The 57,390-nt window shown below is 58.1% G+C and carries 53 protein-coding genes (1 of these 53 only partly in view); 32 read left to right on the top strand and 21 right to left on the bottom strand.

The features are described 5' to 3' along the window. The 4 genes from trbH to HGP12_RS26565 form a co-directional block, all read left to right on the top strand. Positions 1 to 184, top strand: the end of a protein-coding gene (trbH, locus tag HGP12_RS26580; protein ID WP_168879760.1) for a conjugal transfer protein TrbH. The gene continues 278 nt to the left of window position 1, outside the view; 184 of the gene's 462 nt are visible here — the last part of the coding sequence; its start codon lies beyond the left edge, outside the window; its stop codon occupies positions 182 to 184. 11 nt (positions 185 to 195) lie between these two features. Beyond that, positions 196 to 1,515 (top strand): IncP-type conjugal transfer protein TrbI, encoded by a 1,320-nt coding sequence (trbI, locus tag HGP12_RS26575; RefSeq protein ID WP_168879695.1) that lies wholly within the window; start codon positions 196 to 198, stop codon positions 1,513 to 1,515. Positions 1,516 to 1,752: 237 nt separating this feature from the next. Continuing rightward, the gene (locus HGP12_RS26570; protein WP_168879694.1) at positions 1,753 to 2,019 is read left to right on the top strand and encodes a helix-turn-helix domain-containing protein; all 267 of its coding nucleotides are present in this window, start codon (positions 1,753 to 1,755) and stop codon (positions 2,017 to 2,019) included. A 12-nt stretch (positions 2,020 to 2,031) separates the two neighbouring features. Continuing rightward, positions 2,032 to 3,276: a type II toxin-antitoxin system HipA family toxin gene (locus HGP12_RS26565; RefSeq protein WP_168879693.1), complete on the top strand. Its 1,245-nt coding sequence runs from the start codon at positions 2,032 to 2,034 to the stop codon at positions 3,274 to 3,276. Between the two features lie 488 nt (positions 3,277 to 3,764). On the opposite strand, the gene HGP12_RS26560 is transcribed toward HGP12_RS26565, so the two are convergent. After that, complete coding sequence (locus HGP12_RS26560; protein WP_168879692.1) at positions 3,765 to 5,084, bottom strand: ATP-binding protein; 1,320 nt, start codon at positions 5,082 to 5,084, stop codon at positions 3,765 to 3,767. Further along, positions 5,077 to 5,823 carry a response regulator transcription factor gene (locus HGP12_RS26555; RefSeq protein WP_168879691.1) on the bottom strand — a complete coding sequence of 249 codons (747 nt, stop codon included), beginning with the start codon at positions 5,821 to 5,823 and terminating at the stop codon, positions 5,077 to 5,079. Before HGP12_RS26555 ends, HGP12_RS26560 begins: the two co-directional genes overlap by 8 nt. A gap of 382 nt (positions 5,824 to 6,205) precedes the next feature. On the opposite strand from HGP12_RS26555, the gene HGP12_RS26550 reads away from it, so the two are divergent. The 3 genes from HGP12_RS26550 (at position 6,206) to HGP12_RS26540 (ending at position 11,307) form a co-directional block, all read left to right on the top strand. Further along, positions 6,206 to 7,267, top strand: a complete 1,062-nt coding sequence (locus tag HGP12_RS26550; RefSeq protein WP_246703539.1) for an efflux RND transporter periplasmic adaptor subunit — start codon at positions 6,206 to 6,208, stop codon at positions 7,265 to 7,267. Beyond that, positions 7,264 to 10,365: an efflux RND transporter permease subunit gene (locus tag HGP12_RS26545; protein ID WP_312862943.1), complete on the top strand. Its 3,102-nt coding sequence runs from the start codon at positions 7,264 to 7,266 to the stop codon at positions 10,363 to 10,365. Before HGP12_RS26550 ends, HGP12_RS26545 begins: the two co-directional genes overlap by 4 nt. 165 nt (positions 10,366 to 10,530) lie before the next feature. Next, a complete protein-coding gene (locus HGP12_RS26540) occupies positions 10,531 to 11,307 on the top strand; it encodes a DUF3313 domain-containing protein (RefSeq protein WP_246703548.1) in 777 nt (258 codons plus the stop codon). Between the two features lie 280 nt (positions 11,308 to 11,587). On the opposite strand, the gene HGP12_RS26535 is transcribed toward HGP12_RS26540, so the two are convergent. The 8 genes from HGP12_RS26535 to HGP12_RS26500 all read right to left on the bottom strand — a co-directional run bounded on the left by HGP12_RS26535 (position 11,588) and on the right by HGP12_RS26500 (position 19,820). Further along, entirely contained in the window at positions 11,588 to 13,012 is a 1,425-nt protein-coding gene (locus HGP12_RS26535; RefSeq protein WP_168879688.1) for an aldehyde dehydrogenase family protein, read from the bottom strand. A gap of 25 nt (positions 13,013 to 13,037) precedes the next feature. Continuing rightward, a complete protein-coding gene (locus HGP12_RS26530) occupies positions 13,038 to 14,123 on the bottom strand; it encodes an ABC transporter ATP-binding protein (protein WP_205926656.1) in 1,086 nt (361 codons plus the stop codon). Further along, complete coding sequence (locus HGP12_RS26525; RefSeq protein WP_168879686.1) at positions 14,113 to 14,721, bottom strand: helix-turn-helix domain-containing protein; 609 nt, start codon at positions 14,719 to 14,721, stop codon at positions 14,113 to 14,115. The genes HGP12_RS26530 and HGP12_RS26525 overlap by 11 nt, the downstream gene beginning before the upstream one ends. A gap of 66 nt (positions 14,722 to 14,787) precedes the next feature. Continuing rightward, positions 14,788 to 15,861 (bottom strand): ABC transporter substrate-binding protein, encoded by a 1,074-nt coding sequence (locus HGP12_RS26520; protein ID WP_168879685.1) that lies wholly within the window; start codon positions 15,859 to 15,861, stop codon positions 14,788 to 14,790. A gap of 28 nt (positions 15,862 to 15,889) precedes the next feature. Further along, a complete protein-coding gene (locus HGP12_RS26515) occupies positions 15,890 to 16,705 on the bottom strand; it encodes an ABC transporter permease (RefSeq protein WP_168879684.1) in 816 nt (271 codons plus the stop codon). Beyond that, a complete protein-coding gene (locus tag HGP12_RS26510; RefSeq protein ID WP_168879683.1) occupies positions 16,702 to 17,583 on the bottom strand; it encodes an ABC transporter permease in 882 nt (293 codons plus the stop codon). The genes HGP12_RS26515 and HGP12_RS26510 overlap by 4 nt, the downstream gene beginning before the upstream one ends. A 75-nt stretch (positions 17,584 to 17,658) precedes the next feature. Beyond that, the gene (locus HGP12_RS26505) at positions 17,659 to 18,936 is read right to left on the bottom strand and encodes an FAD-binding oxidoreductase (protein ID WP_205926655.1); all 1,278 of its coding nucleotides are present in this window, start codon (positions 18,934 to 18,936) and stop codon (positions 17,659 to 17,661) included. A 383-nt stretch (positions 18,937 to 19,319) separates the two neighbouring features. Continuing rightward, entirely contained in the window at positions 19,320 to 19,820 is a 501-nt protein-coding gene (locus tag HGP12_RS26500) for a substrate binding domain-containing protein (protein WP_168879682.1), read from the bottom strand. A 98-nt stretch (positions 19,821 to 19,918) separates the two neighbouring features. On the opposite strand from HGP12_RS26500, the gene HGP12_RS26495 reads away from it, so the two are divergent. The 5 genes from HGP12_RS26495 (at position 19,919) to HGP12_RS26475 (ending at position 25,218) form a co-directional block, all read left to right on the top strand. After that, positions 19,919 to 20,494: an isochorismatase family protein gene (locus HGP12_RS26495; RefSeq protein WP_168879681.1), complete on the top strand. Its 576-nt coding sequence runs from the start codon at positions 19,919 to 19,921 to the stop codon at positions 20,492 to 20,494. Between the two features lie 94 nt (positions 20,495 to 20,588). Further along, on the top strand, positions 20,589 to 21,644 hold the full coding sequence (locus HGP12_RS26490) for an alkene reductase (protein ID WP_168879680.1): 1,056 nt from the start codon (positions 20,589 to 20,591) through the stop codon (positions 21,642 to 21,644). A gap of 56 nt (positions 21,645 to 21,700) precedes the next feature. Next, entirely contained in the window at positions 21,701 to 22,459 is a 759-nt protein-coding gene (locus HGP12_RS26485) for a pirin family protein (protein ID WP_168879679.1), read from the top strand. A 126-nt stretch (positions 22,460 to 22,585) separates the two neighbouring features. Next, positions 22,586 to 24,181, top strand: coding sequence for an MFS transporter (locus HGP12_RS26480; RefSeq protein ID WP_168879678.1), 1,596 nt, complete (start codon positions 22,586 to 22,588; stop codon positions 24,179 to 24,181). Continuing rightward, a complete protein-coding gene (locus HGP12_RS26475) occupies positions 24,178 to 25,218 on the top strand; it encodes an HlyD family secretion protein (protein WP_168879677.1) in 1,041 nt (346 codons plus the stop codon). Before HGP12_RS26480 ends, HGP12_RS26475 begins: the two co-directional genes overlap by 4 nt. Positions 25,219 to 25,384: 166 nt before the next feature. On the opposite strand, the gene HGP12_RS26470 is transcribed toward HGP12_RS26475, so the two are convergent. From HGP12_RS26470 to HGP12_RS26460, 3 genes are all read right to left on the bottom strand, one after another. Next, a complete protein-coding gene (locus tag HGP12_RS26470; RefSeq protein ID WP_168879676.1) occupies positions 25,385 to 25,906 on the bottom strand; it encodes a hypothetical protein in 522 nt (173 codons plus the stop codon). Between the two features lie 303 nt (positions 25,907 to 26,209). Next, entirely contained in the window at positions 26,210 to 26,386 is a 177-nt protein-coding gene (locus HGP12_RS26465) for a hypothetical protein (RefSeq protein WP_168879675.1), read from the bottom strand. A gap of 58 nt (positions 26,387 to 26,444) precedes the next feature. Next, positions 26,445 to 27,275, bottom strand: coding sequence for a class II aldolase/adducin family protein (locus tag HGP12_RS26460; RefSeq protein WP_168879674.1), 831 nt, complete (start codon positions 27,273 to 27,275; stop codon positions 26,445 to 26,447). Positions 27,276 to 27,575: 300 nt separating this feature from the next. On the opposite strand from HGP12_RS26460, the gene HGP12_RS26455 reads away from it, so the two are divergent. The 3 genes from HGP12_RS26455 to HGP12_RS26445 are packed head-to-tail and all read left to right on the top strand — an operon-like array spanning position 27,576 to position 29,956. Continuing rightward, positions 27,576 to 28,433 (top strand): ABC transporter ATP-binding protein, encoded by an 858-nt coding sequence (locus HGP12_RS26455; RefSeq protein WP_168879673.1) that lies wholly within the window; start codon positions 27,576 to 27,578, stop codon positions 28,431 to 28,433. 9 nt (positions 28,434 to 28,442) lie between these two features. Further along, positions 28,443 to 29,198 (top strand): ABC transporter permease, encoded by a 756-nt coding sequence (locus HGP12_RS26450; protein WP_168879672.1) that lies wholly within the window; start codon positions 28,443 to 28,445, stop codon positions 29,196 to 29,198. Beyond that, a complete protein-coding gene (locus HGP12_RS26445) occupies positions 29,177 to 29,956 on the top strand; it encodes an ABC transporter permease (RefSeq protein ID WP_168879671.1) in 780 nt (259 codons plus the stop codon). Before HGP12_RS26450 ends, HGP12_RS26445 begins: the two co-directional genes overlap by 22 nt. Before the next feature lie 571 nt (positions 29,957 to 30,527). On the opposite strand, the gene HGP12_RS26440 is transcribed toward HGP12_RS26445, so the two are convergent. The 3 genes from HGP12_RS26440 to HGP12_RS26430 are packed head-to-tail and all read right to left on the bottom strand — an operon-like array spanning position 30,528 to position 34,794. Continuing rightward, positions 30,528 to 31,532 (bottom strand): ABC transporter substrate-binding protein, encoded by a 1,005-nt coding sequence (locus HGP12_RS26440; RefSeq protein WP_168879670.1) that lies wholly within the window; start codon positions 31,530 to 31,532, stop codon positions 30,528 to 30,530. Between the two features lie 54 nt (positions 31,533 to 31,586). Beyond that, entirely contained in the window at positions 31,587 to 33,332 is a 1,746-nt protein-coding gene (locus HGP12_RS26435; RefSeq protein WP_168879669.1) for a thiamine pyrophosphate-binding protein, read from the bottom strand. Between the two features lie 7 nt (positions 33,333 to 33,339). After that, positions 33,340 to 34,794: an aldehyde dehydrogenase family protein gene (locus tag HGP12_RS26430; RefSeq protein ID WP_168879668.1), complete on the bottom strand. Its 1,455-nt coding sequence runs from the start codon at positions 34,792 to 34,794 to the stop codon at positions 33,340 to 33,342. 444 nt (positions 34,795 to 35,238) lie between these two features. Between HGP12_RS26430 and HGP12_RS26425 the strand changes: the two genes are divergently transcribed. The 12 genes from HGP12_RS26425 to HGP12_RS26370 all read left to right on the top strand — a co-directional run bounded on the left by HGP12_RS26425 (position 35,239) and on the right by HGP12_RS26370 (position 46,869). Next, the gene (locus HGP12_RS26425) at positions 35,239 to 35,784 is read left to right on the top strand and encodes a MarR family winged helix-turn-helix transcriptional regulator (protein ID WP_246703538.1); all 546 of its coding nucleotides are present in this window, start codon (positions 35,239 to 35,241) and stop codon (positions 35,782 to 35,784) included. Positions 35,785 to 36,059: 275 nt separating this feature from the next. Beyond that, positions 36,060 to 36,965: a fumarylacetoacetate hydrolase family protein gene (locus HGP12_RS26420; RefSeq protein ID WP_246703537.1), complete on the top strand. Its 906-nt coding sequence runs from the start codon at positions 36,060 to 36,062 to the stop codon at positions 36,963 to 36,965. A gap of 119 nt (positions 36,966 to 37,084) precedes the next feature. Then, on the top strand, positions 37,085 to 38,257 hold the full coding sequence (locus HGP12_RS26415; protein ID WP_168879667.1) for an ABC transporter substrate-binding protein: 1,173 nt from the start codon (positions 37,085 to 37,087) through the stop codon (positions 38,255 to 38,257). Positions 38,258 to 38,302: 45 nt separating this feature from the next. After that, entirely contained in the window at positions 38,303 to 39,280 is a 978-nt protein-coding gene (locus tag HGP12_RS26410) for an ABC transporter substrate-binding protein (protein WP_168879666.1), read from the top strand. Positions 39,281 to 39,353: 73 nt separating this feature from the next. Then, the gene (locus HGP12_RS26405) at positions 39,354 to 40,226 is read left to right on the top strand and encodes a branched-chain amino acid ABC transporter permease (RefSeq protein ID WP_168879665.1); all 873 of its coding nucleotides are present in this window, start codon (positions 39,354 to 39,356) and stop codon (positions 40,224 to 40,226) included. Further along, positions 40,213 to 41,265, top strand: a complete 1,053-nt coding sequence (locus tag HGP12_RS26400) for a branched-chain amino acid ABC transporter permease (RefSeq protein WP_168879664.1) — start codon at positions 40,213 to 40,215, stop codon at positions 41,263 to 41,265. Before HGP12_RS26405 ends, HGP12_RS26400 begins: the two co-directional genes overlap by 14 nt. Before the next feature lie 6 nt (positions 41,266 to 41,271). After that, the gene (locus HGP12_RS26395) at positions 41,272 to 42,021 is read left to right on the top strand and encodes an ABC transporter ATP-binding protein (RefSeq protein WP_168879663.1); all 750 of its coding nucleotides are present in this window, start codon (positions 41,272 to 41,274) and stop codon (positions 42,019 to 42,021) included. 9 nt (positions 42,022 to 42,030) lie between these two features. After that, a complete protein-coding gene (locus HGP12_RS26390) occupies positions 42,031 to 42,741 on the top strand; it encodes an ABC transporter ATP-binding protein (RefSeq protein WP_168879662.1) in 711 nt (236 codons plus the stop codon). A gap of 170 nt (positions 42,742 to 42,911) precedes the next feature. After that, a complete protein-coding gene (locus HGP12_RS26385) occupies positions 42,912 to 44,006 on the top strand; it encodes a cupin domain-containing protein (protein ID WP_168879661.1) in 1,095 nt (364 codons plus the stop codon). 9 nt (positions 44,007 to 44,015) lie between these two features. Then, positions 44,016 to 44,654, top strand: coding sequence for a maleylpyruvate isomerase N-terminal domain-containing protein (locus HGP12_RS26380; protein WP_168879660.1), 639 nt, complete (start codon positions 44,016 to 44,018; stop codon positions 44,652 to 44,654). Positions 44,655 to 44,722: 68 nt separating this feature from the next. Beyond that, positions 44,723 to 45,946 (top strand): CaiB/BaiF CoA transferase family protein, encoded by a 1,224-nt coding sequence (locus HGP12_RS26375; protein WP_168879659.1) that lies wholly within the window; start codon positions 44,723 to 44,725, stop codon positions 45,944 to 45,946. Beyond that, positions 45,943 to 46,869: a hydroxymethylglutaryl-CoA lyase gene (locus HGP12_RS26370; protein WP_312862940.1), complete on the top strand. Its 927-nt coding sequence runs from the start codon at positions 45,943 to 45,945 to the stop codon at positions 46,867 to 46,869. Before HGP12_RS26375 ends, HGP12_RS26370 begins: the two co-directional genes overlap by 4 nt. 51 nt (positions 46,870 to 46,920) lie before the next feature. On the opposite strand, the gene HGP12_RS26365 is transcribed toward HGP12_RS26370, so the two are convergent. Both HGP12_RS26365 and HGP12_RS26360 read right to left on the bottom strand, forming a co-directional pair. Beyond that, positions 46,921 to 48,114 carry a 3-hydroxybenzoate 6-monooxygenase gene (locus HGP12_RS26365; protein WP_168879658.1) on the bottom strand — a complete coding sequence of 398 codons (1,194 nt, stop codon included), beginning with the start codon at positions 48,112 to 48,114 and terminating at the stop codon, positions 46,921 to 46,923. A gap of 198 nt (positions 48,115 to 48,312) precedes the next feature. Beyond that, positions 48,313 to 50,700, bottom strand: a complete 2,388-nt coding sequence (locus tag HGP12_RS26360; protein ID WP_168879657.1) for a transketolase-like TK C-terminal-containing protein — start codon at positions 50,698 to 50,700, stop codon at positions 48,313 to 48,315. 125 nt (positions 50,701 to 50,825) lie between these two features. Here HGP12_RS26360 and HGP12_RS26355 point away from each other — a divergent pair, with 125 nt between their 5' ends. The 3 genes from HGP12_RS26355 (at position 50,826) to HGP12_RS26345 (ending at position 53,034) form a co-directional block, all read left to right on the top strand. Further along, positions 50,826 to 51,311: an Lrp/AsnC family transcriptional regulator gene (locus HGP12_RS26355; protein ID WP_168879656.1), complete on the top strand. Its 486-nt coding sequence runs from the start codon at positions 50,826 to 50,828 to the stop codon at positions 51,309 to 51,311. A 356-nt stretch (positions 51,312 to 51,667) separates the two neighbouring features. Beyond that, positions 51,668 to 52,654, top strand: a complete 987-nt coding sequence (locus tag HGP12_RS26350; protein ID WP_168879655.1) for an NmrA/HSCARG family protein — start codon at positions 51,668 to 51,670, stop codon at positions 52,652 to 52,654. 230 nt (positions 52,655 to 52,884) lie between these two features. Beyond that, entirely contained in the window at positions 52,885 to 53,034 is a 150-nt protein-coding gene (locus HGP12_RS26345; protein WP_168879654.1) for a CHAD domain-containing protein, read from the top strand. 427 nt (positions 53,035 to 53,461) lie between these two features. Here HGP12_RS26345 and HGP12_RS26340 read toward each other — a convergent pair whose 3' ends face one another. From HGP12_RS26340 to HGP12_RS26330, 3 genes are all read right to left on the bottom strand, one after another. Then, positions 53,462 to 53,752, bottom strand: a complete 291-nt coding sequence (locus HGP12_RS26340; protein ID WP_168879653.1) for a hypothetical protein — start codon at positions 53,750 to 53,752, stop codon at positions 53,462 to 53,464. After that, entirely contained in the window at positions 53,752 to 54,204 is a 453-nt protein-coding gene (locus HGP12_RS26335) for a VOC family protein (RefSeq protein ID WP_205926654.1), read from the bottom strand. The genes HGP12_RS26340 and HGP12_RS26335 overlap by 1 nt, the downstream gene beginning before the upstream one ends. Before the next feature lie 752 nt (positions 54,205 to 54,956). Continuing rightward, complete coding sequence (locus HGP12_RS26330) at positions 54,957 to 55,385, bottom strand: MarR family winged helix-turn-helix transcriptional regulator (protein ID WP_168879651.1); 429 nt, start codon at positions 55,383 to 55,385, stop codon at positions 54,957 to 54,959. A 565-nt stretch (positions 55,386 to 55,950) separates the two neighbouring features. Here HGP12_RS26330 and HGP12_RS26325 point away from each other — a divergent pair. Both HGP12_RS26325 and maiA read left to right on the top strand, forming a co-directional pair. Continuing rightward, a complete protein-coding gene (locus HGP12_RS26325; protein ID WP_312862939.1) occupies positions 55,951 to 56,610 on the top strand; it encodes a fumarylacetoacetate hydrolase family protein in 660 nt (219 codons plus the stop codon). Then, on the top strand, positions 56,607 to 57,254 hold the full coding sequence (gene maiA / locus HGP12_RS26320; RefSeq protein WP_205926653.1) for a maleylacetoacetate isomerase: 648 nt from the start codon (positions 56,607 to 56,609) through the stop codon (positions 57,252 to 57,254). The genes HGP12_RS26325 and maiA overlap by 4 nt, the downstream gene beginning before the upstream one ends. The last annotated feature ends 136 nt before the right edge of the window (positions 57,255 to 57,390 follow it).

Genomic DNA, 57,390 nt, shown 5'->3' with positions numbered 1-57,390 from the left:
CCTCTCCAATCAGAAGACCGACGACGCCGGTGCGATCATCCCGCTCGCCTATGTCGTCGAGCCGTTCGAAGGGCAAGTTCTTGCACGGTTATCGACGAAAGATGTGGAGCTTAGCCGCGCCTACACGGTGAGCGGGGGAGGGGCGTCACCAACTAGCGCGCTTTCCGTGATGCGCCGCGGATAGGAGAGGAAACCATGGTGCAATCCATTAAACTTGGTGGGGTGTCGAACCAGAACCCGCAGAGCAGTATTCGGCGTGTCAATCGCCTCCCGATCGTCGTCGTGATTGTGCTCGTCGTCGCATTCCTTGGTGTCATCTTTTATGGCCTTGCCACACGTGGGCTGCTTCGCCGGGACAACGGTCCTGATGGGAGCTCCGGAAATCCGGCATCGACATTCGCCGACCAGCTCAAGCGCGGCGTCGGCGATGCGATCATTGGTGAAGCCCAACAAACCATGCCCCTCAAGCCAGCTCCTGTCGAAGCGAAGGATGAAAAAAAGGGTGACGTCAATCCGTTCGCACCACACCCTGAGCGTCGGCAGGAGACACAGCCATCCCAGGACCTCGAAACCGAAAACGCTTGGCGTGCCCGCCTGAAGCGCGAACAAGACGAGCAATATTTCCGCGAGCTGCAACGCCAACGGATGGCGAGACTTCAAGCCAATGACGCGGCCTATGATGCCCCCATCTCCATCGACCATGGGAAATTCGATGCCAAGGCAGGGACGATCTCAAATCCAAATGCCGCGACCGCTGCTGGAAGTTCGTCTGCGGCACCCGGCAGCGGGGCATCGGACCTCTATGCGGCGGCGCTGCGAGCAGGCATCGGCGGACAGAACCTCGATCCGAACGAGCAGAGGTCCAAAGAAGACTTCTTCAACGCCGATCTGAAGGAAGCCGGCTACCTACCCAACCGTGTCGTGCCGCAACAGTCTCTCTATGAGCTAAAACGAGGTTCGGTTATTCCCGCAACCCTGATTACCGGTATCAACTCCGACCTGCCAGGGCGGATCACAGCCCAGGTCAGCCAGAATGTCTTCGATTCTGCGACCGGACATCGCCTCCTGATCCCGCAGGGAACGAAGCTGTTCGGCCGATACGATAGCAAGGTGTCTTTCGGCCAGAACCGTGTACTCGTCGTTTGGACGGACATTATCTTTCCGAACGGCTCGACCCTTCAGATCGGCGGCATGGCGGGCACGGATGCTCAAGGCTATGGCGGCTTCAACGATAAGGTGAACAACCACTACCTGAAGACCTTCGGATCGGCGGTACTGATCGCGCTGATCGGAACAGGGATCGACGCTTCCGTGCCGCAGAGTTCGACACTCGCTACGCAGGATACGGCGTCCGATGCGGCGAGACGGAATTTCGCGGAAAGCTTTGGCCGTGTCGCCGAACAGACGATCAGTAAGAATCTAAATGTTCAGCCGACACTTGAGATCCGACCCGGATACAGGTTCAACGTTTTGGTTGATCAAGATATCATATTTCCAGGAGCCTATCGAATGTAGGCTACACCACTTTCAAGTCACACCCGCAAAACCACCATAAAACTCCAGGCGAGCGAGGTGTCTCGCCTCCATCCATCGTCAGCTTACCAAAATTTCCATGGTGATCAAGTTCGCGATGTTGGCCTTCCCGATCGGGATGATTTTCCGGATGGATGAGATTTCTTCCTCCTCGGTAAGTTTTTATGGATTCTTAAAAATTCTTCCTTTACGGTAAGCTCCATATAGGGAGATCGTATCATGATCCGTTCGGCCGCGGAATTCGGCGCACTTGTTCGAGAACACAGGAAAAAGCAGGGATGGACGCAGACCCAGCTTGCAGAACGTTGCGGCACCGGCGAACGGTTCATCGTTGACCTGGAGAACGGCAAGCCTAGCTGCCAACTCGAGAAATCCCTGATCGCGGCCCGAACGGTCGGCATCAATCTCGGCGACCTGAAAACCGCAGCACCGCCTGCTGCCCCGGAAGCCGATGACGATCTCGGCTACCTGCCCCGCTTCTCCTGATCAGGCGTCGCCGTGACCAGGATCTTCTACGAGACCTTGCCCGTTGCCAATCTCATCGACCGCGATGGGATTTCGCTCGCCTACGAGCCAAGTTGGGAGCAACGTGCTTCGGCCTTCCCGATCTCGCTGACCTTGCCGTTGCGGTCCGGTACCTATGGCGCTGAACGGGTCATGCCCTGGCTTGCCAATCTTCTGCCGGAAACGCACCTTTCCGAGATCGGCCAGCAGCTGAAGGTTTCGCCTCAGGACGTTGTCGGTCTTCTTATGCGCCTTGGCCGCGACACCGCGGGAGCCTTTTCGATTGGGGAACCGCGCCAAGACGGAAATAATTTCCGCGTCGTACCGGATGAGGCAGCGCTTGAGCGGATTTTGAACGAGCTGCCCGAGCGCCCCTTCCTGGTCGGAGAGCAGGGCGTGTCGATGTCTTTGGCGGGCGTGCAGGACAAGCTGCCTGTCTACATCGGTGAGGATGGCAACATCGCCATTCCCGTGGATGGCACCCCATCCACGCATATCCTGAAACCCGACATCAGACGTCTGACCTGCAGTGTTCAGAATGAAGCCTTCTGCATGACCCTCGCCAGGTTGTGCGAACTGGAGACCGCCGAGGTGACGACCGGTCGAGCGGGCAAGCGAGACTACCTGCTGGTCAAGCGCTACGACCGCATTGCAGACGCCGAAGGGACGATTCGCCGCGTCCATCAGGAGGATTTCTGCCAACTGCTCGGCCTGTTCCCGTCGGAAAAATATGAGCGCACCGGCCTTGCGCAGCGAGGCGGCGCGTCACTGGTTCGTATGTTTGACGCGCTGGCGCGCTACGTGTCGCCCGCCGAGAGACTGAAGCTGTTGGACGCCGTGATGTTCAACATTCTGATCTGCAACTCCGACTCCCACACCAAGAACTATTCCGTTCTCGTCGGTGCCGCCGGAACGGCCAAACTCGCGCCACTCTACGACCTGATGTGCGCGGCAGTCTATAAGCAGGTTGACCAGTCGCTCCCACAACAGATCGCGACAAAGAGCAATGCCAACGAACTTCACGGCAATGACTGGCGGCAATTCGCATCGGCCGTCGGCCTCAGCCCTGCTGTCGTGACAAAACGGATACGGGAACTCTCCGACAGGGTTGCCTCGAAGCTCGAAGAGGCCCTGGGGGAGACAGAGCGGTATCCCTCATTTCATCGAGATTTTGGGGCGGACATAGTGTTTCTCATTCGCAGGAGGTGCCAGCGGATCAGACGACAGGCTGTCGGGTAGCCCGTATTCGCCCCGCCCCGCGCTTTGACGTGGATTGAGGCAAGATAGAGGCTGCCTCTTTCCGTTCCGGCCCAAATGGCATCTCAAGCCTCTGACCAGATAGAGCCCGGAGGATCGCGTTTTAAGCTTGAGATTCCGTTTCTTCGCGGAAATGATTTCCGCGTCGGGCGCTACATCGGACTGTACATGGAGCGATACAATGCGCGATACCATTCATGGCTGAACTTCCCTTTTGAGGGCAATCGGTCAGGAATTTACGAGGAAACCCAAGGGCTTGCGGGTAGTTGGGGAAGAGTGACCCAACAAATGGCGGAGAGGGTGTGGATTTGAACCCACGATGCCCTTGCAGGCATGCCGCATTTCGAGTGCGGTTCAGGTGAAAAGCGAGCAAGTGCTCTTTCGATTCATGCGTCTCAACTATAGACACCACTGCCAAAAGAGGAGACGTATCAAACCGATGGCGACGCATTGACCACGCTTCGTCTTGCTCAGGTTTCCGCAATGCGCATCTCTGCGATAAGACCACGAGGCTGATGCGAACGTAGCCGTAAACTTCCATGATGCGAGTGGGCAATGTCTGCGACGATGGATAGACCAAGACCGAAGCCTGCCTTTCCATCTGTTCTCGCGGAATCGACTTTGAAAAATGGTTCCAGAACCTTTTCGTGAAGCGAAGCGGGTATACCCGGACCGTCGTCGATCACGGAAATCGAGAAGCCCCTGCCGTTGTCGGCCAGGTGGACATCGACATGCTCGGCGAACTTCACGGCATTCTCGCAGAGATTGGTAACTGCGCGCGTAATCGAAAGCGGCCGACAGTTGGCGACCAGCTTATTCGGCCCGCTATAGCTAACTTTGTGTCCAACATCGGAAAAGTCGCTACAAACAGTCTGAAGGATGCTTGCTACATCGACCCGTTCAACGTCCTCCGTTGCATAGTCGTCGCGAAGGTAATTTAGGCTTTCCGCGAGAAGGTTGTCGATATGGTCAATATCTGCCAGCAAAGTCTCCCGCAATGCCGTGTCCGCCATGCGCTCCGTTCTTAATCTGAGCCTTGTGAGTGGAGTGCGCACGTCGTGGCTGATGCCGCGTAACATGCGGGTCCGTCCTTCAACCATGAGGCGGATACGATTACGCATTGCGTTCAGCGCTCGTGCCAGCGAGACGATTTCGATCGATCCGCGCTCCTCGAATATCGGAGAGCTGTTGTTGATGTCCGCCTGCATCGCGGCATCGGAAATTCTCTTTATTGGTTCGGTGATCGCCCGTATGGCAAACGCGAAAAAGAAGGCGATCAACACAATGACGGCGATAAAATAATAGAAGCTTTGGCTGAGAGACGAGCTTGTCATGATGGCATCTGGAAAGCCGAAGAAAATGACCATGTTCTGATCATCTACCTTTTCGGCAATGATCCTGCGATCATCCATGAAGGCACGCCAACCGCCAAGCGGTGCTTCACCGTCCGGAGGAAACAGAAAGTCAATAATGGTCTCGGCTATTCCCTGCATTTCTGGAGAGGTGGTGAAGTTGTCTGCTACGGAGACGGGAGCTAGCGAGACGTCCAGCCCGGCGCGTCGAGCGTTCGCCAGTATCGAATTGCGCTCGGGGGGGGACGCTTTGCTTAACAGAAGTGCGATCGTCTTGACCTGCGCCGCGGCATTTTCCAGATTTGGAACGGCGTAGTCGTTCTTCGCCAAATTCTCCAGCGTTCTTCCGGTGACGATGACCGTTACCAGAGCCACAAGAATGATAACGGTAATCTGGCCGCGAAGCGTCTTTGGCATTGCCCCAATATTTCTAGCCATCGAGTTCTTCCACGTCAGCGGTAAAAATATATCCGCCTAGCCGGACCGTTTTGAGCAAAACGGGGTCTCGGGGATCGGCTTCGATCTTCTGTCTCAAGCGGCTGATATGAACATCAATGCTTCGTTCGACCGGGCCGGCCAGACCAGCATGCGTAACGGTCAGCAACTGCTCTCTCGTTAAGACGCGCCCCGGATTGCTGCAAAACGCCAGCAAGAGATCGAACTCGTGCGTGGTCATTGCGACGCGTGCTTTGCTTGGATCATGCACTTGGCGTCGGATTGGATCAACGCTCCAGCCGTCAAATCGGAAATGACGCTTTCGTGGGCTGTCGTTGCGAGCCGGCGCCAGTTTGGCCCGTCGCAACAAGCCCTTAATTCGCGCCGTCAATTCTCGCAGGACAAATGGTTTTGTCACGTAGTCGTCGGCACCGATCTCCAAACCGACAATTCGGTCGATATCGCCGCTCACGGAGGTCAGCATCAAAATCGCGATGTCGCTTGCAGCGCGAAGGCGACGGCAAATGCTGAAACCGTCTTCGCCCGGCAACATCACGTCCAGCAGCACGAGATCGAATTCCAACGCGCGCATCTTGGCATCCATGGCCGCGCCATCGCCTGCCACCTCCACCAGCATTCCCTGCTCGACCAGGCTATCGCGAACCATGCCGGCGATTTGTGCGTCATCTTCAACAATCAGAATTCTGGGCGCCTCAGAGGCCGTTCGTCCTGTGTGGTCCATGTGCCTTCCCCTCTGAACTCGCTCACCTCCTATCATATCGAGAGCGGTATTTCGGCGGCCAAATATTAAGTTTTGTTGCAGGACCGCATTATCGGGCGCTGTCCAGAAACAAAACTTAACATCATTCAACACATGCGAGGCACTCCGCGTGAGACAGATCGGCGGTGACGTCTGAAACCTCTCAAATCGACGCGCACCAGTAAAATTGGAGTGCTCATGCCATCATTCAATTTTTGGACAGCAGCGACCGCAGCGGGATGCCTTACGACCACCATCGATGCCGGTGGATCCGCCAATCTTTGCGCAAAAGCTGCAGACCTCGTTCACACCGCATTCAAAGGATTTTCGATCCTTGTGGGGGATCACAATGCTTAACTATACGTTGATCGGCGCGATCGCCGCACTTGCAGTTTTTCTGGCCGCTTGCTCAGACGAAACACCCTCCCCAAAGACGCCGCGTTCCATTCGCGCCATGACGGTTACGTCGGAATTATTAGGCGAAACCTTCAGCCAGACCGGCGAGATCCGCGCACGCTACGAAATACCGATGAGCTTCCGGCTCGACGGTCTTCTCGTCAAACGGATAGACGTTGGCTCCGCCATTAAGGCGGGCGATATCGTCGCCTCGGTTGACAAGACGCCCTCGCTCAACAACGTGGCAGCGGCCAAGGCGCAATTGGACGCGGCAGTTTCCGAAGTGTCGATCGCCGATCTCACGGCTGCACGCAATTGGGAACTGCTTTCAAAAAACGCCATATCGCAAGCTCAGGTCCAGCAGGGTGACGCCAATCTCAAGGCCGCCAGAGCGAGGCTGGAAGTGGCATCCGCATCGCTCGCAAATGCGGAACAGACGCTTTCCTATACGGATTTGAAGGCAAACCGCGACGGCATCATTTCCGCAGTGTCGGTCAATGAAGGACAGGTGGTGGGCACCGGGCAAACCGTGCTGACGCTCAGTTCGAATACCGAGCTCGACGCCGTCTTCGACGTTCCCGAGCAAATCTTGAGCGAGCAAATGCGCGACATTGAGGTCCAAGTCAGGTCGATCTCCAATCCAGCCGTCATCGGAAAGGGAAAAGTCCGGGAGATTACGCCATCCGCCGACACAGCCACACGGACCTATCGTGTGAAGGTTACGCTGGAAAGTTCGATCGACAGTTTCCCCTTGGGCGCAGCCGTGACAGGTACGGTCGTCCTCTCGCCCACGCGGGTGTTCAAAGTACCAGCATCGGCGTTAGCCAATGTTGGAGGGAACCAGGCAGTGTTCGTGTACGACACGGCCACGAAGTCTCTCACGGCCCGTGGCGTCAAGGTCGCGCGATATGACGACCATGACATGTTGATCTCCGAGGGTCTGGCCGACGGCGAGATCATCGCGACCGCCGGGGTCAGCAAATTGCGCGACGGCGAACTGGTGTCCCTTGAGAAGGATCTTCGCTCGTGATCGACCACCGCCCGAACATGCAATCGCGCTTCAATCTGTCGAGCTGGGCTATCAATCATCGGTCTCTCGTCGTCTTCCTCATGCTTGCGACCATGGTTGCCGGTGTCCTGAGCTATCAAAAGCTTTCCCGTAATGAAGATCCGCCATTTACCATTAAAACCATGGTTGTCGGCGCACGCTGGCCAGGTGCGAGCGTCACTGACACGGTAAACCTGTTAACGGACAAGCTTGAGAAAAAACTCTCGGAAACTCCCCATCTCGACTACACACAAAGCTATACGAGACCGGGGCAATCGGTCATCATGGTGAACCTGCGGGACGACACGCCACCGAGTGATGTTGACGGAATCTGGTACACCGTTCGCAAGAAAATGTCGGACATAGCAGGCACGCTTCCCGACGGCGTGCAGGGACCTTTCTTCGACGACGAGTTTGGCGATACGTTCGGCAGCATCTACGCGTTCCGTGCGGAGGGCTTTTCTCACCGCGAGCTGCGAGACCGCGTCGAGGCCATCCGTCAGGAAGTCCTTTCTCTGCCTGATATCGGCAAGGCAAACATCCTCGGCGCTCAAGAAGAACAGATCGTCATCGAGTTCTCACCGGGTAAGCTTGCCAGCCTGGGAATCGATCCTTCCGCGGCAATCGATGCCATCAGGGCACAAAACGCGGTCAACCCGGTGGGCACCGTCGAAACCACCGAAGAGAAGATTTCGGTTCGGGTCAGTGGGGCTTTCGCTTCTGAAGAGGGTCTGAAGGACGTCACGCTGAAACTGGGAAGTCGCTATTTCCGGCTTGATTCCATCGCCACGATTTCCCGCAGAACCATGGATCCTCCCGCCGCCTCGGTACGCGTCAATGGCAAGGAGGCGATTGCGCTCGCCGTCTCGATGGCGAAAGACGGCAACTTGCTTGCATTCGGTCAGACACTAAACGCACGCATGAAAGCCATCGCCGCCAAACTTCCTTACGGGATCGAAATGACCAAGGTCGCCGATCAATCGACCGTCGTCCAAGATGCTGTCGATGGCTTCATGAAGGTTCTCGTCGAAGCCGTCGTCATCGTCCTTGCGGTTTCGTTCGTATCATTGGGTTGGCGCGCCGGTCTGGTCATTACCGCCTCGATCCCCCTCGTTCTTGCCCTCACATTTGTCGGAATGGAGATTGCCGGCATAGGGTTTCAGCGAATCTCGCTGGGCGCACTGATCATCGCTCTGGGCCTGCTGGTCGATGACGCCATGATAACGGTCGAAAGCATGATCTCCTGCCTCGAACAGGGGAAGTCTCGCTCGACTGCAGCAACCCATGCCTATGAGACCACCGCATTTCCAATGCTGACGGGCACGTTGGTCATGATTGCGGGCTTCTTGCCCATTGGCTTTGCCGCTTCGGGTGCGGGCGAATATACGTTCTCCCTCTTCATGGTGGTTTTTATCGCGCTTGTATCCTCGTGGATCGTGGCCATTCTGTTTTCGCCGATCCTTGGCACCTGGATATTACCGCGGAGCTTGGGGCATGGTCATAAACGCACAGGATGGGTCGTCCGGACGTACCGCAAGGCGCTTGACTGGACGCTACAACACCGTTTTGTGACCATTCTCAGTGCGTTCCTGGCATTCGGCCTGTCGATCTTCGGCGCCGGACAGCTCGAAGAGCAATTCTTTCCCGCCTCTGATAGGCCGGAATTACTGGTAAGCCTGACGCTTCCCCAGAATGCGTCCCGGGCAGCGACAGACGCGCGCGCCCGCGAGTTCGAGGCCATACTCCGGACGGATCGCAATATCGATCACTTCATAACCTATATCGGCTCCGGCTCCATTCGCTTTTATCTGCCGATGGATCTGCAGCTCGACAACGACAACGTGACGGAGACTGTTGTCGTCGCCAAAAGCGTCGAAAAAAGAGAAGCGGTGCGGCGCAAAATTCAAAGGGTCCTTTCAGAGCGCTTTTCCGACCTCGTCACGCGCGTTTCGCCTCTCGAACTTGGACCGCCGATTGGATGGCCACTGAAGTTCAGGGTTTCGGGTCCTGACTACGAGCAGGTTCGCCTTTTGTCTGCCAAGGTCGCCGCGATCATGGCCAAGAATCCCCAGACCCGCGACATCAACCTTACCGCAGGCGAACCTCAGAAAAGCGTGACGATCGAGGTCAACCAGATTGAGGCGCGCGCGTTGGGTATGAGCTCGGAGTCCATCGCGAGCGAAATTGCCACCATCTTTTCCGGGTCTAAAGCGACGACGGTACGCGATAAGGACAAACTCATCGACGTGATGGTCGAGGGCACCGATGCGGACCGCAGATCGGTTGCAGCAATCAGTAATCTCCAATTGCGCACGGGCGATGGAAACTATGTCCCTCTCCGTCAGGTTGCGACAATCGTCGATGGCATCGAGGATCCGATCATCTGGAGACAACAGGGCAAACCGATGATCATCGTCCAATCGGATGTAGACAAGGGCGCACTCGCCGCAACGGTCGCAGGGCAGGTCAATCGGGAACTTGACGCTCTAAGATCGGATCTCCCCATGGGGTATTCCATCATTGCGGGTGGCATTACCGAAGAAGCTGAAAAGGGGAACTCTTCGATTTTTGCCGTCATTCCGATGATGCTCTTCGTGATCGCGGCCCTGCTTATGATCCAGCTGCAAAGATTTTCGAGGATGGCCCTTGCGCTTCTAATGGCCCCATTCGGTTTAATCGGAGTGGTGCTCGCAATGCTGCCTACCAGCACACCGATGGGCTTCGTCGCGCAACTTGGGGTCATCGCATTATCGGGAATGATCATCCGAAACGCGGTCCTTCTCATTCAGGAAATCGACCAAGACGTTGCGCAAGGTCAAAGTTCCACGCAGGCCATCATAGGCGCTACCCTCCACAGAGCGCGACCGATCGTCCTAACCGCGTGTGCCGCAATTCTCGGCATGATTCCAATCGCTTCAGAGATCTTCTGGGGACCGATGGCGTTTGCGATCATCGGCGGCCTAGCCGTGGCAACCGCTTTGACTTTGACGTTACTTCCCTGTGCCATGTCGCTGTTGCTTTCCATCGAAGGGTGCCAGCCCACCCGGGAAGAAACTCTTTGCTCCGCGGCTAAAGCCTGAGCCAACCGTTGGCGCATTCCAAACCAATCCGTTCACATATTTCTTCGAAAAAAGGATAGATGCTCAATGCGATATTTCGCTTCACGTTGCACGATCGAGGCTAAAAGCCGTCGGCTCACTTACAGGTCCTGGTCTAAGAGCTTCGCGCCTCTTTTTCTCGTCCTGATGTTGGGCAGTTGTAGTTCGGTACCGTTGACGCAATCGGGCGCGCTAGGTTCCTACGACAGACTGGGTCCCGTCGAAGGACGGGTCAGCAAGGCACGAACCTTTCTGGACGCTCAAGCATTGTCGGCCGCGACGACCGTCAGCATTTCTCCGACGCGGCTGTCACCTCAAGCATATTCGAAAATACATGACGAAAAAAATGGTAAGCTCGTCTCAAACGCGCTCGACCGTGCTTTGTGCATTGATCTGAGCGACAAGTTTAATATCGTTCGTTCGGGGGAAAAGGCCGATCTAACTATTCAAGCGGTTATCACAGACATCGTACCGACAGGCAAAATCGCTGCCGGCGTATCTAAGGTAGCCACCTTGGGAACGTCTGTCGTTCTGCCCGTAGGCGTTCCTCGCCTTCCCATTGGCCTGGGCGGACTTGCTGTGGAAGCGGAAGCTGTCGATGCAGGCAATACTCAAAGAGCCGCGATCGTCTGGTCGCGCGGAGCCAACTCGATTACGAATGGTCCTCGCGTATCTGAAGTTGGCGACGCATATAGTTTGGCGTCATCCTTTGCGGATCAGTTCTCGCGGATGCTGGTAAAGGCGCAAAAACCATCGGGGCTGAATTTTTCTCTTCCATCCGGCCAAAAACTCAAGTCCCAACTTGGCGGGGCGCCGAAGAATGCTGCCTGCGAAGCATTCGGACGTGGTTCCGGCATTGGTGGGATTCTAACCGATGCCATGGGTGCGCCGCCTTCGTGGTCCGATCATAAGCCGAACGAGTAAGCTGCGACGACGCGCCTTGCTTGGCATGTAAGGGCCACTACTTTCCGAGCCACTAACACTGAAGAATTCAACAGCCCGAAGCTAAAATGGATAGGTGCCGGCGGGAGTACCACTCCCGCCGGTTAACGTTTTGGGCGCATTTCCATTGTTCTGTTCGCCCGATAGCCGCGACATTGCCAATCACTAAGACTGGCCGCCGAATTTGTCTTGCTCGGCATGGGGTAACGATGCGAAGTTCGATTTGCGAAACCAGCGCATATCAGACTCTTCCTTTCGACTTCTACCCCCAGCCGACGATACCCTTGATTTCCAGGAAATCATGGATTGCCCAGTCGGCATATTCGCGGCCGTTGCCGGACTGCTTGTAGCCACCGAAAGGCGCGAACGTGTCCCAGCTCGGATAGTTGAGATAGACGGAACCGGCGCGCATGCGCTTTGCGACCGCGCGTGCGCGGTCGATATTTTCCGACTGGATATAGGCGGCGAGACCATAGACAGTGTCGTTGGCAATGCGAACTGCATCCTCTTCGTCTTCATAGGAAATAATCGACAGCACCGGTCCGAAGATTTCCTCGCGCGAAATCGTCATGCCGGGCGTGACGTTACCGAAGACCGTCGGGCGGATATAGTAGCCGCGGTTCAGCCCCTCGGGGCGTCCCGGGCCGCCGGTCACCAGCGTCGCGCCTTCGCTGATGCCGCTTTCGATCAGCCGCTGGATCTTGTCGTACTGGATCTGGCTGACGACCGGGCCGAGATCGACCCCGTCGGCGCGCGGATCGCCGGTCTTGAACGCTTCGGCGGCTTTCCTGGCGATCGAAAGCACCTCATCGTGGCGTGCGGCAGGAACCAGCATACGGGTCGGCGCATCACAGGACTGGCCGGAATTGCTGAAGCAGCCCTGAACGCCCTTGGTGACGGCGGTTTCGAAATCGGCGTCATCAAGGATGATATTGGCCGACTTGCCGCCAAGTTCCTGGGCCACGCGCTTGACGGTATCGGCAGCCGTCTTGGCAACGATGATACCGGCACGTGTCGAGCCGGTGAAGGAGACCATGTCGACGTCAGGGTGCCCTGCCATCACCTGGCCGACGTCGGGACCGGTGCCGTTCACCAGATTGAAGACACCCTTCGGCGTTCCGGCGGCGGCCATGACTTCGGCGAAGATGATGCCGCTGATCGGCGCGATTTCCGACGGCTTCAATACCACGGTGCAGCCTGCGGCGATCGCCGGAGCGACCTTGCAGACGATCTGGTTCAACGGCCAATTCCAGGGCGTGATCAGCGCGCAGACGCCAATCGGCTCCTTGACGACAGTAGTGGACCCGCGCTTTTCGCTGAACTTGTAATTCTCGAAGGCGGCGATGGTGGCTTCCATGTGACCGCGTCCCGCCCAGGCCTGGGAATCGCGCGCAAACGGCAATGGCGCACCCATTTCCTGGCTGACCGCCTGGGCGATATCTTCGAAGCGGTCGTTGTAGCATTCGAGGATCCGCGTCAGCAGAGCCAGACGCTCTTCCTGCGATGTCAGCGAGAAGGTCTCAAACGCCCGCTTCGCGGCGGCGACCGCCTTGTCGACATCGGCCATAGAGCCGGCGGAGATCGCCGTATAGACCTCTTCGGTCGACGGATCGATGACCTCGATCGCCTTCGGCGTGACCGGATCGACCCAGGCGCCATCGATGAAGAATTTCAGGTGATTGTTCATATGGTCTCCAATGTCGTTGTTTGGTTCAGGCCGGAAGCACCGGGCATGCGGCGCCGGGCCGGAGCGAGGCAAAGAAATGTTCCCCCACCGTCATGGCGGCAAGTTCCGATTGCCGCGGTATATCGGCCGTTAGGCTGTATTTGTCTTGGGTCCGCAGGTGGACGCGCAGGCTGCGGCCATGAAAGACGACGCTCTCCACGGTCACCGCCACCGAGCCTTCGATCCGGTTCGGAGAGACCTGAATATCTTCAGGCCGTATGCCAATCGTCGCGGCATCACCGGTCTTCAGTCCGACCGCCCCGCTTGCAGGCATGTTCAGGCTCAGAGCGCCTGCAGTGAAGCGCAATAGCGATGCTTCGCGTCCGGCAAGCCGCGCATCCAGCAGATTCATCGTACCGATGAAACCGGCAACAAACCTCGTTGCAGGCTGATCGTAGAGCACGGATGGCGAAGCGATCTGTTCGATCTCCGCCTTGTTCATGACGACGATGCGGTCGGAGATCGACAGCGCCTCGGTCTGGTCGTGCGTGACCATCACGAAGGTCGTGCCGAGTTCGCGCTGCAGCCGCTTCAGCTCAACCTGCATCTGTTCGCGCAAATGTGCGTCGAGGGCCGAGAGAGGTTCATCGAGAAGCAGGACCCGGGGTTCGCAGACGATTGCTCTGGCAAGCGCGACGCGCTGGCGCTGACCGCCGGAGAGCGCCTGGACGCGCTGATTGATCTTGTCGGCCAGACCCACCATGTCGAGCGCCGCGGCAACCCGTTTGCGGCGCTCTGCGCCAGCGATTTTCCTCAGCGACAGGCCGAAGCCGACATTCTCCGCCACCGACATGTGCGGGAAAAGCGCATAGTCCTGGAAGACTGTATTCACCGGCCGGTCGAAGGCGCGCAGCGGCGTGATGTCCTTTCCATCCAGCCGCACCACGCCTTCGGTGGGCGCCTCGAAACCGGCGATAACGCGCAGCGTCGTGGTCTTGCCGCAGCCCGACGGCCCGAGAAGGCTCAGGAATTCGCCTTCATCGATCGACAGGTTGATATCGTTGAGGCCGACGATGCCGCCGGCGAAATGCTTCGAGAGATTTTCCAGGCGAACAAGGACATCACTCGCCATCACGCGTCTCCGAAGGCTTGGTCGTGTTGACCCACAAGATGGTGCAGCGCTCGGCGCCCGGATTGCGGAACGAATGAAGCAGCGTGCTCTTAAAGGCGAAGCTGTCACCCGTCTTCAGAAGATAGCGCGTGGAATCGACAACCAGTTCGGCCTCGCCGGTCGTGACAATACCGAACTCGTGGCCGCTATGCGCATAGGCCTCGGTTCCGCCGCCGGGCTCGACGGTAACGACCATGCCGGTGAGCGACGCACCGGGGGGCGATAGCAGATCCTTGGTGATGCCTTCGGAACGGACCGGCAACGGGCGGCGGCTGTTTGCCCGCACGCAATAAAGATCGTTGACCGGTTCGTTGCCATCGGCAATCAGTGCCGAGGGCTCAACGTCGAGTGCTGCGGCCAGCGGCCAGATCACCCTGACCCGCAGCGATGACATGCCGCGCTCGATCTGGCTCAATGCTCCGATCGATATGCCGGCTCTCGACGCGAGATCAGCCAGCGACAGGCTTCTTTCGAGCCGCAGGGCCCGGACGCGCCTGCCGACGCGGACATCGGCCTCGTCCACCTCCCGCGCCTTGCCCGTCAAATCGTCCGCGTCCATCGCCCCTCCAAAGTCAAATATTGGGAAATGGCCCGGACAACCGCATCCGGGCCACGAATGGCAGCCTCAGCCGCCTGCCTTTACCTTTTCGAACATCTTGGCAAGATCGTCATTCTGCTTCATCGGGCCGGTAAACACGGTCGACTTTAGCATGGTCTCGGGATCCGCCGGCAGCTGCAGGTTCTCCAGTTGATCCTTCGGAACGGCAGCGAAAGCCGACGTGGTCGATGCACCATAGCCGTAGTTCTCGATCAGCGTCTTGCCCGAATCCGCCTCCAGACGGCTGTTGATGAAATCATAGGCGAGATCGGTATTCTTGGCATCCTTGAGCATGACGAAGCCGCAGGCCCAGGTCAGCATGCCTTCCTTCGGCTTCATGAATTCGACCGGTACGCCCTGTTTCTTCAAGGCGACGGCCGAAGCATTCCAGGTCATTGCCGCCACGAGCTGGCCGCTCGCAAGCGACTGCTCGACGGAGGTCATGTCGGTCGTGTAGGCGGAAACGAGCGGGCGCTGTTCGCGGAGCTTGTCGGCGACCTTGCCGATCTGCTCCTGCGTCATGTCGAAGGGGCTGACGCCGGCGAGCAGCGCGGCGACAACAGGCGTGTCGTGAACGGCGTCGATGGTCGCGATGCGGCCGGCATACTGCTTGTCCCACAACAGGTTCCAGCTCTGCTCGGGGTTCTTCACGAGGTCGGTGCGGTAAAGCACCGATGTATTGCCCCAATCCCAGGGAACCATCCAGACCTTGCCATCACCGGCCTGAAGATCCGGCAGGTTGCGGAAGACGGGGAATATCTTGTCCCAGTTCTTGATCTTGGCGGTCTCGATCGGCTGCAGCAGGCCCTCCTTGTTCCAGCGGGCCACCTTGTCGTAGCAGGGGTGGGCAATATCCGGATGGAAGCCTGCCTTCACCTTGGTAAAGGCATCGTCGTCGTCGCCGAAGACGGAGATGTCGACACTGTCGGGATGCGCCGCGGTGAACGCCTTGTGGAAATCGGGCAGCTCATAGCCCGACCACGTAAAATAGGTCAGCTTGTCGGCCGCCGCCGCCGGCAAGGTTAGCGATAGCGACAGGGCGATCGCCGTCAGGGCGCCGGATGCGCGTCTGGCGAAATGGCCTTTATGATCATGTTTCATGGCAGTTCTCCTCTTTGATTTTTTCATGTCAGGCGCTGGAAGATGATCGCGACAGACCGCGCTGACGCAGAAGCTCGGCACAGCCGGCGATAATGATCGATACGGCAAGGATCGCGGTCCCAAGCGCCATCACGGTCGGCAGCGACTTCGGAAAACGCAGCTGGCTCCAGATATAAAGCGGTAGAGTCGGTTGCGTGCCGGCCAGGAAGAAGGCGACGATGAATTCGTCGAACGAGGTGAGAAAGGCCAGCATGAAGGCCGATCCGACAGCTGGCAGTGCTAAGGGCAGCATGATGCGCCGGAAGGTGATCATTTCTCCCGCGCCGAGATCTTCGGCAGCCTCGGGAATGCTGCGCGGAATGGAGGCGAAGCGCCCACGCATGATGATGACGGTCGTCGGCAGGCAGACGAGAACATGGCCGAGCACGATCGCCAGCCGCGAGGGACCGAAGCCCAGGAGGTTCACGAGGATCAGCAGCGAAATGCCGACGACGACGCCCGGAATGAGGATCGGCAGGCGGGCGATGCCCGAAATCAGCCTGGCAAAGTGAGAGCGGACCTGGGTGTCCATATAGGCAATGGTGATGCCGCAGAGCGTCGCGATCGCAGCGGCGGCAAGCCCGATCGCCACGCTAGTCAACAGCGCGCCTGTCAGCGTCGCATTGCCAACAAGCGTTTCATACCACGCGAAGGTGAAGCCCTTCAGCGGGAAAGCCGCCTGAATGGAATCGTTGAAGGAGAATAGCGGGATCAGCGCGACCGGCAGATAAAGGAAGACGAGATAGAGCCCGACATACCAGCGCAGCCATCCACCGCCCGATGTTTTCGGCTGGGAGCGCTTCATGTGCGGCTCCCGAACAGACGATTGGCCTGGCGGACGATAAGGATCACGGCGAGAATGAGCAGCATGACCATGACCGCCAGCGCCGCGCCAAACGGCCAGTCATTGGCCTTGCCGAACTGCGCCTGCACTAGAGAACCGATCATCGTGCTCGCCGGTCCGCCGATCAGGGCCGGTGTGACGTAGTCGCCAACCGTCGGCACGAAGACAACGACCGCTGCCGACAAGACGCCCGGCATGGAATTCGGCAGGATGACCCGGCGAAACGTCGTGAAGGGCTTTGCGCCGAGATCGGCGGCAGCCTCCATCAGCGATTTCGGAATGGTCTCAAGCGCGACGAAGATCGGCAGGATCGCAAAAGGCGCGTAGGCATGGGCGAGCGTCAGCACCACGGCCGGGGGTGTATTGAGAAACAGCGTCGAGGGCTCGGAAGTAAGCCCCGAGAGCATCAGGGCCGAATTCAGCACGCCATTATAGGCGAGCACGATCTTCCAGGCGAAGACGCGAAGAAGATAGCTCGTCCAGAACGGCAGCGTCACGAGAAAGAGGATCAGGCCACGACGCTGACCGGCGTGAAAGGCCAGATAATAGGCGACGGGATAGGCCGTCACGACGGTGACCAGCGTGACCAGACCGGCAATCGTCAACGATCGGAGCGCGACGAGGCCATAGAGCGGATCGGTCAGCACCGTGGCGAAATTATCGAGGGACAGACCCGTGCCGAGCAGCGAGCCGTCATTGCTGCGTACCGATAGAAACAGCACGAGCGCCAGGGCGAAGAGGACGAGCACCAGGGTGACGAGCGCGCCGGGAGCGAGCATGACGCCACGGAAGAACCGTGTCCTGTCAAATGCCCTGGACGGAACCGCTGCATCAATCATGGCATCGCCTACATGGAAATGAAATTTCTTCTATAATTTTCATTTTTATGAAAGTGTCAAGAAGCGATTCATATCCTACTTTTCGACGGCATCCAGCAACCGGTACCACGCGATGGTCGCGGCAACCCCGATCTGCCAGAAGGCGTGAAACGGGATCGGCCGGATGGGGCTGACCGGAAACGGCAGCACGGCGGCGTCTCCGGTTTCGATGTAACGCGCGAACCGCTGACCGAGCGCCGTCATCATGCCAACGCCGCGTCCCTGGCACCCAACCACCGTCAGCAGGCCGGGCTCCGGCTGGTGAATATGCGGTAGGTGATCCGGTGTCACCGCGACACGTCCGAACCAGCGATGCTCGATCGGAATGCCCGCGAGCGCGGGATACAGCCGCCGCATGGCGCGCTCCAGATGCTTCCAATCTGCCTCGCTCTTCGGCTCCGCCATCCTTCCGCGGCCACCCAGAACAAGACGGCCATCAACGCTCTTGCGGTAATAGACAAGGATGCGGCGAGAGTCGGAGACGGCCTGCTTCCCGGGCAGGATTACCCTTTGAAGCGCATCCGGAAGCGGTGCCGTTGCGATCTGGAACGAGTGCAGCGGCACGATGGTGCGGGCGAGCCCCGGCAGCAATTCGTCGCTATAGGCATTGGTGGCAATCACGACAAACCGCGACCGGATCGATTGGCCGGCCGTGGTTTTTACCGTCCACGCACCATTTTCCCGGCTGATCGACACCGCTTTGGCACCCTCGGCGATGCGCACTCCTGCTTTCTCCGCCATCAAAGCCAGTTGCGTTACGAAGGCCAACGGATCGATGATGCCGGCACGGCTGTCGAGCCAGCCACCCAGATAGCCCCGCGCACCCGTCAGCCTTTCGATCTCGTCCGCATCGAGCATGCGGACATCGGCTCCCCGGGCCCGCCATTGCCGATCGCGACGCTGTGCCGTTGCGAGCGCCTTCTCCGTATGGGCCGCCTGGATCCAGCCATTGCGGGTCCGCGGAACGTCCAGCCCCTCGCGATCGATCAGATCGAAAACGGCATCCGCGGTGGACTGGGCAAAATCGATCAGCGCCTCGCCGCGGACCTGGCCAAAATGCTCAAGAAGCCATTCAGGGTCGTATTTCAGGCCGGGTATGACTTGTCCGCCGTTCTGGCCGGATGCGCCGGTGCCTATTTCGTTTTTGTCGATTACCCGTACCGATTTTCCTAGCCTGGCGAGTTCGAGCGCTGTGGAGAGCCCCAAGAAACCTGCACCGATGACCGTGATGTCAACGCCCTCTTCCTGCGCTAGCGGCGCTGGCGAAATTCTACCACCTGATGGGGCATTCCAAACAGAGCGGGAAAAAGGCATCGTCAGTCTCCAATTGATATACGTGAAAAACCATAACCGAGTTTCAAAAATGTGAAATAGATTTTTGCCCTTTGGTAGTCGGGTCAGGGGCTGAGCGATTTGCTCGATAAGCAGCTTGATCCTGGATAAGCTGATGTTTGGATCTGAGAGCACCCTCCCGACGAAGGTGGTACACTTGCATGGCTATGCAATTCCAAGCGAGCGTTGCGAAGTCGGGCTGACGTTTGGCTGTTGTAACACAGAGGACATCCGCCAAAGCGGAGTGACAAACAACGGGCCTCGTCACGGCATATGCCGAGCGTGCGGGAACATACGAATTACGATGGGCTGCCGAACCGGGAAGTTTCCGTTGAGTTTTTGGCATCAAGAATGGCTTTGAACTCTCAAAACGAGTCTGATCGCCATTTTTCTTTGAGGAAGTCCACGAAACGCTGGGTTTTGGCAGGGAGTAGCCTGGTCTCAGTGATTGCATTGATTGCTATCGGCGTTGCTTCCCAATCGGACATGATCCTTCGAATGTTCCCCCTGGCAACATCCACTTCGGCAACACGCTCCGCCAGCACAGCTATGCCCAACCCAAGACCACAAAGACGTTGAACCATTCCGACATTGTTCATCAGGAAGCGCCCCTGAACGGTCGCCTCAACTGTTTCCTCTTGTCTCTTAAGCGTCCAGCTATCGGCCTCCGTCGTGCGGAGCCGAAGGCACTGGTGCTTGATAAGTTCGTCCGGATGAGCAGGTTCACCAGCCCTCTCTAGATATTGAGGCGAGGCGTAGAGCATGCGGGGGAGACGAAAGAGGAGACGGGTGATGAGATTAGAATCAGGTGACTGTCGTCCAGAGATGTCAATGTATTGCTCCAATAGTGGCATATTGAGTTCCATTTCCTCCTGTTTATCTCAAAAAAGATTGGAGCTATCAAGTTCCTCAATTCAACGAGTGGCGTCGTTCCCTTGCCGCTCAACATCCACGGAGAAACATCATGAGCTTTACAAGATTGAAAGCCGAAGACGCAGCAGTTCTTCTGATCGACCACCAGGTTGGTACGATGGGTTGGGTTGGTTCGACGACCTTCGACGAAATGAAGAAGAATGCAATCATTCTCGCGAAGGCTGCAAAGATCCTCAACATGCCGGCAGTGTTGACCACGAGCATGGAAGATGCGCCTCAAGGCCCGCTTATCAGTGAACTGGAAGAAATCCTTCCAGCCGAATTCGCGGGTCGCGTCAAGCGCGCCGGCATCGTGAACGCGATGGACGACGAAGCGTTTGCCGCCGCCGTGAAAGCAACCGGTCGTAAAAAGCTGATTGTTGCCGGCGTTACCAATGATGTGTGCACAGTTTACCCGGCCCTGACACTGGTCAGCATGGGTTACGAAGTACAGGTTGTCGCTGACGCTGGCGGTTCGCCAACGAAGATCGCTGATGATATCGCCTTGCGCCGTATGGAAAAGGCGGGCGTCACATTGACTAGCACCAATCAGTTGATTGCTGAGCTCGCCGGGACCTGGAGCACGCCAGAAGGCGGCCAACTCGCCCAGGCTTTGATGTTGGGCTGACCTGCCTTGTCTCAGCCACGCCGTCAGGTGCGGCTGAGACAATCGGCCACCAGGGGCCTAACCGAGACCCTCCACAGACATGAAGGAATTGAACATGACTGACATTTGGCAACCTGTTGACCTGGGTTCTGTCCATCTGCCGAACCGTTTGGCCATGGCGCCAATGACCCGTAGTCGCGCAAAGCCAGACGGCACACCGGGCGAGCTTGCGTCAGAATATTACGCGCAGCGCGCTACGGCCGGGCTGCTGATCAGTGAAGGAACTCAGCCCTCCGATGATGGGCAGGGATACCTTGCGACGCCTGGAATTTATAACGATGCGCATGTCGCTGGATGGCGAGAAGTGACATCGGCGGTGAAGGCACAGGGCGGTCGGCTCTATATTCAGCTGATGCATGTCGGACGCGTATCGCATCCGGATAACACGCCTCACCACAGGCAGCCCGTTGCTCCATCTGCCATCGCACCTGGTGCCCAGATGTTCACAGCAACCGGCATGCTCGACATTCCCGAACCTCGCGCGCTCTCGGATAGCGAGATCCAGAAGACAATTCAGGATTTCCGCAACGCAGCGCGTTGCGCCATCGAGGCTGGTGCGGATGGTGTCGAAATCCACGGCGCCAACGGCTATCTGGTTCACCAGTTCATCGCTCCAAGCGCGAACGTCAGAACCGATGACTACGGCGGTTCGATCAAAAATCGCGCGCGTTTCGCGATTGAGGTCGCTAAAGCGATCTCAGAAGAAATCGGACCCGAGCGGACAGCCATCCGCCTGTCCCCAGGCGTACCCATGAATGGGATCGACGAAGGGCCGGAGGGTCCTGATCTCTACCGCTACCTCGTGGAAGAGCTCGACAAGCTCAATCTGTCCTATCTTCATCTTTTGCATATCGGAAATGAGCAATTGCTTGCCGACATCCGCAAACGGTGGCGGACCGTGCTGATCGTCAATCGACCCGGCCGAGCGCGCGATCTTATCGGTTCTGACGTCACGGCCGGGAACGCCGATATCGAGGCCTATGGCCAATTCGTATTGGCCAACCCTGACTTTGTCTCCCGTCTCAAAGCTGGCGCGCCTTTCAATGAGGCCGACCGCAATACGTTTTATGCCGGCGGTGCAGAAGGCTACGTCGACTATCCAACACTGTAATGATTTCGGCGCCGGCGGTGCAAAACCCCGCCGGCGCGATCTCGAAGGAAACAATTATGCGCCTCCCTTTGAAACTCGACCGCTCGATGAAACGCAGACACGGATCTGGCGGATTTGGCATCGAAATCCTTTGGCCGGGCCTTATCGACCGGGAAAGTGGTGACAGCGGCATCGGCGCAATCGGCCGGATCGACCATGCGCGCGTCTTGCCCGGTACGGTCGTATCCATGCATCCTCATAAGGACGACGAGATCCTCACTTACCTTCGCAGCGGCACCGTCCTCCATCTCGATACGGTCGGCCAGTCTGAACGGCTTTCCAACACTCGGCTGATGTTGATGAACGCCGGCCATACGTTTCAGCATGAGGAGCAGGTTCAGGTCGATGGCGGCCCTCTGCAAGGGCTGCAGATCTTCGTGCGGCCGAACGCGCCCGATCTGGAGCCAATGGTTCAGTTCCATGATTTCCCTACCGTCCACAGCGAGAACGAGTGGCGACTGATCGCAGCTCCTGAGGACGCTCCGCTTATCTTCCGTGCTGATGCCTGGATCCACGACATGCGACTCGCACCTGGTATGTCGGCTCAGCTCCCACCTGCGCCCGAAGGTGATATCCAGCGTCTGGTCTACGTCTTCTCCGGACAAGCCTCGGCAGGGGGCATTACGCTTAGCACAGGCGAAAGCGTGCTCATTACCGGTGACGACCTGACGGTTGTTGCGGATCAGGAAACCGACCTGGTTCTGTTTACGACCAATCGCGCAGCCCAATCTTTCGCGGAGGGCATGTTCAGCGGCAATGTCCTGGGTTCCAGGTAATCGGGGTGACGACGTCTACCCGTTGCCGACACATCGATTGAAAGATGATTGCTCGCTTCCGCCAATCGGCCACGGGTTGGCAGCCTGACACATTCCTGAAATTTAGCGCCCGATTTAAAGGTTGCCATGAGCTTAGCCCCGTCAGTGCGAGATGTCACGCCGCCCAACGCCGTGCCGCAACCTGAATTTGACGCCCGTCTTGCGGTAGGTCTGCTTGGCGTATTGCTGGCAGCAATGACTGCAGGGCTGATCGGTCGCGTTCCCGGCCTGGTTCTGGCCGACCTGCAAGGTGCAATGGGGGTTGGGCGCGACGAAGGCTCGTGGCTGACGACTGCATATTCCGCCGGTGAGCTTGCAGCGATGCCCTTTGCGACGTGGTTCGCGACGACGTTTTCCTTGCGTCGTTTTCATTTGGCCATGCTCGCCTGCGCGCTGGCGATAAGTACCGTTATCCCCTTTGTCGAGGATTTAAGCTTGCTGCTTGGCTTGCGCCTTGTCCAGGGCATGGTGGCCGGGGCCTTAATCCCGATCCTGATGATGTCGGCGCTGCGCTTCCTCCCCGCTTCGATCAAGCTCTATGGCTTGGCACTCTTCGCGCTCACGGCAACCTTTTCGCCAAACGTTGCACTCTGGCTGGCTGCCCTTTGTGTGGACCGCCTTGATGATTGGAGGTGGGTCTACTGGCACGTCGTTCCACCTGGGCTTTTCGCAGGAATCCTGGTTGCGTGGGGAATACCGAAATCCCCTCTCATTCTGTCCCGTTTACCGCAGGGGAACTGGCTGGGAATGTTGCTTGGGTTGCCTGGGCTCGCTTTGCTGGTCGTCGGCGTCGACCAAGGCGTCAGGCTCGAATGGTTTCATTCTCCGCTTATCTCTGCTTCACTCCTCGTAGGTGGGGCATTCACCACTTTATATCTCGTTAGCGAGTGGCTCCACCCAGCGCCGTTCGTGAGCCTAAAACTGCTCGCGCGCAGAAACCTATGGCTGGGCTTCATTGTTTTTGTCTTCATGCTGATGACGCTGTCCACTGGGGTTACTTTGCCCGCCAATGTTTTGTCGAGCTTGCAAGGCTTTAGAATGGAGCAGAGCGCGCCGCTTGGCCTCATCGTAGGTTTGCCACAACTGATCCTTGGGCCGCTGGTGGCCTTCCTGCTGTATCAACGATGGGTTGACGCCCGCCACGTGTTTGCGACCGGATTGGCGTGCATATCCGCGGCTTGCTGGATCGCATCCGACATCACGGATGAATGGATGGTACATCAGTTTCTTCCTGTGGAGGTGTTGCACGCCGTCGGCCAACCCATGGCAATTATCTCGCTCTTATTCTTGGCGACAAGCGTCGTGCAGCCCGCGGAAGGAGCATTCGTTGCCGGTCTGGTCAACATCCTTCGGGTGTTTAGTGCAACCCTCAGCAGTGCATTCATCGGAGAGATGACCGCCCAGCGAAGCCAATTTCATTCAGAATTGCTTCTTGACCATGCTGCGCTTCAGGTCGCGCGTCTACCTACAGCCGACGGTTTGACGAGCACCTTAGCAACTGTCGTCACCCAACAGGCCAGCGTCCTCGCGACGGCAGATATCTATAGAATATTCGGCACCGTCGCGATGCTCCTCATCCCACTGGTCCTTTGCCTTCAAAGGATCCCAGCCCCTCAAACAGCATCCTCGCCGACAGCTCCAGAATTCCCCCAACGCTCCAACGCTGAAATGACCCGGTCATGAACCTTCTTACGTCCTCCCGTATTGCAATTGGCGTCTGTGCTCTCTCAGCATTGGCTGCTGGGTACTATTTTCTCAATCAACCTGAGGCGGAAGCCTCTGAACAAAGCACCGCGGATGCTTATGTTCAGGCGGACTTCACGGTGGTCGTTCCGCAGGTCGCCGGCGTCATCACACGTGTCGCCGTCTCCGATAATCAGTCCGTAGAGGCTGGTGCTCTCCTTGCGGAAATCGATGACCGCAGCCTTCGTATTGCGGTGGACAACGCCGCTGCCCAGGTTGCTGGTGCAGAAGCCAATATCGAGAGCCTTAAGGCACAGATCATTCGCCAGGAAAGTGCGATCGAACAGGCGCGCGCCGCCGTCGCAGCGTCGGAGGCGAACCTTAAGTTCGCCGAACTTGACAAGGACCGTACGGCCAATCTCGCAACCGCTGGAACCGGGTCGGTTCGTTCTCGGGAAGAGGCGCAAGCGCAATGGGACACGCAGCGGGCCGCACTTGAACGAGACAAGGCAGGGCTTCATTCGGCTGAGCAGCAGACCGGAATCCTGAATGCCGACCTTGAAAGCGGCAAGGCGGATTTGTTAAAGGCCGAGGCTGCAAGAGCGTCGGCGCAATTGAACCTGTCCTATGCGCGCGTGACCGCGCCAGTCTCTGGTGTCGTCGCTCAATTGAAGGCCCGCGTCGGCGGGTATGCCAGTATCGGCGACCCCTTGCTGACCGTGGTTCCACTTGATGCACTCTATATCGATGCCAATTTCAGGGAGACCCAGATGGCCCGGCTCGCTGTCGGTCAACCCGTCAAATTGCTTGTTGATGCTCTCCCGGGCGTCGTGTTGATGGGACGGGTTGCTAGCCTTGGACCGGCCAGTGGTGTGAGTTTTTCGACAGTTGCACCCCACAATGCAACAGGGAACTTTACGAAGATCGCGCAGCGGCTGCCTGTTCGCATTCACCTCGATCCAGGTCAAAAAAATATTGATCGACTTCGTGTCGGGATGTCAGTCCAACCAACGATAGATGTGATGGCTCAGCGGTGATGGACGTCCGCGATCCTTGTGGGAATGTTCCGGCGCATTGGACGTCGGAAAAAGGTTTGTGCATTCGCTTCGAGCAAGGTTTTGGAATAAGCCGATTTTTCATTGAACTCAATAAAAGGACCACATCGGCGTCTGCCGACGTCGCTACCGATCCAAGCGGCATTGCCTACCCTGCCGACGACTGGGCGGCATATGGAGGCACCAATCTCGGCCAGCGGCCCTGAAGGATGTCAATATCGACAACGTCAAGGGGCTGAAGGTTGCCTGAGAACACCATACCGGCGATCTGCGCAAGGCCGATCGAGACTCCTCCGAATACACGTTCGAAGCAACGCCGATCAAAGTGAACGGCGCGCTCCATTTCTGCACGCCGCACAACGTCATCCAGTCGCTCGAGCCGCAAACCGGCAAGGTTGGCTGGTCGTTCGACCCGATGATGAAGCGCGACCCGTTCTATCAGCACCAGACCTGCCGCGGCGTGTCGTGGAATGATTCGACGGCTTATGCTGCTCCAGCCGACATCGCGCCTGATCAGCAGGCAGCGACTGCTGCCGCCGCGGCCGAGTGCCCGCGCCGCATCATCGCCTCGACGGTCGATGCCCGCCTCTATGCGCTCAGCGCCGATACCGGCGCGCTGTACATCTGTCCTCGTTACTTCCCATCCAGCGCGCCCGGGAAGCAGAGCCACGTCCTGCTTCCCGGGCCAGCGCGAGCGGTGGGCTGGAGGGGCACCATACGCTTCGCGCGGAACCGCCTGAGCGGAGGCCTGTTTAGGGGAGAGAAGGGGCATAGCCCATTTGCTCCCTCCGGACGGATTACAACGCGCCAAGTCTGCGCGGCCTGGCTTGCGAACTTTCGCCGATCGCGCGAAGGACCGTCACGCGCACACGCCGAAGCCGTGAGGGTTCAACGGAGGTGCAAGGTGCTGGACAAGGGCCCACTCCGGAGGAGGCTCTACAACCCGAACGGCGCGAGGCGTGGTGGCTCTAATCTAGTGGAGTTGATTATCGTGCATGTGTTCCGCCTCCCATGCGTCGAACTCCTCGAGAACTTCCTCGACGGCCGACCATTCCGGATACGTGGAGAGTAGGAAATCTGGGATCAGGGGAGCGCGCGCGATCTGGATCGAAGCCTCCGACTGCAGAACCTCGCTGGCACCGGGGCTCATTAAGGCAACGCATTCGGCCTCTGAGCGGCTGAAGCGGTCCCTCGATCGACATTGAGTTTCATCCCGTCGAACAAGCTTCGGCGCTGGCGAGGGCTGCTGATGCTCGCCACGTCGCCACCGCTTCCTCTCGCCACAAGTTCCAAGCCCGGTCGATCTGGCTTGAAACAGAAACATCCGTTGCCTCGCCTTCTGCTGCCGACAGATATGTAACCGTCCCGAGTCGCAGCGCTTCCGACTGAAGTTTCGCGTTGGTTTCCGTGTATACGGCTCGGAATACGGCCTGACGGAGCGTTGAACCGACTACAGTTGATCCGTGTCCGCGCATGAGGACGACATTTCTCGAACCGAGCGTTGTTGCCAACGCGGCTCCCTGCTGCCCGTTGCGAACAAGCAGATCGCTTCCGTCGCCACAAACCTCCCGGATCTCGAAGATCGGCGTGCTGTCGCCAATGAAGCCGCTCATATGGCAGACCGCCCGGAAGGGGACGCTCTTGACCACGCCAAAGGGAACCACAGATGGCGAATGACTGTGAACAACTGCAATTACGTCCGGACGAGCCTTATAGACCTCGCTATGAATAAACCGTTCCAGATAGACCGGTCGGCCCGCTGCGTCGACGGGATTGCCGGCGAGATCGAATTCTACGATGTCGCCTTCGGTTACGAGCGCCGGCGCCATGTTGCGGGCCAGCAGAAACCGGTCAGGTCGCTTGTCGTGTCGAACGCTCACATGGCCGAATGCATCTAGGACGCCTTGTTGAAAAAGGATTCTGTTTGCGATCGCCAGTTCCCGAACCAGTTCGATGTCTGGACGCTCCGTGGGATCACCTCTGTCGTCAACTTGCGAAGCGGATCCGGCTTCCGCGCCTGAAGTACATGCACAGACCATTATTTCCTCCCAAACAGCCCTGGTTTTCGATGTCGCACGGGTAATGCGCATATGAATTGATGGCGGCCGTAACCTTCGGATTAAAAAACTGATTGACAGAGTACTGTTTGTCAACAACTCTTCGTCAGTATTCTGACGTTCCGGTCCTACCGGAAGTCGGATGCGGGAGATAGCTGAGATTGGGCGCAAGCCTCACGCCAAATTCCATATCCTAGTGAGAGTCACACGGCGGAAGCGGAGGCTGCCATTGTGTTGGGGGAGGCGGGTGGCACGCAAGTCCAATAGTTTTGGAGGAGAGACATGATGACTGGCTCTGAAGGACCAAAGCTCCGTGCGTCCGATACGGTGCGATCTGCGCAACCGGTACTGACGATCAAACATATAGTCATGGGCTTCAATACGCGCGAAGGCGCGATCAAGGCGGTAGACGGCATATCTTTCGACATGGCTCCGGGTGAATTTGTCTCGATTATCGGGCCTTCGGGTTGCGGGAAGTCGACGCTTTTCAACATCGTCGGCGGACTGCTGCGCGGATATGATGGTGAGGTGGCGGTTGGAGGCGAACAGATCTCCGGACCTCACCCCGGCATCGGAATGGTATTCCAAGAAGAATCAACCTTCCCATGGAGGACTGTCCTCGACAATGTGGCGTTTCCACTCGAGATACAGGGTATCGCCAAGGAGGAGCGCTATGCTCGTGCGCGGCGTTTCATTCAAATGGTTGGCCTCGACGGTTTTGAGAAACGCTTCCCCTCAGAACTGTCCGGCGGCATGCGACAACGGGTGGCGATAGCCCGCACACTGGCATTCCAGCCAAAGATCCTGCTTATGGACGAGCCTTTCGGTGCGCTTGACGAGCAGACCCGGCTGCTTCTGGGAGGCAAGGTGCTGCAGATCCAGCAGGAGTTGATGCAGACAACTCTGCTGATCACGCACAGCATCACAGAGGCCGTCCAGCTCTCCGACCGGGTCGTGATCATGACCTATCGGCCAGGCAAGGTGAAGCGCATCATCGATATCGATCTCCCCAGGCCGAGGACGTCCGAAGTGGTCAGCAGCGATGCTTTCGGTCGTTATGTGGCAGCCATATGGAATGACTTGCGTGACGAGGCAAGCCGCGGCATGACAGATTCAGAAGCACGTGGACGCGAGGATTGAGAGGGTGTTATGAGCCTCAAGTTTTTAGGCCCGCGCTTCACGGGTATCGCCAGTTTTCTTGCGATGGCTTTCGTCATCGAGGGCGCGATCCGCATCGGCCTGATCAGCCAGTACGTTGTACCGTTGCCATCCGATATCCTATTCGGCTTCCGGCAGGTGATCACCGAGGAAAACCTGTTGAGCCGCATTCTGCTGACGTTCGGTGAAGTTCTCGCCGCGGGTGCTCTTGTGGCGGTCTTCGGCATATCGATCGGCGTGTTGCTTGATCGCCTCCAGACGCTGAAGCGAGCCACCGAGACCTTCATCGCCGCCTTCGCGGCCGCGCCCATCGTATTGGCCTATCCGCTTTTCATGGTGATCTTTGGCCGCAACGCGTTGACCATTATCATGATTGGGTTCGTGGCAGGCCTTGCGCCGGTCATACTCAAGACGATCGAGGGAATGTCGGGGGTCAGGGGTTCGCTGCTTAACGTCGGGCGAAGCTTCAATCTCACCCCGCAGCAGCAGTTTTGGAAAATACAGTTTCCAGCTGCCGTCCCGACCATTTTCACCGGCCTGCGCTTAGGGTTGATCTTTACGATGATCACCATCGTGGGGGTCGAGTTCCTTATCAACTTCGGAGGCCTCGGCCAGCTGATTAACGAACTGGCTGAGCGCTACGAACTTGCCGGAACATATGCGGCGATCGTCTTCGTCGTCTTCATCAGCATTGCTTTTTTCACGATTCTGGAGAGCGTTGAGTCATGGCTACGACCGAAAAACTGAGCGCTGTTCACTCCACCGGCAAAAGGGATTACATCACGGTTGTACAGATTGCGCTCGCGCTTGGCGTTCTAATTCTATGGGAGGCCGTAGCCGCGTCAGGGCTCTTGTTCAAGGATGTCGTTCCCTCGACCTTCCTGATCGCGCGCGCCTTTATGGGCTTAATTGTCCAGCCTGAGTTCTATGCCAACCTTGCGGTGACGGGCATCGAGGTTCTATCGGCCCTCGTCGTCGGCGGGCTAGCAGGTCTGGCGGTTGGCTTCGTTCTCGGCGGCAGCCGGTTTCTCGGATCCGCCTACGAGCCGTATGTCCACTATTTGGCGCCGACGCCGAAGATCATCTTCTTCCCCATCATGATCATGTGGTTTGGCGTCGGTCCTGGCTCCAAGGTTGCCATGGGCTTCCTGTCGTGTTTTTTTCCGATTGCGCTTAGCGTCGCCGCCGGCATGCGCCAGATCGATAAAGTCCTTATCCGCGTCGGAATAAGCTTTCACGCAAATCCATGGCAGATGGTCACGAAGATCTATCTTCCTGCAATGCGGGCTCCCGCGATCAATGGTGTCCGGCTTGGCTTGGGTGTCGCTATTATCGGAGTCCTTCTTGCGGAGACCAAACTGGCCAGCCAGGGTCTGGGCTTCATGATCATCAACAGCTATTCGCGTTTCGACATGCCGGCCATGTACGCGCTGTTGATCTTTGTCTTTTGCGTTGCCGCTCTCCTGAATGCGCTGCTTAACAAGCTGGCAGTTGAGAAGCGTTGATCGGCAAATATCGGTTTTTTTGTAGAGGGCCGCGTTCCTTCCTCGATCTCGCCTCCAGTGCATCTGGTGTGCCACGCGAGAACCGGGTGGTAAGAAGGCGACACGGATGACCACCGTCGATCGGGGGCATGCAAACCTGATTGAACAACGGGATGACCGATGTTTTGAATATCTCGACAGAGAGGATGGTTGGAACTTCCGCTTAAATGGGTGTGAGTGTGACCGACACAAGGTTAGCGAGCGCATGTGCAAGACTAGTTTCTTGCCGCTGATCATGCGGAAGGTGCCCCGGTGGCCGTACATAGCTGGCGTCGTGCAGCATGCCTGACAAACCGTTCTCGGCCGGTGTGGGCCACGGAGCCGTCCATGATCGCGGTACTGGTCGAATCTGACGCGAGTATCTTGAAAAACCTGCCGACCTGAACACCCTTATGCTGAACGATCGTGATATGCGAAGTGCTGGATAAGACCAGGGCTCGACTAAAACAGGCCGACGTGTAACGTCTTCAATGTCGGGGATCTGTGGTAGCGCCCACAGCCGTTCGGCTGGGACGCAACCATCCCGTGCGAGTTAGTTCGCCGTGGCGATGATCTGCACACCTTCGCGCAGCTGAGCTTCAGTCAGCGGGTTCGCAAGGAACTTAAACTTGACCCCGTCGGCGACGAGCTTGTCGATCGCAGTAAAGCGGCTTGGGTCCAGAGCAGCCTTTGGGAAATAATCGTTGCGTGTTCGCATGGCCGCCTTGTCGGAGATACCCGCAAATTTAGCGTAGGTTTCGACAGCCTCATTGCTGGAATAGAGCCAGTCCAACGTTTCCCGATAGGCTGCGAAGAAGCGCGTAAACTCCTCCCTTCGTGTTTCGAGACCACGTGCGTGGCAGATGAAGCTGCGCACAGTCTGATCTCGCATAGACGTCGCCCCGTCGCCCCGGAACAGCTCACGGATATCGCTGTCCATACGGTCAAGACCGAATGGTGCGGAGCTCCAGCCGACGTCAATTTGGCCGGACATGACCTGCGTAAAAGTCGTCGGCAACGCACCGCTTGCGACGAGTTGCATGCTCGGGTTTTCCTGAGCCTGCAAGTTCAATGCCGCCTGATGGGTCGACGACCCGATCGTCGAAAAGCCAACGGTCTTGCCATCGAGATCCTTCATCGACTTGATCGGAGAGGATTTTTTCACGTACCAATACATCTCGTTGACGCCGGTCATCTCGCCGCCGATGATCCGCAGGGGAGCGCCTTTCGCGATCGCGCCGAGCACGCCGAGGGTCCCTGCCGCTGCCCCCATGTCGACGCTTTGTGACATGACGGCTTGGATCGTTTCACCGCCGCCTTGCGTATAGGTGATCCCGAGGGCAATGCCGTGGCGCTTGAATATCCCGGCATTCTGGCCCATCTCGCAAACCGATGAATCCCAGTTCCCGCGCTGGCCGATGGCGATCTTGATCTGGGATTCCTGCGCCCATGCTTGGCGGGAGATGATGGCAAACGCCGGACCTCCTAGTGCCAGCGTGACTATCGCGCGTCTCCTGCTTATTCCGTGATTTTCGGTACCACCTGTCCTCGATTGCATTTCGCCCTCCCATGGCTCCTGCGTTGAAGTCATATGCGTATGTGGAAAATGAAATTAGGATCCGCTCCTCAATGCGTTCGACATCGCCGGCGAATAGCCCTTCGCGGTATCGACCTCGAGGACGGCTGTGCCACCCTGATCAACGATATCGATTGCCTCTCTGATGGCGGCCTCGAGGGCGGCTGCACCCTGCAGAAGGCCGGGGCTCCAGGCTCCGAATCCTCTCGCGATCGCACTGATGTCGATGTCGGGTCCGGTCATGCCGATGCCAATATGCTTGTTTTCCGCAGGGCGGCCGCGATGTTTGGCAACCGTCTCCTGATGAACTTCGTCATTATAGAATGACCGGTTGTTGAGGACGATCATCAGAAGCGGAACCGCGTGCTTGACGCCTGTCCACAGAGCCGAGGCGTTCATTAGGAAGTCGCCGTCGCCGATTGCTGCAACGGGTAGGAGGCCGGTACCGAGATCGCGCAAGGCCAGAGCTGAGCCGACGGCCATCCCACATCCCGAACCGATGCCGCCGCCACCATCATAACCGAGCGCCGAAAGGGAATGATCCATGGGCCAGTCGGCTCCCGTCCAACTGAGCGGATTGCGCACGAGGCTCGTCCGTCGGTCCGAAAGCGCCTTGCGCAGCACGGTCGCAATGTCCTTTGGGGCCAGTTGGCCTTCGGGCGCCTCGGCTCCGAACGCTTCAGGCGCGGGAACAGCGGGCGCGGGCTCGGCACCAAGCGCTTCGGCGAGTGCCTTTACCACCTGATCCGGTTCGTTCAAAAACGTGATGTCGCTAGGATAAGGCGCGCCGCCATCCTTCGACCAGCCGCGGTGGGCGTGCGTGTCAAGGGATGCGCTGATGATGCGTTGTGCCAAAGGTCCGTCGCCGAGAACCGATTTGAGCGTGCCGCCGAAATCGATCCAGTCGAGATTGACGATGACATCCGCCGACTTGAGTGCCTCCTTGCTGGGGGCGTCAAGGAAAAAGCCGGCGCAGCTAACGACCGCAGGATGCGTCGACGGGAAGACCGAGCCAATCTTGAAATCCGCCAGGAGCCGGGCGGACAGTCGCTCAACCAGCCCGATCCGTCGGTTCCAGTCATCGTCATCGCGCGAGAGCCTTCCGGCCATCACGACAATATTCGTTGCGCCGGAAAGGATGCCGAAGGCCTGCCTGACAAGATCGGGATCTGGTGCAGGCGATTTTGGGGCGCGTCGACGCGAAAAATCCGCAACCGGCAGCGGTTCGGAAAGCTCTTGCTCCTGCAATGTGGCATCGAGGTTAATATACACGGGACCACGAGGCGCAGTGCCGGCGATCGCGGCGCCCTGGATAAGGGCATCGCGGCCGGCGCTGATGCTGCCGGGCTGGTCGTCCCATTTGACGAAATCGCGCACCACGCTTCCCTGATCCTGGGATGTGTGGATCCATTCGATCCAGGGCCGTCGTTTCGCAGCGTCGAGAGGACCAGTGGCACCAACAACCACCATCGGTACACGGTCGCAGAAGGCGTTGAAGATGCCCATGGATCCATGCAGGAGGCCGACATTGGAGTGGAGAGCAACGGCCATCGGCTTGCCGGTGACCTTTGCCCAGCCATGGGCGATCGCAACAGCCGCTTCCTCATGGACACAAAGGAGGATTTCCGGATTCCCGCCCGTGAAGTTGACCAGGCTATCGTGAAGTCCACGATAGCTCGCACCGGGGTTGAGCGCAATGTAGCGCAAGTCGAGGTCGCGAAGGGTTTCGGCGAACACGTCGGAGCCGTAGGTAGCGACTTTCTTGGTTAGGTTCTGGCTCATCGACATCTCAGAGGATCACGTTGATGGTCTTGGTTTCGGTGTAACTGTACATCTCCTCCCGACCTTCCTCTCGGCCGACGCCACTCGACTTCATGCCTCCGAAGGGTACGCCGATGAAATGCGAACTAGAGCCGTTGATCCAGATATGGCCCGAGCGAATGCGGCGTGCCATCCGCATGGCGTTGCGGATATCGTTGGTCCAGACTGCGCCAGTCAGTCCGTATTCGGTCGAGTTAGCCATTTCGACAGCCTGCTCGAAGTCATGCCATCTGCCGACGGCCATCACCGGCCCGAAGATTTCCTGCTGCCAGAGCCGCGTATCGGGCGTCACGCCGGAATAGACTGTGGGCTCGATCCAATAGCCCTTCTCGAAGCCCGTTCCGTCCGGCCGTCCGCCGCCTGCCAAACGCCGGATCCCGTCGCTATTGGCATTGGCAATGTGACCGAGGATCCGGTCGTAATGCGCTTTGGAGTTGACCGGACCGACATCTGTCTCGTCGCTCAACGGGTTGCCCATGCGCAGCTTGCGGACGCGCTCCACCACCGCTTCGAGAACGCGGTCATGGATATCCTCATGCAGCAGCAACCGGCTCAGCGAGCCGCAGGATTGCCCTTGCCAAGAGAAATTCATGCCGAACACGGCCGCGGCGGCCACCTCATCCGGGTCGCAGTCTGGGAAAACGATCATCGGATTCTTGCCGCCGAGTTCCAGCGTGATGTGCTTGACGGCCACCTCGGCGGCAGCCCGCTGGATGGCACGACCCGTATGCGGCGACCCGATGAAGGCGATACGCTTGATACGAGGATGCCTGACGATCAGGTCACCGGCGCCCGCGCCGTCGCCCGTTACGATGTTGAAGACACCCGGCGGCAGGACGTCCCGGGCAACCTCCGCAAGGATCATCGCAGAAAGCGGCGAGGTTTCCGGCGGCTTGACGATGACCGCATTGCCAACGGCCAGTGCCGCAGCGGTTCGGGCCACCGCGAACATGACAGGATGATTGAAAGGCGCGATCCGTGCCACGACGCCATATGGCTCATGTAGGGTCAGGTGCAGGTGACGCGTCGTGGCAGGGATTGTCTCCCCGCGAAGGTCGGACGCGAGACCTGCGTAATAGCGCAGGCTTTCCACGGCCGTCGGCACGTCGATGGCCCGCATCGGCCGGATCGTGTTACCGGTGTCGGCAACCTCAACTTCGAGGATCTCCTGGGCGCGGTCGGCTAGGCGATCGGCAAAACGGTTCATGATCTCGGCGCGTTGCATGGGCGTCATGGCCGCCCATTCCGGCCAGGCATTTTCGGCTGCCACGACGGCCCGCTCCACGTCTTCGGCCGTCGCGACAGGGACACGCCCGATGACCTCCTCCGTCACTGGGCTCACGGAGTCCATCCAGCCGCCGCTTGCGCTTTCGACCAATTCTCCACCGATGAGCATGCGCTCGCAGCTCGTTATCCTTGCCATCTTTGTCTCCTCCCTTGAAACATATGAAGTCGTCCCGCCATCCTGCGCCGTCAGAAGCGCGTCGCGGGCTGCTTATTTATCCGTCATGCTTCAGATTGACCTCGCTCGAGGCGCCTGGGGTCGATCCGAAGTGCGAAATCTCCGGGTCCCGCCACTCGGCAAGCACATGCATGCCAATCCCACTGGGCCGCGGCGCGTCATCCCAGCCTTAGATGTTCACTTCAAGATGTACGCGGACAGTCCGTGTACTGTCAATAGTTTTTGTCAACGCTAGCGAGCTCTCAATCGGCAAAGTCAATCCGAGTGAAAAGTGTGGCGACCGAAACTCTGTGGCGCAAAGGCAATGCGGCTTGCGTTTTTGAGAGAGGCACGGCAAGTTTGGCATAGTCTTCTGTGTGCAGATCATTATCTGACCGGGTGCCGGCAAATACGGATGAAATAAGCATGGTCAAAGCTGCAAATCGCAAAACGAAGAACACCGTGGATCAATCGCGGCCCAGCCTGATGGACATTGCCGACGTTTATGCGGCGCCCGGTCATCTGATCAGGCGAGCACAGCAGATTGCGGTTGCAATTTTTTTCGATGAATTCCGTGACTGGGATGTCACGCCGGTCCAGTTCGCCGCTCTGGTGGCTATCAAGGATCGGCCGGGCATGGATCAGCGGACGCTGGTCAACTGCATCGCTATCGACAGATCGACGGTCGGCTCCATGCTGAGAGTACTGGAAGAGCGGCGCATGATTTCCCGTGTGACCCCGAAAGAAAATATGCGGATCAAGCGGCTTTATATCGAGCCTGCGGGCGAAAAAATTCTTGATGAGACACGCGATGCCATACGTCGCGCTCAAGAGCGAATACTAGCCCCCCTCAAGGCTGATGAGCAAGAAATCTTCATGAAGTACCTGGCTAGGATCGTTGATCTCAACAACGAATTGAGCCGCGCGCCCCTGAGAATACACGCACGCGAAACGATGCCAGACATCGCCTGAACCCAAACGCATTCTGAATTCCTCGATAAGATCGCAACCGCGCCACGCGCGGCTTGAGGGCCTGTCCCAGCCGTACCTTAGCCACCAACGAAGCCGCAAGATCAGAATTGCTTGCGAAATCTCCAAGCTGTCACAGCACGCCTTTCGTTTCCGATCTGCAACATCGACCGGCCGTATTTTTCGGGCGTTCCCATTGACAGGGTAAGGACAATCAGTACTCTGTCGGTGAGGTGCTGCAGCCGCGTTGCACAGCAAAGCCCGGCTGTTGTTCCCGGTTGTCGCGGTTCGACAACTCAAGTGGAGGAAAATCAATTATGCGTTTGTGCCGTTTTGGAGAGGGCAGGCTGGGCGTTGTTCGAGGAGCAGAGGTTCTCGACGTTACGGATGCGCTGGATGATCTGCCTTCCTACAGATACCCTTTGCCGTCGGTCGACCAAGTCATTGCCAACCTTGGAACCCTGCGTCCGCGCATCGAGGCGGTCGCCGAAACGGCAGAGGCTTTTCCGCTGAGCGGGATTTCCTTGCTCAGCCCGGTTGCCAACCCCGGCAAGATTGTGGCTGCTCCGGTCAATTACAAGAAGCACCTCGAAGAGGCGCGCACCGATCCGGAAATTCATCACCAAAACCAGATCGCCGAAATCCAGAAGGTTGGCCTTTTTCTAAAGGCTACGAGTTCGCTTGAGGGACCGAGCAAAGGGGTGGAAATCCGACATCCCGAGCGCCGCAACGACCACGAGATCGAGCTAGCGGTCATAATCAGCAAAGCTGCCGATCGCATTTCGGCGGAGGAGGCGCTTGACTACGTGGCAGGTTATGCGATCGGCCTCGACATGACGATACGTGGCCCCGAGGAGCGGAGCCTGCGCAAGTCACTCGATACGTTTACCGTGCTTGGCCCTTGGCTGGTAACGGCCGACGAGATCCCCGACCCGAACGCAATCAGCCTCAAACTGAGCGTTAATGGCGAGACGCGCCAGGACGCCAACACACGGGACCTCGTCATTGGCGTGGCGGACCTTATTGCCTATGCATCATCGTTTTATACGTTGATGCCGGGCGATATCCTGCTGACAGGCACACCGGAGGGTGTCGGGCCGGTGGTGCCCGGCGACGTGATCAACGCCACGATCGAGCATGTCGGGACAATGGATGTGCAGGTGCGTGCAGCGCAGGCGCGCTGATAGCGCGGCGGCCCCGAAATCTCAAGCGGGCGTCGGTGATGCGCTGCTGCCGGATGGTTGATGATCTAGGCAGCTAAGGGCGTGGAGGCGCCCCGCGGCCGGCTTTGGAGGAGGACAAAATGAAAAAAATTCTATCGATGGCCGCCGTGTTCGCCATGCTGCCATTTGCCGTGTTCGCGCAGGAGCCTATCAAGATCGGCTTTATCTCGACATTTTCGGGGCCGCAGGGTGTGCTCGGAACCGAGCTTTCAGACGGCTTCAAGCTCGGTCTGCGCCATACACAGCAAAAACTTGGTTCGCGCGATGTCGAGATCGTATACGGCGATGATCAAGCCAAGCCTGATATCGGCCGCCAGCTGGCAGACAAAATGATTGAGAGCGACCGTGTGCAGATTGTCACGGGGATCAATTTTTCGAACGTTCTGCTGGCCGTCGCAAAACCGGTTCTGGATGCCGGCGCTTTCTATGTCAGCGTCAACGCGGGGCCGCATCAGTATGCCGGCAAGCAATGTCATCCGCATTTCTTCGCAGCCTCATTCCAGAACGACCAGACGAACGAGGCGATTGGGATTCACATGCAAAACCTTAAGCTGGACGACGTCTACATCATGGCGCCGAACTATCCGGCCGGGAAAGACATGCTCACGGGCTTCAAGCGTTATTTCAAGGGCAAAATCAGCGGTGAAGTCTACACCGCGTTTGGGCAGTTAGACTACGCGGCCGAGATTGCACAGATCCGAGCGGCCAAACCAAAAGCCGTGATGTTCTTCTATCCCGGCGGCATGGGTATTAACTTCGTCAAGCAGTACGCCCAGGCAGGCCTCAAGGACCAGATCCCATTGTTCGTCGGCTCTCATGTCATCGACCAGACGGTTCTGCCGGCAATTGGCGAGGCGGCGGTCGGTGTGCAGGCCGCAGCCCTGTGGAGCGAATCGCTGGATAATCCGGCCAGCAAGCGCTTCGCGAGCGACTTTGAGAAGGAATACAAACGCATTCCATCGCCCTACGCGGCACTAGCCTACGACACAGTACTGATGCTGGATGCTGCCCTTACCAGCATTGGCGGCAAGATTGAGGACAAGGCGGCCTTCAGGAAAGCCATGGAAGACGTCAAGTTCGAGTCCATCCGCGGTTCGTTCCGATTCAACAAAAACCATTTTCCGATACAGAACGCGTATCTGACGGAAATCGCGAAGGATAGCGCCGGGCGTTTCGTTAACGCCTACCGGGGCGTGATCGCCACGAATCTGCAAGACGCCTATGCGGGCGAATGCAACATGCCCACAGAGTGATGCCGCTGCTTAGGGAGGCCGCAGCCCACTGACTGAACGGTGACAATGGAGGAGGAAGGCGTGTTAAAACACAATCTTATCGGCGGCCTGGTTGCTTTAGCAGTCAGCGCTATCGGCACCGCCGAGGCTATGGCGCAAGAAAAGCTGACCGTCGCCATCGGCCAGCGTGGTGTATTCGAAAACTCGATCTCAGAACTCGGCCAACAGGCAGGCTTCTTTAAGAAGCACGGCGTCGAGCTCCAGATCATCTATACCCAGGGCGGCGGCGAAACCCAGCAGGCCGTCATATCCGGTAGCGCCGATATTGGCGTCGGCGTAGGAACCCTCGGGGTAATGGGTGCCTTTTCGAAGCATGCGCCGATCCGCATCATCGGGGCGACCATGACAGGAGCGGCGGATCTATTTTGGTACGTCAAGGCCGAATCGCCCATCAAGACGCTGAAGGATGCCGAGGGAAAGAGCGTGGCCTACTCCACTCGCGGATCCTCTACCCAAGCCGTGTTGCTGGGCTTGCAACAAGAGGCCGGGGTGAAGTTCTCGCCGGTCGCGACTGGCAGCCCGCCCTCCACATTCACACAAACGATGAGCGGCCAGATCGACGTCGGCTGGTCGGCGCCGCCCGTGGCCCTCGATGCAGCAAAGGCCGGCAAAATTCGCATCATCGCCCGCGGTAGCGATGTCAAACGCTTCCGCGATCAGACGGTGCGCGTGCTTGTCGCGAATGCCGGCGCTCTGGAAAAACGTCCGGATGCCATGGTCCGGTATATGCAGGGATACAAGGAAACCTTGGACTGGCTTTTCTCCGATCCCGCCGCGCTCTCGGCCTATGCCGCATGGGCAGGTGTCCCCGAAGAGATTGCCAAGACCATTCGCGACGAGTTCGCGGTCAAGGAAGACGTCAATCCCGAACGCATTTCCGGCCTGGATGCGGTGATGGCGGATGCCATCGAGTTCAAGTTCATCTCGACGGCATTGTCTGCGGATCAGCTTGAAACCCTCATCCAGCTTCCTAAGGCGAACTGACGCGGATCGCTGCCGGCAAATTCTGGGCTGCCGGCAGCCTCTCTCCCCGTAAACTCGTTGCCGAGAAAAAGCCATGACGCTCGCCCTATTTGCCGAACAACTTCTCAACGGTGTCCAGTTCGGGACGATGCTTTTCATCATGTCCGCAGGATTGACACTCGTCTTCGGGATCATGAACCTGATCAATCTCGCGCATGGCTCCCTGTATATGCTCGGCGCCTTCATGATGGCGACATTCCTGGCGCAGACCGGAAACTTTGCCTTTTCTGCGATCGGTGCGATCGCGGCAACTGCGCTCGTCGGCGCAATACTGGAACTGACAATCCTGCGGCGTTTCTACCGGCGTAGCCACCTCGACCAGGTTCTCGTCACTTTCGGCCTTATCCTCGTGTTCAACGATCTGACGCGAATGATCTGGGGGCCCATTCCTATCCCAATCTCGCTGCCGCAAGCGCTCTCCGGTTCGGTAACACTTTGGGAGGGCCTCCAGTATCCGACTTTTCGTCTCTTCAATCTGGTGATGGGCGCCTTCGTGGCGCTCGGACTATACCTCCTGGTGGCGCATACGCGCGCGGGGATGTGGGTTCGCGCCGGAGCCAGCGACCGGACAATGGCATCGGCGCTCGGCGTCGATGTCGAGCTGGTGTTCGTGATGATTTATGCGTCCGGCGCCGCATTGGCAGGGTTTGCGGGGCTGATGACGGGTGCTATCACCGCCGTTCAGGTTGGGATGGGCGAGCCTGTCCTCGTCCTTGCCTTGGTGGTTACCGTGATCGGCGGCATCGGATCGATCCGGGGGGCATTTGTCGCTGCCTTGATGATCGGCGTCGTCGATACGTTCGGGCGGGTACTTTTACCGCAAGCATTTGGCAACATGATTATCTTCATGATGATGGCGGCGATCCTCGCCTGGCGCCCGCAGGGATTGTTTGATGTCCACAACTGATCTTCCCGTCAAGCCAGTTGATCGCAAGGCCGGCACAATGTCGATCCGGGCCGTCCAGTGGGCGCCGATTGTGATTCTTCTGCTTGCGTTGGCGGTAGTGCCGCCTTTGGCGCTGGCGATGGATGAGCCTTTTGCGATCCGGATCCTGACCCGTATCGCCATCTTTGCAATTGTGGCCGTGTCGCTCAACATCGTCCTCGGATACGGCGGCCTCGTCAGCCTGATGCATGCCAGCCTGTTCGGCGTTGGCGGATATGTCGTTGCAATTCTCGCCTATCACGAGATGGAAGGCGATCTGCTGTTCGGCCTGTTTCAGGGCACGTCGGATCTCGCCATCTCGATTCCCGTGGCTGTGGCAGTCGTCGCGCTGGTCTCGGCGGTGCTCGGCGCCGTATCGCTGCGCACGAGCGGCAGCTATTTCATCATGATCACGCTGGCCTTCAACCAGATGCTCTACTTCTTCTTCGTCGCGCTGCAGCAGTACGGCGGCGATGACGGATTGCAAATCCTGTCCAGCATGCACTTTGTCTCGCTCGAGATCGGCGGCCGGGTCCTGTTCTTCTATATATGTCTTGCGATATTGGCGGTTGTCCTCGTTTTGGCGGCTGTTCTTGCCGAAAGTCGCTTCGGCATGCTGCTGCGCGCGATGGCGCAGAACGAGCGGCGCGTCGTAGCGCTCGGAGCATCGCCTTTGCGCTACAAGGTCGTGGCGTTCATGCTGTCTGGCGCGATCACTGGCCTTGCCGGGACATTATGGGCGACGAGCCAGAATTTCATCAGCCCGGCCGACATGTCATGGGTCCGTTCGGCCGACTTTGTCGTCATGATCGTGCTCGGCGGTATGACAACGGCCTGGGGAGCACTTGCCGGCGCCGTCATGTTTCTTCTGCTGGAAGCGGTCTTGTCGGCGTGGACGACATATTGGCAGCTTGTTTTCGGCATTCTCATCATCGGTTCCGCAATGACGTTGCGCGGCGGGCTCTCTGATCTGTGGCCAGCCTTATTGGGTCGAACGAAGTTCAACAGGGAGAGACACTGAGAGCTCATGGCCAAAACTCTTTTGTCCATTTCCCGACTTGTCAAACGTTTTGGCGGCGTTTCGGCGACCGATAGTCTGTCGCTGGATGTCGCAGCAGGAGAAACGCATGCTCTCATCGGGCCGAACGGGGCAGGCAAGAGCACCGTGATTGGCCAGTTGCAAGGCGAGCTCTTGCCTGACGAGGGAAAGATCCTTTTCGATGATCGCGACATTACCCGTGAGCCGGCCCATAGGCGCGCTTCGTTGGGCATCGCTCGGTCCTTCCAGATCACGTCGATCTTCCCGCGGTTTACTGTGCTGGCCAATGTCGTGATGGCCGTGCAGTGCCGGTCGGGGCTCAGTTTTCGCTTCTTTCGCCCGGCGATGCGGGAGGCGCAATTGCTGGAACCTGCCTGGGAGGCGCTGCGGGTCCTCGGGCTTGAACACCGTGCCGCGGTGGAGGCGGAGAACCTGTCGCACGGTGAACGCAGACAGTTGGAGTTGGCCATGGCGCTCGCCACTCGCCCACGTCTGCTCCTGCTCGACGAGCCGATGGCCGGTATGGGCCGCGCGGACGGCGCCCGAATGACCCGCCTCCTGTCCGAGCTAAAGAATAGCTACACAATTCTTCTGGTTGAGCACGACATGAATGCGGTCTTCACGCTGGCGGATCGGGTCAGCGTTCTGGTCGCCGGAAAGGCAATTGCCACCGGAACGCCCGATGAAATCAGGTCTAACCCGCTTGTCAAAAGCGCCTATCTAGGTAGAGTATCTTGAGGTGCGCCTATGCTGCTTGATGTCAGGGAAATCGAAGCATCCTACGGCCTGAGCCAGATCCTGTTCGGCGTCTCACTCGCTATCGGGGAGGGCGAGGTCGTTACCTTGATGGGACGCAACGGCATGGGCAAGACCACGACAGTATCCTCAATCATGGGCTTGCTGACCGTTCGTGGCGGGCAGATCGATTTCGCAAACAGGCGCATTGACGGCTTGCCGCCGCATCGCATCGCTCGGCTGGGAGCCGGGCTCGTGCCGGAAGGGCGGCGGATTTTTCCCAACCTGACAGTAGAGGAAAATCTGCAGATGGCGAGGATCAGGCGAGGCGCGGAGATAACCGATGCGCCGTGGACGCTGGAACGCGTCTACGAACTGTTTCCGCGGCTACGTGAAAGATACTCAAGCCAAGGCACTCGGCTCTCCGGCGGGGAGCAGCAGATGCTGGCCATTGGGCGCGCGCTGATGACAAATCCCAGGCTGCTTATCCTCGACGAAGCGACTGAGGGCCTCGCGCCTGTGATTAGGGACGAGATCTGGGCGTGCCTCAGCAGTCTGAAGCTGACCGGGCTTTCCATCTTGGTAATTGACAAGGAAGTCGAGGCTCTGTGCAGGATCGCCGACCGGCATTATCTGCTGGAGAAAGGGCAGATTGCCTGGACCGGAACAACTGCGGAACTCATGGCCGCTCCGTCGCTCCACGAAACCTATCTCGGCATCTGATCAATTTCCGCACGGCGCGATAAATCAATGACAACCATTTCCAGAGGATCTTGCAAGCAGATTGACAGTGTAGTGTTCATCAGTATACTGTTTAAACCTCATCCGGGTGGAGCAATTTGCAAGCCGATAGCCGGCGGATCTGGCTGGAGGCGTATTCCAGGGAGGAACACATGAACGATTCAAGCCACAGCAACATGGTGAAGCCTGAGGATACGCCGGAGCTTCGCCAGCTTTACGCCGATTTCGCGAGCGAACATCTGAGCCCTCTCTGGACCCAGATAGAGGACCTGGTGCCGTTCGTCCCTTCGCCCAAAGCGGTGCCGCATGTCTGGAAATGGGATCGCCTCTATCCTCTTGCTGAGCGTTCCGGCGATCTGGTTCCGGTGGGAAGAGGCGGTGAGCGACGTGCCATCGGTCTAGCCAATCCGGGACTGGGTGGAAAGGCTTTCATCAGCCCCACGCTTTGGGCGGCTATCCAATATCTTGGCCCGCATGAAACCGCGCCCGAACATCGTCATTCGCAAAATGCGTTCCGGTTCGTCGTGGAAGGAGAGGGGGTCTGGACTGTTGTCAACGGTGATCCCGTTCGGATGAGCCGAGGAGATTTGCTCTTAACGCCGGGCTGGCACTTCCATGGGCACCACAACAGCACAGACAAGGCCATGGCCTGGATCGACGGACTCGATCTGCCGTTCTGCTATCAAACGGATGTCGGCTTCTTCGAATTCGGTTCCGATCGCGTCACCGATTACGCAACACCGCGTTTTTCGCGCGGTGAGCGGTTGTGGTCGCATCCCGGTCTGCGACCGTTGTCGGAACTTAAGGATACCGTCAGCTCTCCGGTTGGCGCTTATCGCTGGGAACATACGGATCGCGCCCTGACCGAACAACTCCTGCTCGAAGACGAAGGGCAACCCGCGACGGTAGCGCAGGGTCACGCGGCGGTGCGCTATATCAATCCAACGACCGGCGGCGACGTGATGCCCACGATCCGTGCGGAATTCCATCGCATGCGGCAAGGTACGGTGACGGCACCGCGCCGCGAGGTCGGATCGTCCGTGTTCCAGGTGTTCGAGGGCAGTGGCTCGGTATTCTTGGACGGTAACGAAAACAAACTGGGCAAAGGCGATCTGTTCGTGGTCCCGTCATGGATCCCCTGGTCGCTGCAGGCCGAAACGCAACTCGATCTTTTCCGATTTTCCGATGCGCCGGTGATGGAGCGTCTTCATTTCGACCGCACGCTGGTCGAAGAGCGCCGACGTTAGGGAAACGCGATGATGAGTTACAGTGAAGCGGAGGAACGTGCCCGTCTGAAAGAACGCCTGGGAGCAGGCGCCAGGTACGATTCAGATGCAGCGCCGGGCCAGGCGCTGTTGATGGCAAGGCGCGGAACCGCGTACTTCGCGCGAAGACTGAACGAGCTCTCCGATGCCGATCTCGACGGGCCCTCACTTGTAGAGGGCTGGAGTCGTCGGCACGTCGTAGCGCATGTCGGTTACAACGCGCGGCGGTTGGCTCGTATTGCGGGCGCCGCACGACGGGGCATGCGGAACGAGCTACCGCCCGAGGCCGACGGCCCGCCTGAGACAGTTGAGTTCGGCTCGACGCTGCCGGCCCATGCACTGCGATATCTCTTTAAACATTCCGAGGTACATCTGAACGTGGAGTGGCGCGATTTGCCGGCGCAAGGTTGGCCGCTGTCGATTGAGATAATGGAGGGGGTTGCGATACCGGCTGCGACCACTCCGCTGATGCGGGCCCGGGAAGTCTGGTTGCAGGCCGTCAATCTCAACAACGGCGCCTCGATTGCCGAGGTGCCGGCGATACTAGCTGAACAATTGCGGCGCGATGTTCCCAAAGGACCGAAGGCGAACTTCCTCGACGTTCCGCCGACGGGCGCCAAACTCACATAAATCGGTCGCGTGACCACAGCGCGTGTTGCACCGGAAGGCCAACGGGGCCGTAGCTGGAAAGATAAAAAATGGCACGTACATCCCATGGACCGCTGACCGGATTGCGCATCCTGGAGATCGGTCATTTCATAGCTGCGCCATTTGCCACGCGGTTATTGGCGGATCTTGGGGCGGAAGTCATAAAGGTCGAACCTCCATCCGGGGACCCCGTCCGTCAATGGGGAAAGCAGCTCAATGGGGCTTCGCCGTGGTGGTCGCTGCACGGCAGAAACAAGAAGTCCATCACGCTAAACCTCAAGCATCCGAAGGCAATCGAGATTGTCTTGCAGCTTGCGGCGTGCTCTGATGCTCTGGTCGAGAATTTCAGGCCAGGTCACCTCGGCAAGCTGGGTTTGAGCGAGGATGCTTTGAGGAAGGCGCGTCAGGATCTGGTCATTGCTCGGATCACCGGCTTCGGACAGGACGGCCCCTACCGGAACAGGGCGGCATTCGGTGTTATAGGCGAGGCGATGGGCGGATTGCGCCATCTTACCAATCATCCTCCCGGCTCCTCCGATCTACCTCCTGTCAGGGTCGGTGTAAGCATCGGTGACTCGGTTGCTGGCCTATATGCGGCGTTCGGGCTGATGGCAGCTCTATGGCAGCGCGATCGAACATCCGGGGACGGCGTCGGCAGGACGCTCGACGTAGCGTTGACTGATTCCGTATTGAGCTTGATGGAGGGAATGCTGCCAGAATACGGAGTGTTGGGAGAAGTGCGCCAGCCGACAGGCTCACGCATCGTTACGGCCGCCCCTTCCAGCGCATATCCGACAAAAGATGGCAAATGGCTGTTGATCGCCGCCAATTCGGATCCGCTCTTTGCGCGGCTCGCACAACTCATGGGAAAATCCGAGCTCGCGCGGGACCCCCGCTATATCGGCAACCGCGAGCGAGTGGCGAACACAGAAGCGCTGGATGAGATCATATCGTCCTGGACGCTGCAGATGACCGCTGCAGATGGCGACCGGCTGCTTAGCGAGGAGGATATTCCCTGCACGCAGGTTTACACCGCAGTCGAATGCGCCGCCGATCCTCAATACCGCCAGCGTGGCATGGTCCGGGAGATCGAGGATCCGCGGCTGGGCACCGTGCTTCATCCTGGCATCGTACCCCACATTCCTGAAAATCCTGGGACCGTCCGCTGGCCGGGTTCTGCCATTGGCGCGCATACCGAGGAGATCCTGGAGCAGTTGATCGGTATGGGCGGGGCGGACATCGACACGCTTCGCCAGGAGGGAGTGATCTCGTGACAACATCAATCGCACGTGACGTGGATATCGTCGAGGTCGGACCCAGGGACGGTTTCCAGGGTATCGATCTGTTCATTCCGACTGAGCAGAAGATTTCCTTCGTGGAAAGGGCTGCCGCTGCGGGCCTGAAGCGTATCGAAGTTGGATCATTCGTCAGCGCCGCGGCCATCCCGCAACTGGCCGATACGGCTTCAGTTCTCAAATCGGCCCTTTCCCTCTCGCCCGTTCTGCCTCAGGTGCTGGTGCCGAGCGAGAAGCGTGGCAAGGAGGCGATGGAGAATGGGGCGCGGATGCTGGTTTTCGTGCTGTCAGTCAGCGAGCCGCACAACAGGAACAACGTCCGTCGCACACCAACGGAATCGGCTGCGGAGTATCAGCGTTTGATTGCGTCCGTTCCTGAAGATGTGGGCATCCGTCTCAGCCTTGCGACCGCTTTCGATTGCCCCTTTGCTGGGCGCGTCGACGAGCGCGAAACGCTCGCGATGATCGAGCACCTGTTGCCCTGCCGACCCAATGTCGAGATTTGCCTTTGCGACACCACGGGACGGGCCGATCCAGATCACGTTGGAACCCTGTTTCGCGCAGCCGTGAGCGCGTTCGGCGATAGCCCGACATGGTCGTTCCACGGCCACGATACGTATGGTATGGGCCTTGCCAACGTTCATGCCGCCTTCAGGCAGGGCGTGCGGATCTTCGATGCCTCCTTCGGCGGACTGGGCGGATGCCCGTTCGCGCCGGGTGCCACCGGGAATGTCGCAACGGAGGATGTGGTCTGGATGTTCGAGCGCATGGGGATCGCGACCGGCATCGATTTTGGGGCACTTATTGATCTCAGTTGCGATGCAGCGGCAATCCCCGGAGCGATCTCCGGCGGTCGGGCCCGAGAAGCGCTGAGTGCGAAAAGGTCGGTCTGCGTTGCCTGAGTAGCGTCCATCAAGCCGCAGCCGACCGCCTCGGTGCGGGCTGTCTCATTTTCATGAAACTCCGCTCAATCCCGAGCCGTCATAGAGCCATGAGGCTGCATCGTAATAATCCTCGAGCGACATCGAGCTTAGCTTCACGTTGCGCGCTTTTGCTCCTTCGCCGGCTTGATGGAAGATGAGCTCTCCCATTTGCCGTGCAGATGTCTGAACCCGGCCCGTCCGACCGATGCGCGCAAGTCTGTAAGCTTCGAAGGCGTGTTCGAAATCGCGGCTGCTGCGGTCGACCTCATGGGCGAGGCGCACTGCATCTTCAAGTGCCATGCACGCGCCTTGGGCCATATATTGCAGCATCGGATGCGCTGCGTCGCCGAGAAGAACGACCTTGCCGTCGCGCCAGTTGGTGACGGGCTCGCGGTCGCACAGCACCCAATATTTCCAGTTTTCGCCATGCTCGATGATTTGCACCGCGGTCGGATGAATATGCGCGAAGTTCCGGCGTACTTCCTCTTTGCTTGCAGAAACGCCGGCTACCGGATCGGCCGCGCCATTGTCGCTTGTGATCACGAGATTGAAGGCCTTCCAGTCCGACAACGGGTAATGAACCATATGGCATTTAGGTCCGATCCAGATCGTCATGGCATTCCAGCGCAATTGCTCTGGCATCTGCTCTGTCGGAATGACGGACCGGTAGGTCGTGTGCCCCGATATCCGTGGCTCGCCGTCGCGAATAACCTGCGCCCTGACGTTCGATCGAAGGCCGTCTGCGCCGACCAGGGCCGCACCGCTGACCTTTTCGCCTGTTGCGAGAAAGGCCGTGACGCCGTGTTCATCCTGCTCGTAGGATCTGACTTCGCAGTTCGTGCGCAGCGTGATCAGTTCTGACGCATTGCAGTAGCGTAAAATCAGAGAATGGAGCTCGCCACGATGAATGACTGCATAGGGGTTTTTGAACCGCGTGCGAAAATTCGCATCGAGCGGAATGGAAACCACCTGTTCGGCCGTGGTGGCATCCATGACCTTGATGGTTTCCACAAAAACTGCGATTTTGCGAGCCTCGTCGCCGATCCCAAGATAGTCGAATGAATGAAAAGCATTGGGGCCAAGCTGGATGCCTGCGCCGATCTCCCCAAGTTCCGGCGCCCGCTCAAGAACGACCGACGGGATCCCGACATTTGAAAGCGCCAAGGCAGCCGCAAGTCCGCCGATACCGGCGCCGGATATCAGAACGACCTGATTATTCAGCATGAATTCCTCCCCCACATACGCTACGCTCCTACGATAATATCAGAGTAATGACAATCAGTAAGCTGACGATACCGTCGTGGGTGCTGTCAGTCAACAAATTCGTGACCAGACCATCTTTGTGAGTTGAAAGGCGCGCCGACGAAAAAGGCCCGAAGCAGTTCCGGGCCGATTGACGTGCTGGAATCTGGACGAACGTGTCTAGCCGGCCTTGTACAAGAGAGCCGGGTGTATTGCCGCGTCGGCAGCTTCAATGATTGAATCCGTGTCGATCCCGAAATGCGCATAGAGGTCCGCGATCGTTCCCGTCTGACCGAAATGCTCAACCCCGAGATTTGTGGCTACACGACCATGAACCGAACCCAGCCAACCTAGCGTTGCCGGATGGCCATCCGTCACGGTAATGATGTGCGCGTCCTGGGGCACGGTCGCGAGAAGCGTTTCCACATGACTGCGGGCTGTCGCAAACCCGTGCCGCCGGGCCCGTTGCGCGGCATTCCAGCCGCTGAATAGCCGGTCAGCGGATGTAATGGCGAGGACGGCAACGTCGCGATGGCGTTCCGCAAGCCTGCCTGCCGCCGTCAGGACTTCAGGTGCGACGCAGCCCTGATAGGCCAGCACTAGCCTGGTATTATGGCTCGCTTCGCGCAGCCAGTATCCTCCGTCAATGACGCCGCATCGGAACGCTTCGCCCTCTCGGCGTGGAGGCTGTTCAAGGGGACGGGTCGTCAGCCGTAGATAGACTGAGCCGCCAGCCTCGTCGCGCAGCCATGTCCGCTTGTCATGCTCCGCCCCACCCTGGCGCTGCATGTAGTCGAAAGCCCACTGCATGATGATCGAAAGCTCATCGAGGAAAGCAGGCTCAAAACTGGCTAAACCGTCCTGGCTCATGCCGATCAGCTGTTGCCCGATTGATTGATGCGCGCCACCTTCGGGCGCGAGCGTTACGCCGGAGGGGGTACCCACAAGCATGAAACGGGCGTCCTGATAACAGGCATAGTTCAACGCATCCAACCCGCGCGCCACGAAAGGATCGTATACCGTTCCAACTGGAAGCAAGCGTTCCCCGAAAAGTGAATGTGATAGGCCGGCGGCCCCCAGGAGCAAACAAAGGTTCATCTCAGCAATCCCGAGTTCGATATGCTGCCCCGAGGGGCCGAACGCCCACTTCTGCGTCGAGGGGACTTTCTCGTCGTGAAAAATGTCGGCCTCGGGTGCACGAGAGAACAAGCCCCGTCGATTGACCCAAGGGCCTAGATTGGTTGAGACAGTAACGTCGGGCGCCATGGTGACGATCCGGTTTGCCAATTCGTCATTGCGGCGAGCGATGCCATCCAGGATCTTGCCAAATCCCGCCTGGGTGGAAAGCTCACGGTCTTCGAGGAACACCGTATCTCCGGGCGAAACATGCGCCGCGTTGCGCCGACGCATGCCCTTCGAGAAAAACGGCACGGACTTCAAAAACGCATGAAGGTAGTCGGGATTCCCGACGGCACCGAATAGGTCCCACTCGTGTCCGGGGTCCACGCCAACCCGCCGCTGGAACTCGTCCATTTGCGCCTTCGTCATGAGCCCTGCGTGGTTGTCCTTATGGCCGGCAAGCGGCGTGCCCCATCCCTTGATTGTATAGGCCAGAAAAACCGTCGGCCGATCGTGATCGATTTGACCGAACGTCCGCACGAGCGTTTCGATACAGTGTCCGCCGAGATTGTTCATCAGTTCGGACAGTTCGTCGTCGCTGCGCGCAGCAATCAGCCGGCTGGCACCCCCTTGATCTCCAATCTCGTCATTCAGCTTTTTGCGCCAAGCCGCGCCGCCCTGAAAAGCGAGCGCAGAATAGAGCTGATTGGGACACCGGTCGATCCAGTCGCGCAACGCGCGGCCGCCCGGTTCACGAAACGCTGCCTCCTGTAACACGCCGTATTTTAGAACACAGGCATCCCAGCCGAACGCTTTGAAGATCGCCTCGATGCGTTTCCAAAGCCCCTCTCGCACAACCCCATCCAGGCTCTGCCGGTTGTAGTCTATGATCCACCAAGTGTTGCGCAGATCATGTTTCCACCCTTCTTGAAGGCACTCATACACGTTGCCTTCATCAAGCTCGGCGTCCCCTACCAATGCGATCATTCGGCCTTTCGGTCGGGCAGCAGAAAACGGCTTCGATGCGATATAATCCTGAACGATAGAGGCAAAGGCGGTGATCGCGACGCCTAGGCCTACGGAGCCCGTGGAGAAGTCCACGTCGTCGGTATCCTTGGTTCGGCTTGGATAGGACTGGGCGCCGCCAAAGCCTCGAAAATTGATCAGCTTTTCCCGGGTCTGGTTGCCCATTAAATACTGGATCGCGTGAAACACCGGTGAAGCATGCGGTTTCACCGCTACGCGGTCCTCAGGTCTGAGGGTATGAAAATAGAGAGCGGTCATGATCGACGCCATCGAGGCGCACGATGCCTGGTGACCGCCCACCTTAACCTCTCCCTTTTCGCGAATATGGTTCGCATTGTGGATCATCCAGCATGCATGCCATAGGATCTGGCGCTCCAGGTCTTTCAGTGCCCGCAAGGTGTCTTGGCGAAGCGTCGATGTCATCACGTTGTTCTCCTCTCGCTTGACGAAAACTATCATCCCGACAGCGAAAATTCTGACCTATTCCTCTTGATTGTCACGGTACTGACGGTCAGTCTTGCCGGATAGGACTGAAAGGGAGAAAACTCATGCCACTTGTGACCTATGATGAGGCGACGCTAAGGATCCTCGAGCTTTTGCAGCAGAACGCCGAGCTGAGTGTGGCCGAATTGGCGGCTGCCGTCGGCCTGTCGTCATCGCCCTGCTGGCGGCGGGTCAACGAGTTGAAGGAAACAGGCGTGGTCAAGGGTGCGGTCACGCTTGTTGATGCGTCCATGCTCGGGTTGGCCGTCAATGTTTTCGTGCACATTTCGCTGAAACTTCAAGACCAAGCATCGCTGGAGGTCTTCGACACTGCCGTGAAGTCAATGCCGGAGGTTATGGAGTGTTACCTGATGACCGGCGAGTCCGATTACTTGCTGAGGATCGTAGTGGAAGACATTCGAAAGTATCAGTCGTTCGTGATCGACAGGCTCACGACGATACCTTGCGTATCCAACATCCGGTCAAGCTTTGCACTCGGTCAGATAAAGTATACGACGGCACTCCCAATCGACCACCTGCGGAAAAAGTAAACTCCTTCACGCACAGATCGCCGTGATCGTTGAGCTTTTCGATTGCCGTGGGTTTGAAAGGCATGTTTTCTCCGGTCCCGGCTAAAAAGAAATCAAGTCGTTCGTCGCACTCACGAGACACCGTCCGAGTTATAAGCCTTGCTAAAAGCTAGCCCCCTCCCGGCAGAGCGTTGGGTCGGCCACCGATGCGAGATCTGGCGCTGCGTAGCCACCTGCGCCAATCTTGCGGTCGCGAAGACCGATCCGAGCAAGTCCGCCGATGTGTCAACTTCTGGAATTGAGTGATCCATCAATGGATCAATCAAGTCGACCTGAGATGATACAATCACGCGATTGATGTTTGATGATAAGCGACGGTGACCGCCGACGATAAGCTATTGGTGCGTCGAAGTATCGTGTTTTTGATTGCCTTTCCGAACGTGCGCTGGGAGACGACATTGATGAATCAGAAAAAGCCTGTGGTTGTAGTTTGCGGCGCAACTGGAAAACAAGGTGGCGCGGTGACGAACGCGCTGCTGAAGCTTGATCGTTTTTCCGTTCGGGCATTGGTACGTGACCCGGCGCGTGCGCACCATTTGGAGCAGAGGGGCGTCGTTCTCGTGCGCGGCGATCTGCTGGAGCTACCGTCGCTGATTGAAGCTTTCTCGGGGGCAGACATCGTATATGGGCTCACCCAGCCGTGGAAGCCGGGGGCCAGGACAGCGGATGTGGACAGCGAGGTAATACAGGGTAAGAACATCATTGACGCCAGTCGTGAGGTCGGCGCTACGCTGGTCATATCGACACAGATTCATGACGGCGAGGCACCCAGCGGCATCCCACATGCAGATTCCAAGCTTGAAATCGAAGCGTACGCTCGAGCGTCGGGCATCCCGCTGGTCAACGTACGTCCGGCGTCATTCCTAGACAATATCGGGGCGGAGTGGTTTCCCGTACGCAAAGGAAAGGTGCAGGGGCTGGCTGATCGTGATGCCAAGCTCCCCTATATCGCCACCCGTGATATTGGGCGGGCAGTCGCCGCTGTCATCGACCGCCTGCCGGAGCACGTGGGTGGGCACGTAAACCTTATCACCGGCCTCTATTCAGGGGATGATATCTGCGCCGCTCTCTCAAGCTTGCGAAGCGGCGAGAGCTTCCGCTACGTCACGTATCCCAAATTCATAATGTGGTTATTCTTCACGGAATTCTACAAGATGCGCACTGCCTTCGAGAAAATGGGACGCCCACCACTTTCGCCCGAATACGCGATCGGCCTCACCACTACAGCCGCTCTGATCGAGGATCCCTGGACCCTCTACGACTTTTTGCGCGAGCAGGGTTGGGCACAACGGAACTTAAGTTAGACCGATGCAATTGCGCCCCTGGCTTGCTGAATTGGTCCTGCCCCGTGCTGGCGCTGGCCGGCCCCATTGCCACTTTTGTCTATCTGGCAGAACCTTTCTCTTTGGAGCGTTATCTGCCATTACCCCACTTGCAGGATATGCTTCAACGGATCAAACCCTTACCCAGCTGACGGCACCAGTGGCGTACCGTCCAATCGTTCGCGATCCGCGTGCCGGAGAGGGACGGCAGCGTGCTGGCGAAAATTGACGATGAGCACCGGCACGAAGTCCGCGAAGAAGGGAAGAAATTCAGATATGCCACTGATTTCTTCACATTGCTGTTCGACGACAAGCGCGGGGCGCGGCAGCATAAGAAGCTTCCGGCTGCCATGCAGGGCTGATGAGTTTGGTGCGTTGAACGACCTTGCCACGGTGCTACAGTTCTTGGTCAAGCATGGCCTTGCCGATCATGCGGCCGCAGACAGCGTTATCTCCCATAGCGATATGCCGTCATTGCCTGCGAAGGCGGAGGCTGCGGTTGATGAAGTGCTCGATACCAAATGGTTCTCGAGGTAGGCCGCCGCGGAAAGTAATTTCTTGAAAAATTGTTGTGCCGCTTATCGATAATCAGGACATGTTCTTGAAGCGATGAGACGAGAGAAATGGATACCGGTTCGCAAGCGGTCGAGGACATCCCAGAACTATAGCCTATCGAAAACGAAAAAGCCTGCCGCGGGAGGAGGTGCGGCAGGCTTTTTGAGGATTTGAACAACGGCCGGGAGGAGAGTGCCGTTGTCCGTCAGGCCTCCCTTGGAAGGAGTGGGCCACCTAAAACACGAGGCGTTGCGGCAGGCGCATCGATGGCCCAAAGGTACCAAAAGATGCGACGAGTGCCAGCGCTCTGATCGCAGTGCAGCTATGCGTTTTCCGCACTGCAACATCGAATCCGTTTTTTTCTCGTTCATATTGGCCTGAAGCAGCCTTGACGGTCGCTGCAAAATCCGGACGGAAGCACATCCTTTTACCGCCGTCAGGGGGCCACGAACGGGCTCGGCAGCGCTGGAGCGGTGCGATCAGATCCAGGCTAATCGCATATCCGATCGCAAGAGCTTTCGACATTACAAAACTCCTTTCTTCCGCATTTCTTCCTTCGCGGCCTCGCTCTTGTCGGCAGAGACACCCAGCGCCTTAAGTACGACGGCCGACTTGGTGAACTGGACTTCGCGGTATTCGACGATTTCGACATGGTTCCCCCAAGGGTCGAGAAAATTGAATGGGCGACCTTCCGGAACGATCGCGCCGGCCGCGGTGGCAAGGTCCATGACGCTCGATCTGTCGTCGACGACCAGACCGAGATGACGGTGCGTGTCGCGCTCTTGTGTCCTGCCACGGCTCAAGGCGAGGAACTGGTCCCCCATATCCACGAAAGCCATCTGTAGGACACCGCGCTCATCACGGTGGCTCCCGCGGAGCTGGAAATCGAAGACCTCGCCATAGAATTCGAGCGCTGCGTCGACATCATCGACCTCAAGCGCGACGTGGTTTATACCGATGAGCTTGGGTTTTGTCATGCTTATCTCCCGCATTTATGATGTGTTGGGCATAACGCGACATGACCAATAGAGTTCAGATAGTTCTTCCTGCGGAAGAAGACAGCGATTTCGCTTTGAGTTCAGCGCCGTCGATGCGCATGGCCGTTTCGCTGACATAAAGCAGGCAAGTTGCATCATCTCGGTCCCATTGCTGCGCGTTAACGGGCCGTTGCTTTAAAAAAGAGTTGCGATGGGTGATCTTACCCGGTGGAAGCGACCGGCTGGAGAGCCAGCTTCCGAGTTGACGTTGGTTTGGAGGTCATTGAGCATAAAATGGGAGGGAGCTGCGTGATCAGTGGTTGAACTGCCTGGTTATTGATCCGCCTCGCCTCGCTCTCATAATCCAGTGGATCGTTTGCCCGAGGGACCGCCTCCGACACAAGAAAATCATGGAATTCCTCGACTGGTTACGGCTAGAAGGGGATCGTTGGCTGGCGTCGCGACTTTCTGCATCTTAGGTCAAACAATGACGCCGCAGACGCAGCCATATCTCAACGATTAGGCTGAAGACGATTGCCGGTGCTAGGAGGTTCGCCGGTTTCGTCTGCCGCCGCATCCGTACCTTCGTGGAATCATCTCGGAGGGACACGCCAACTGGCGAGCCACACCAGGGCCAGTCCAGCCCAAGGATCATTCGGGTGACGTGCTTATTCCCCGGAGAAATGAACAGATCAACAGGATTAAGGTTGCCGATCGCCGCATCTCACTGCGATTTAGGAGATCAATAGCAACTACAGGTCAGGATCGCAGATCGTTGTGATGAGATGGATAAAGCAATCTCGCTCTTCCGCTGACAGCGTTCGCAGAATTTCATCCTGAATTTCTAAAACCACGGGACGGATTTCGTCGAGAAGCTTATTGCCGTCGCCGGTCAACGTGAGCGTGCGAGCGCGTCGATCTGATTCCTTGATAAGGCGCCACAGGAGCTGGCGCGCCTCCAGGCGAGAAACCACGTCACCGATCGTCACCTTGTCCATCGCTACAAAGGTCGCGAGCGTGGCCTGATCAATCCCGGGGTTCTCTTGTATCGCGGAAAGGACCGCAAATTGAAGTTGGGTCAGATCGAAGCCGGCCGACTGCATTTTCTGGGTGAATATCGCCACTGAATGCTGATGAAGGCGGCGGATCAAGTGGCCAGGGAGCTTGTGGATGAAAGGCATGCCGCCTCTTATCAGTCAGACGTCAGGCCAGCAATTGACAAATGTCATTAGTAAGTATACGTATTAATATAATTAAGGAGGAGCGAAATGGCCAGTCCGATGCGGGCAGGGGACACTGCGGCGCTATGCAAATTTCCACGCGCACCCACTTCAATCCCTATCAGTCCAGCTTTGCGATTTGACGCCCGACCATCCTTGGCCAAACGCGATGGCCCTGTACGGAAATGGGCACATTTGCGCCCACTTGCCCATGCGTCCCGATGAATAATCTCGATGCCCTGCGTCAGGCTCTTGGGGGAGCCACAATACGTTGGCACGCCGAGCATCGTATGGCGCGACATGCCGGATCGTTTCGGAGATATCAATGCGGACGCTGCTTCGAGGCTTTTGCGTCCTGCAGCGACCGAGCGGAGCTGGCGTATCTGCCGCGATGCGCTCGAACTCGACAACGGAGGCCGGGAGCACTGGTTGCCGCCCAGGCTGCAAAGACTGATTCTATTACATCAAAGCAAAGGAAAGCTCGATGACGAAAGCCAATCTCTTTCCGTCCCCTGCCTGGCCTGCCGTGCCGGTCAAGGGCGAGGCGGAAAACTATCCAATCCATCGCATTTTCTGCGTGGGGCGCAACTATGCTGCCCATGCTGCCGAAATGGGGGTCGCGGTTGATCGGGAAGCTCCATTCTATTTCACCAAGTCGGCGCTCGCCACCACGCAAACCGGTTCAATTATCCCCTATCCGCCAGGCACCGGCGATTTCCATTACGAAATGGAACTTGTCATCGCCATCGGCGCTTCTGCTTTCCGCGCTGATCGCACAGCTGGAGGGGAGGCGGTTTATGGCTTTGCCTGCGGCTTGGACATGACGCGCCGGGACCTTCAACTGGACGCGCGGGCCAAGCAGCGTCCGTGGGATTTGGGAAAAGATGTGGAACAATCCGCAGTTTTCGCGCCTATCACCAGGAAGAATGATTTCGGCACGATAGGACGACAGCGCATTCATCTGGAGGTAAACGGCGAAACGCGGCAGGAAGCGCGGCTTGACGATCTTGTCTGGAAGATCGACGAGATCGTCAGCCATCTCTCGCATTTTTATCACCTTGAGCCGGGTGATTTGATCATGACCGGTACGCCGGCCGGGGTTGGTGCTGTGGTGGCAGGCGACGTCATTACAGGCGGCATCGATGGTCTCGATCCCATCGCATTGACGATAGGAACGGCCGAATGATCCAGTTTTACGGCTATTTCCGCTCTTCTTCTGCCTATCGGTGCCGCATCGCCTTTAATCTGAAGGGTGTTAGCTATGAGTTCCGATCAGTGCACTTGCGTAAGGATGGTGGCCAACAGAAGAGCCCAGCTTATCGCTCCCTCAATCCGCAGGCACTCGTGCCGACGCTGAAGACCGGAGCTTTTCACTTGACGCAGTCGCTTGCCATCATCGAATGGCTGGACGAAACGCAGCCGGGGCCGAAACTATTGCCGCATGAGGCCGATCTTCGCGCCAAGGTGCGCGCCTTCGCGCAGGTCATCGCCTGTGATGTGCATCCGCTCCAAAACTTGCGCGTCCTCGATTATCTGAAGGCGGATTTTGGCGCGGATCGGGCAGCCCTCGACGCCTGGTGTCGGCGGTGGATCACCGACGGGCTTTCTGCCTGCGAAACCCTTCTCTCGGAATACGGCTCTTCGCCTTTTTGTTTTGGCGAACATCCGACGCTGGCCGACATCTGCCTCGTGCCGCAGATCTTTTCGGCACAGCGTTTCGGCGTCGACCTCGGGGCGATGCCGCGCTTGCGAGCTATTCACCAGGCATGCGAAGCTCTTCCCGCTTTCAGCGAGGCGCATCCAAAACGCCAGCCTGATTGGGAATCGTAAATCTCCGGACTCTGTTGCAAGAATTCCGGTTGGTTGGCGAGGTCTTGTTTTCTCTGCCGTTACGCGGCCTGACCTTCGAGATTTGAAGCGAGCAGGGCGACGGCTTCCGTCAAGGCGCTCGGTCCGATACCGAAAG

It is taken from the genome of Rhizobium sp. P28RR-XV, assembly GCF_012641385.1.
Classification (GTDB): Bacteria; Pseudomonadota; Alphaproteobacteria; order Rhizobiales; family Rhizobiaceae; genus Rhizobium.
This window is presented reverse-complemented; position numbering and strand designations above follow the sequence as displayed.

Bases quoted from the DNA above. Each gene is read 5' to 3' on its own strand.
- trbI (WP_168879695.1), top strand. From the start codon at position 196: ATGGTGCAATCCATTAAACTTGGTGGGGTGTCGAACCAGAACCCGCAG.
- HGP12_RS26570 (WP_168879694.1), top strand. From the start codon at position 1,753: ATGATCCGTTCGGCCGCGGAATTCGGCGCACTTGTTCGAGAACACAGG.
- HGP12_RS26560 (WP_168879692.1), bottom strand. From the start codon at position 5,084: ATGGCTAGAAATATTGGGGCAATGCCAAAGACGCTTCGCGGCCAGATT.
- HGP12_RS26555 (WP_168879691.1), bottom strand. From the start codon at position 5,823: ATGGACCACACAGGACGAACGGCCTCTGAGGCGCCCAGAATTCTGATT.
- HGP12_RS26540 (WP_246703548.1), top strand. From the start codon at position 10,531: ATGTTGGGCAGTTGTAGTTCGGTACCGTTGACGCAATCGGGCGCGCTA.
- HGP12_RS26535 (WP_168879688.1), bottom strand. From the start codon at position 13,012: ATGAACAATCACCTGAAATTCTTCATCGATGGCGCCTGGGTCGATCCG.
- HGP12_RS26530 (WP_205926656.1), bottom strand. From the start codon at position 14,123: ATGGCGAGTGATGTCCTTGTTCGCCTGGAAAATCTCTCGAAGCATTTC.
- HGP12_RS26525 (WP_168879686.1), bottom strand. From the start codon at position 14,721: ATGGACGCGGACGATTTGACGGGCAAGGCGCGGGAGGTGGACGAGGCC.
- HGP12_RS26520 (WP_168879685.1), bottom strand. From the start codon at position 15,861: ATGAAACATGATCATAAAGGCCATTTCGCCAGACGCGCATCCGGCGCC.
- HGP12_RS26515 (WP_168879684.1), bottom strand. From the start codon at position 16,705: ATGAAGCGCTCCCAGCCGAAAACATCGGGCGGTGGATGGCTGCGCTGG.
- HGP12_RS26510 (WP_168879683.1), bottom strand. From the start codon at position 17,583: ATGATTGATGCAGCGGTTCCGTCCAGGGCATTTGACAGGACACGGTTC.
- HGP12_RS26505 (WP_205926655.1), bottom strand. From the start codon at position 18,936: ATGCCTTTTTCCCGCTCTGTTTGGAATGCCCCATCAGGTGGTAGAATT.
- HGP12_RS26500 (WP_168879682.1), bottom strand. From the start codon at position 19,820: ATGGAACTCAATATGCCACTATTGGAGCAATACATTGACATCTCTGGA.
- HGP12_RS26495 (WP_168879681.1), top strand. From the start codon at position 19,919: ATGAGCTTTACAAGATTGAAAGCCGAAGACGCAGCAGTTCTTCTGATC.
- HGP12_RS26490 (WP_168879680.1), top strand. From the start codon at position 20,589: ATGACTGACATTTGGCAACCTGTTGACCTGGGTTCTGTCCATCTGCCG.
- HGP12_RS26485 (WP_168879679.1), top strand. From the start codon at position 21,701: ATGCGCCTCCCTTTGAAACTCGACCGCTCGATGAAACGCAGACACGGA.
- HGP12_RS26480 (WP_168879678.1), top strand. From the start codon at position 22,586: ATGAGCTTAGCCCCGTCAGTGCGAGATGTCACGCCGCCCAACGCCGTG.
- HGP12_RS26475 (WP_168879677.1), top strand. From the start codon at position 24,178: ATGAACCTTCTTACGTCCTCCCGTATTGCAATTGGCGTCTGTGCTCTC.
- HGP12_RS26465 (WP_168879675.1), bottom strand. From the start codon at position 26,386: ATGAGCCCCGGTGCCAGCGAGGTTCTGCAGTCGGAGGCTTCGATCCAG.
- HGP12_RS26460 (WP_168879674.1), bottom strand. From the start codon at position 27,275: ATGGTCTGTGCATGTACTTCAGGCGCGGAAGCCGGATCCGCTTCGCAA.
- HGP12_RS26455 (WP_168879673.1), top strand. From the start codon at position 27,576: ATGATGACTGGCTCTGAAGGACCAAAGCTCCGTGCGTCCGATACGGTG.
- HGP12_RS26450 (WP_168879672.1), top strand. From the start codon at position 28,443: ATGAGCCTCAAGTTTTTAGGCCCGCGCTTCACGGGTATCGCCAGTTTT.
- HGP12_RS26445 (WP_168879671.1), top strand. From the start codon at position 29,177: ATGGCTACGACCGAAAAACTGAGCGCTGTTCACTCCACCGGCAAAAGG.
- HGP12_RS26440 (WP_168879670.1), bottom strand. From the start codon at position 31,532: ATGCAATCGAGGACAGGTGGTACCGAAAATCACGGAATAAGCAGGAGA.
- HGP12_RS26435 (WP_168879669.1), bottom strand. From the start codon at position 33,332: ATGAGCCAGAACCTAACCAAGAAAGTCGCTACCTACGGCTCCGACGTG.
- HGP12_RS26430 (WP_168879668.1), bottom strand. From the start codon at position 34,794: ATGGCAAGGATAACGAGCTGCGAGCGCATGCTCATCGGTGGAGAATTG.
- HGP12_RS26425 (WP_246703538.1), top strand. From the start codon at position 35,239: ATGGTCAAAGCTGCAAATCGCAAAACGAAGAACACCGTGGATCAATCG.
- HGP12_RS26415 (WP_168879667.1), top strand. From the start codon at position 37,085: ATGAAAAAAATTCTATCGATGGCCGCCGTGTTCGCCATGCTGCCATTT.
- HGP12_RS26410 (WP_168879666.1), top strand. From the start codon at position 38,303: ATGGAGGAGGAAGGCGTGTTAAAACACAATCTTATCGGCGGCCTGGTT.
- HGP12_RS26405 (WP_168879665.1), top strand. From the start codon at position 39,354: ATGACGCTCGCCCTATTTGCCGAACAACTTCTCAACGGTGTCCAGTTC.
- HGP12_RS26400 (WP_168879664.1), top strand. From the start codon at position 40,213: ATGTCCACAACTGATCTTCCCGTCAAGCCAGTTGATCGCAAGGCCGGC.
- HGP12_RS26395 (WP_168879663.1), top strand. From the start codon at position 41,272: ATGGCCAAAACTCTTTTGTCCATTTCCCGACTTGTCAAACGTTTTGGC.
- HGP12_RS26390 (WP_168879662.1), top strand. From the start codon at position 42,031: ATGCTGCTTGATGTCAGGGAAATCGAAGCATCCTACGGCCTGAGCCAG.
- HGP12_RS26385 (WP_168879661.1), top strand. From the start codon at position 42,912: ATGAACGATTCAAGCCACAGCAACATGGTGAAGCCTGAGGATACGCCG.
- HGP12_RS26380 (WP_168879660.1), top strand. From the start codon at position 44,016: ATGATGAGTTACAGTGAAGCGGAGGAACGTGCCCGTCTGAAAGAACGC.
- HGP12_RS26375 (WP_168879659.1), top strand. From the start codon at position 44,723: ATGGCACGTACATCCCATGGACCGCTGACCGGATTGCGCATCCTGGAG.
- HGP12_RS26365 (WP_168879658.1), bottom strand. From the start codon at position 48,114: ATGCTGAATAATCAGGTCGTTCTGATATCCGGCGCCGGTATCGGCGGA.
- HGP12_RS26360 (WP_168879657.1), bottom strand. From the start codon at position 50,700: ATGACATCGACGCTTCGCCAAGACACCTTGCGGGCACTGAAAGACCTG.
- HGP12_RS26355 (WP_168879656.1), top strand. From the start codon at position 50,826: ATGCCACTTGTGACCTATGATGAGGCGACGCTAAGGATCCTCGAGCTT.
- HGP12_RS26340 (WP_168879653.1), bottom strand. From the start codon at position 53,752: ATGTCGAAAGCTCTTGCGATCGGATATGCGATTAGCCTGGATCTGATC.
- HGP12_RS26335 (WP_205926654.1), bottom strand. From the start codon at position 54,204: ATGACAAAACCCAAGCTCATCGGTATAAACCACGTCGCGCTTGAGGTC.
- HGP12_RS26330 (WP_168879651.1), bottom strand. From the start codon at position 55,385: ATGCCTTTCATCCACAAGCTCCCTGGCCACTTGATCCGCCGCCTTCAT.
- maiA (WP_205926653.1), top strand. From the start codon at position 56,607: ATGATCCAGTTTTACGGCTATTTCCGCTCTTCTTCTGCCTATCGGTGC.